We start from the raw sequence: 57,671 nt of genomic DNA on the forward strand, positions 1-57,671 counted from the left end.
GTGTCACTTTCGCTTTGGCAGCAGTGTCTTGCCCGATTGCAGGATGAGTTACCTGCCACAGAATTTAGTATGTGGATACGCCCCCTACAGGCGGAACTGAGTGACAATACTCTGGCGCTTTACGCCCCTAATCGTTTTGTTCTGGACTGGGTCCGTGATAAGTACTTAAACAATATCAATGGATTACTTAATGACTTTTGTGGCAGCGAGGTTCCCTTACTGCGTTTTGAAGTGGGGAGTAAACCGGCGGTAAGAGCGGCACACAGTCATCCAGTTACAGCCAGCGTTAGTGCGCCTGTCGCTCCGGTTACCCGCAGCGCACCTGTGCGCCCGAGTTGGGATAGTTCGCCCGCTCAGCCTGAACACTCTTACCGTTCGAATGTTAACCCGAAGCACACATTTGATAACTTCGTTGAGGGTAAATCGAACCAACTGGCCCGGGCAGCAGCACGTCAGGTGGCTGATAATCCGGGGGGGGCGTATAACCCGTTATTCCTCTATGGCGGTACAGGTTTGGGTAAAACTCACCTGTTACATGCTGTGGGAAATGGCATCATGGCCCGTAAAGCCAATGCCAAAGTGGTTTACATGCATTCAGAGCGTTTTGTGCAAGATATGGTAAAAGCCTTGCAGAACAACGCGATAGAAGAGTTTAAGCGCTATTATCGTTCGGTTGATGCACTATTAATCGATGATATTCAGTTCTTTGCCAATAAAGAGCGTTCGCAGGAAGAGTTTTTCCACACCTTTAATGCCTTGCTGGAAGGTAATCAGCAGATCATTTTGACGTCAGATCGCTATCCAAAAGAGATCAATGGCGTAGAAGATCGTCTGAAGTCGCGGTTTGGCTGGGGCCTGACGGTAGCTATCGAGCCGCCGGAACTAGAAACCCGTGTCGCGATTCTGATGAAGAAAGCGGATGAAAATGATATTCGCTTGCCCGGTGAGGTCGCGTTCTTTATTGCCAAGCGTCTGCGTTCTAACGTGCGTGAGCTGGAAGGGGCATTGAATCGTGTGATAGCCAACGCCAATTTTACGGGTCGGGCAATCACCATTGATTTTGTGCGCGAAGCGCTGCGCGACTTACTGGCATTGCAGGAAAAGCTGGTTACTATCGATAATATTCAAAAAACTGTTGCTGAATATTATAAAATTAAGGTCGCTGACCTACTCTCCAAACGGCGTTCACGTTCGGTAGCCCGCCCACGTCAAATGGCGATGGCGTTGGCGAAAGAGCTAACCAACCACAGCCTGCCTGAAATCGGCGATGCGTTTGGTGGCCGCGACCATACCACGGTGTTGCACGCCTGCCGGAAAATTGAGCAGTTGCGTGAAGAAAGTCACGACATCAAAGAAGATTTCTCTAACTTAATCAGAACATTATCCTCCTAGCGCTATGAAATTTATCATTGAACGTGAGCATCTGCTAAAACCGCTGCAACAGGTCAGTAGCCCGCTGGGTGGACGCCCTACGTTGCCTATTCTGGGTAACTTGTTGCTGCAAGTGACGGAAGGTTCTTTGCGCCTGACCGGTACCGATCTGGAGATGGAGATGGTGGCCTGTGTTGCCCTATCCCAGCCCCATGAACAGGGTGCTACCACAGTGCCTGCCCGGAAGTTTTTTGATATCTGGCGTGGTTTGCCGGAAGGGGCCGAAATTACCGTCGCATTAGATGGCGATCGTCTGCTGGTGCGCTCTGGTCGTAGCCGCTTCTCGCTATCCACCTTACCGGCGGTAGATTTCCCTAATCTGGATGACTGGCAGAGTGAAGTTGAATTCACTTTACCGCAAGCCACCTTGAAGCGCCTGATTGAGTCCACTCAGTTCTCGATGGCCCATCAGGATGTGCGCTATTACTTGAATGGCATGCTGTTTGAGACCGAAGGCGAAGAGTTGCGCACCGTCGCGACCGATGGTCACCGTTTGGCGGTATGCTCAATGCCGATTGGCCAAACGCTGCCGTCACATTCGGTGATCGTGCCACGTAAAGGCGTGATGGAGTTGGTGAGGTTACTGGATGGTGGTGATACACCACTGCGTCTGCAAATTGGCAGTAACAACATCCGCGCTCATGTCGGTGATTTTATTTTCACCTCTAAGCTGGTCGATGGCCGTTTCCCTGATTATCGCCGCGTATTGCCGAAAAATCCGGACAAAACGTTGGAAGCGAGCTGTGATTTGCTGAAACAAGCTTTTGCTCGAGCGGCTATCTTATCTAATGAGAAGTTTCGTGGCGTTCGGCTCTATGTTAGCCAAAATCAGCTCAAGATCACGGCCAATAACCCTGAGCAGGAAGAAGCAGAAGAGATCCTCGATGTCAGCTACGACGGGACGGAAATGGAGATCGGTTTCAACGTCAGCTATGTGCTTGATGTGCTTAACGCACTGAAGTGTGAAGATGTGCGCCTGTTACTGACTGATTCAGTTTCGAGTGTGCAGATCGAAGATGGTGCCAGTCAGGCCGCAGCCTACGTGGTCATGCCAATGCGGTTGTAATATTTATCGGGCTATCTTGCTTGCCCCTTTGCGATTGGGTAGTGCTCGCCATCCTCACGTACAATAAGTACGCTCCGGTGGCTGTGCGCTGGCCGCACGTAAATGGCCTGCGACGATAACGCCCTTGATAGTTCGATTACTTCGATAATGAAGAAATTTGCAGCATGGCTTTGACGCGTTTACTGATTAAAGATTTTCGCAATATCGAATCGGCAGACTTGGCGCTGGCGTCGGGTTTTAATTTTTTAGTCGGCCCCAACGGCAGTGGCAAAACCAGTGTGTTGGAGGCGATTTATACCTTGGGTCATGGCCGCGCTTTTCGCAGTTTGCAGGCCGGGCGAGTGATTCGCCACGACTGTGCCGAGTTTGTGCTGCATGGTCGGGTTGATGTGAATGAACGCGAGTCATCTGTCGGCCTGAGTAAAAGCCGGCAGGGTGATAGCAAAGTGCGCATCGATGGCACTGACGGCCATAAAGTGGCTGAATTGGCACAAATGCTGCCGATGCAGTTGATTACCCCCGAGGGTTTTACGCTATTGAATGGCGGGCCAAAATTCCGGCGCGCTTTTTTAGACTGGGGTTGCTTTCATAACGAACCCGGTTTTTTTACGGCCTGGAGCAATCTGAAAAGGTTACTTAAGCAGCGTAATGCCGCGCTGCGCCAGGTTAGTCGCTATGCGCAAATTCGGCCATGGGATCAAGAGATAGTCCCGCTGGCCGAGCGTATTAGCGAGTGGCGGGCGGCATACAGTGACGCAATTGCGGCAGATATTTCAGCCACATGCGCCCTGTTCCTGCCAGAGTTCGCCCTGAGTTTCTCTTTCCAGCGCGGCTGGGATAAGGAGAGCGACTACGGTGAGTTGCTGGAACGCCAGTTTGAGCGTGACCGCGCGCTAACCTATACCGCCATCGGGCCGCATAAAGCGGATTTCCGCATTCGGGCTGATGGTACGCCGGTAGAAGATCTGCTATCGCGCGGTCAGCTAAAACTGCTGATGTGCGCACTGCGGTTAGCGCAGGGTGAGTTTCTCACCCGACAGAGCGGGCGGCGTTGCCTGTATCTGCTTGACGATTTTGCTTCCGAATTAGACACCGGCCGTCGTCGTTTATTGGCCGAGCGTTTGAAAGCGACCCAGGCCCAGGTTTTTGTCAGCGCAGTGAGCGCTGAGCAAGTGGCCGACATGGTAGGCGAAAAGGGCAAGATGTTCCGCGTGGAACATGGCAAAATAGAGGTTCAACCACAGGATTAAAAATGAGCGAGAAACGTTGATGTCGAATACTTATGACTCCTCAAGTATCAAGGTATTAAAAGGGCTGGATGCGGTTCGTAAGCGCCCGGGCATGTATATCGGTGATACTGATGACGGTACCGGTCTGCACCACATGGTATTCGAGGTTGTGGACAACGCTATCGACGAAGCCCTCGCTGGCCACTGTAAAGAAATTATCGTCACCATCCATTCTGACAACTCGGTTTCTGTACAGGATGATGGCCGTGGTATCCCAACCGGCTTACATGAAGAGGAAGGGGTATCGGCAGCTGAGGTCATCATGACCGTGCTACATGCGGGCGGTAAGTTTGATGATAACTCTTACAAAGTTTCCGGCGGTTTGCATGGCGTGGGTGTGTCAGTTGTTAACGCCCTGTCTGAGAAACTGGAGCTGGTCATTCGCCGTGAAGGTAAAGTTCACGAGCAGACTTACAAAATGGGTGTGCCGCAAGCACCTCTGAAAGTGGTGGGTGAAACTGATCTAACCGGGACTACCGTGCGTTTTTGGCCGAGTTTCGAGACCTTCACCAATAACACCGAATTCCAGTATGAAATTTTAGCTAAACGTCTGCGTGAGCTGTCATTCCTGAACTCAGGTGTTTCAATCAAGCTGAAAGACAAGCGCAACGACAGAGAAGACCACTTCCACTACGAAGGCGGTATCAAGGCGTTTGTTGAGTATCTGAGCAAGAACAAAAACCCGATCCACCCGAAAGTGTTCTACTTCTCTACCGTGAAAGATGATATCGGTGTGGAAGTGGCACTGCAGTGGAATGATGGTTTCCAGGAAAATATTTACTGCTTTACCAACAACATTCCACAGCGTGATGGTGGTACCCATCTGGTTGGTTTCCGTACGGCGATGACCCGCACGCTGAACAGCTACATGGATAAAGAGGGTTACAGTAAAAAAGCGAAAATCAGTGCCACCGGTGATGACGCCCGTGAAGGTCTGATTGCCGTGGTTTCGGTGAAAGTGCCAGATCCTAAGTTCTCCTCACAGACCAAAGATAAGTTGGTCTCTTCTGAGGTGAAAACGGCGGTTGAAACACTGATGAACGAGAAGCTGGTTGAGTATTTGCTGGAAAACCCAACTGACGCCAAAATCGTGGTCGGTAAAATCATTGATGCAGCCCGCGCCCGTGAAGCCGCGCGTAAAGCCCGTGAAATGACCCGCCGTAAAGGCGCGCTGGATTTAGCTGGTCTGCCAGGCAAACTGGCAGACTGCCAGGAGCGTGACCCGGCGTTGTCCGAACTCTACTTAGTGGAAGGGGACTCTGCGGGCGGTTCTGCTAAACAGGGCCGTAACCGTAAAAATCAGGCTATTTTGCCGCTGAAAGGTAAAATTCTGAACGTTGAGAAAGCGCGTTTTGACAAAATGCTCTCTTCGCAAGAAGTGGCAACGCTGATCACCGCGCTGGGTTGTGGCATTGGTCGGGATGAATATAACCCGGACAAATTGCGCTATCACAATATCATTATCATGACCGATGCCGACGTCGATGGTTCTCACATCCGCACGTTATTGTTGACCTTCTTCTACCGTCAGATGCCGGAAATTATTGAGCGTGGACATGTATTTATCGCTCAACCGCCACTGTACAAAGTGAAGAAAGGCAAGCAAGAGCAGTACATCAAAGATGATGATGCGATGGAGCAGTACCAGATGTCGCTGGCACTGGATGGCGCAGCATTGCACATCAATGCCCATGCACCGGCACTGGCTGGTGAGCCATTAGAAAAATTGGTTGCTGAGCACTACAGTGTTCAGAAAACTATCGCCCGCATGGAACGCCGCTTCCCGCGTGCTCTGCTGAATAACCTGATTTATCAGCCAACTCTACTAGAAGAAGATTTGAGCAATAAAGAGGTTGTGACGCAGTGGATTGATTCGCTGGTGGTGTTGCTGAATGAGAAAGAGCAGCACGGCAGCAGCTACAGTTCAGTGGTGCGCGAAAACCGTGAGCGTCAGTTGTTCGAGCCAATTTTACGTATCCGCACCCATGGTGTGGATACTGACTATGAGCTGGACTTTGATTTCATCCACGGTGGTGAATATCGCAAAATCTGTCTGTTGGGCGATAAGCTGCGTGGCTTAATCGAAGAAGACGCTTTTGTTGAGCGTGGCGAGCGCCGTGTGCCGGTTTCAAGCTTCGAAGACGCACTGGATTGGTTAGTGAAAGAGTCCCGTCGTGGCCTGGCAATCCAGCGCTATAAAGGCTTGGGTGAAATGAACCCAGAACAGCTGTGGGAAACCACGATGGACCCAACCAGCCGTCGTATGCTGCGAGTTATGGTGAAAGATGCCATAGCAGCTGATCAGCTATTCACCACTCTGATGGGTGACGCGGTTGAACCTCGCCGTGCCTTTATCGAAGAGAATGCGCTGCGCGCAGCCAATATCGATATCTAATCTGCGGGTAAGATAAACGATAAAAGATCCAGAGCAGGATACTGTCTCTGGATTTTTTTTGCCTGAATACCGCCCTTATCGTCGCAACAATCGTGTGGCGCACAGACTCACTAGCATTTGAGCGCTGAATCGCGTTAGCATGAGGTATTAGTTAAATAAATCTGAGGACCTTATGGCTATTGAATTGATCGCTATCGATATGGACGGCACCTTACTGAATCCACAGCATGAAATCACACCACGGGTAAAGCAGGCCATTGATGCCGCTCGAGCCAAAGGTGTTTGCGTGGTATTGGCCACGGGCCGGCCCTATATCGGGGTCCAGCGCTATTTACGCGAATTGAATATGGAAAACAGTGGCGATTATTGCATCAGTAATAATGGTGCATTGGTCCAAAAAGCTGCCACCGGTGAATGTATTTTGCAGGAAACCCTCAGTTTCGAAGATTATCTCTATTTTGAAGCCTTATCGCGCAAAATGGGTGTCAGTTTCCAGGCTTTTGATTTTGATACCTTATATACCGCCAACAAAGACATCAGCAAATACACCCTGCATGAAGTGTTATTGACGGGTATCCCATTGAAATATCGTGCCGTAGAGGAGATGGACCCAACATTACGCTTCCCAAAAGTGATGATGATCGATGAGCCAGAGGCCCTTGACCGCGCATTAGCAATGATGCCCGCTGAGGCTTTCGAGCGTTTCACCATCATGAAGAGTGCCCCTTTCTACCTGGAAATTTTGAGTAAGCGAGTTGATAAGGGGACGGGGGTGAAAATGCTGGCTGACCATTTAGGCATTGCACAGGAAAATGTGATGGCACTGGGTGATCAGGGTAATGATATCGCGATGGTTAATTACGCTGGCGTGGGTGTGGCGATGGGGAATGCTATTCCTGAACTAAAAGAGATTGCGCAGTTTATTACTACGACGAATAGTGAAGATGGTGTGGCGGTGGCAATTGAGAAATATGTCGTTTAATTGAGTAACCTGTTCGGTTGACATGAGATTGGTGCTCACCTAACCTCCGATGCCTCAGCCGCTAAAGGGGTTACAAGCGCGTAACCCCCTTGGAACCCCTGCGCTAGCGCACGTGCTCGATTGAGATATCAGAGACAAAGTGAGCGCTGATCTCATATCAACCAGCGCCGTTCATCAGTTCAATTCAAACTAAATCAAACACCAATCCAAACTAAATCAAACCAAAATCATCACTGAATAACACTCATCACACTCTTTTGTGCCGCCATCATCGCCGGGTACTTGGCGACTAAATTAGCCATCATGGTGTTATACAAAGCCGCTTGCTGTGGCGTCTGGAACTGAACGCCGCCATTATTAAAGCTGACCTGTGTGCCCTGCTGTTGCAGGAAATCCCCTACCTGGGCCAAATCTTGCACAAAAGCAGATACCACTGGAATAGCTGGGATCAACACATTGGTGGGCTGAGTCACAATATTATCAAAAGCTTTGTTGAATACCGCTTTCAAATCATCAGGCTGTTTCAAGGCAGCTACAGCGCTATCGGCCTGAGTTTTGGCAGTGCGAATCTGCTGCACCAACAGGTTCAAAGCTCCCGCTGACTGCTGTAATGCATCACGCTTATTGAGATAATCTTGCGCCACACGAATTTCATTGATCTGTGCAATAGCAGGCGTCAGGCTAGCATCCACAGATTTCGTCAGTTGCTGCGAAAAAGTGACTAAAATCGCGTAATCGCTGACATAAGGGCCAAATTTCTGCTTTTGATCTTCACTCAGTGTTGGCAGCTTCATCCCGCTACGCATTACGGTGTTTTGCAGATAATCAATAAAAGCCTTACGTTGTTCTGGCTCTTTATCACCGCAAGCAGTGAGTTGGAACACTACCAGTAACGCCAGGAATGGCGCAAACCAACGCGAATAACGGGTCGTATTCAATGCAAAAGTCATGTGAAACTACTCCTGTAATAGGGACTTATCTTCACAACATCCCACTCTTATCACCCAATGACAGTGTTAAGAATAGCTAAGGGGAGCGATAAACGCTCCCCTATGACGAGCCAAATACCAGACTTACTGTAACAGTGAAATATCAGCAACCTGCAAGAATAGCTCGCGTAATTTACTCAGTAATGTCAGTCGGTTAATGCGAACCGCATCATCTTCCGCCATTACCATCACGCTGTCGAAGAACTCATCAATGGTTTCTCGTAGCGCAGCCAGTTCCACCAATGCCTCTTTATACTGACCGGCAGCAAAAATAGGTTCCAGCTTATCGCGCAAGACCACCAAGTGAGTCGCCAGTTTCAGCTCTGCCGGGTCTTTTAGCACCGAAGCACGCACGTGGTCATTCAGGGTATCAGTCGATTTTGCCAGAATATTCGATACACGCTTATTCGCGGCAGCCAGTGCAGCGGCTGCATCGAGTGTGCGGAAATAGGTTACCGCTTTCACCCGGGCATCAAAATCAGCAGGTCTGGTTGGACGACGCGCCAATACCGCCTGAATGGTATCGACGCTATGACCTTCATCCTGATACCAGGCACGGAAGCGGCCCAGCATGAACTCAATCACTTCATCAACCACTTTGGCGTTGGTCAGCTTGCTGCCGTACAGGCGCACGGCCTCTTCGGTCAGGGTTTGCAGATCCAGCGGCAAGTTCTTTTCGACGATAATACGCAGCACACCCAATGCCGCACGGCGCAGTGCAAACGGGTCTTTATCGCCTTTCGGATGTTGACCGATACCAAAGATACCCGCCAGCGTGTCCATTTTATCGGCAATCGCCAGCGCACAGGCAATGGGATTAGACGGCAAGTCATCGCCCGCAAAACGTGGCTGATATTGCTCATTCAGTGCAACCGCAACATCTTCAGCTTCACCGTCGTGGCGAGCATAGTGCATCCCCATCACACCTTGAGTGTCGGTGAATTCGAAAACCATGTTGGTCATCAGGTCACACTTGGAGAGCAAACCGGCACGCGTTGCGTGGTTAACATCGGCCCCAATTTGGGCGGCAACCCAGCCTGCCAGCGCCTGAATACGATCGGTTTTATCGCGCAAAGTGCCCAGTTGCTGTTGGAACAGCACGGTTTCCAGACGCGGTAAATTATCTTCCAGACGTTTTTTGCGGTCGGTATTAAAGAAGAACTCTGCATCAGCCAGACGTGGGCGAACCACTTTCTCGTTACCAGAGATAATCTGCTGAGGATCTTTAGATTCAATATTGGTGACAAAAATGAAGTTTGGCAGCAAGTTACCGGCAGTGTCGTAAACTGGGAAATACTTCTGGTCGCCTTTCATGGTGTACACCAGCGCTTCCGCAGGGACGGCCAGGAATTTCTCTTCAAATTTGGCGGTCAGTACCACCGGCCACTCCACCAGCGACGCGACCTCTTCCAGCAAGCTTTCGCTCAGATCGGCGACGCCGCCAATCTTCTGTGCTGCCAGCTCTGCATCACGCTTGATGATAGCTTTACGCAATTCATAATCGGCGATCACTTTGCCGCGTTCCAGCAGGGCCTGCGGATACTGCTCGGCATTATCAAGGGCGAATTCCGCTTCACCCATAAAGCGATGACCACGGATAATGCGGTCTGAATCGATACCCAACACTGTGCCAGCAATTAATTCGCTGCCTAACAGCATGGTCACAGTATGGACTGGGCGAACGAATTGAGTCTCTTTATCACCCCAGCGCATTAGTTTAGGGATCGGCAACTTAGCCAGTGCGGCATTAACCATGCCCGCCAGCAGTAATTGCGCCGACTCCCCTTTGACATGCGCGCGATACAGCAGCCATTCGCCTTTGTCTGTGACCAGGCGTTCAGCTTGATCGACAGTAATCCCACAGCCGCGCGCCCAACCCTCAGCCGCTTTGCTAGGTTTACCTTCAGCATCAAATGCTTGTGCAATCGCCGGGCCACGTTTTTCGACTTCGCGATCGGCCTGAGCGGCACTTAAATTTACTACTTTTAGCGCTAAACGGCGCGGTGCGGCATACCAAATCACCTCGCCATGAGGCAGATTGGCGCTATCCAGCTCGGCGGTAAAATTGGCAGCAAAAGATTCGGCCAGCGAACGAAGAGCCTTCGGCGGCAGCTCTTCCGTGCCGATTTCCACCAGGAAAGTCTGTTGAGTCATGACAGCCTCTTAGTTCTGATTCTTTTTGCACATAGGGAAGCCCAACGCCTCGCGGGAGGCATAATAAGCCTCGGCGACAGCTTTGGTCAGTGTGCGGATACGCAGGATATAGCGCTGACGCTCAGTCACTGAGATGGCTTTGCGGGCGTCCAGCAAGTTAAAGGTGTGGCCTGCTTTCAGAATGCGTTCGTAAGCTGGCAGCGGCAGCGGGGTTTCTAGCGCCAGTAGCGATTTAGCTTCTTTCTCATACTGCTCAAAGCAGGAGAACAGGAAGTCCACATCGGCATATTCGAAGTTATAGGTGGATTGCTCCACTTCATTCTGATGATAAATATCACCGTAAGTGGTTTTGCCCAGCGGGCCGTCGCACCAAATCAGATCATAGACGCTATCTACGCCCTGAATGTACATCGCCAGGCGCTCCAGACCATAGGTGATTTCACCGGTGACCGGTTTACATTCCAAACCGCCGACTTGCTGGAAGTAAGTGAACTGTGTCACTTCCATCCCATTAAGCCACACTTCCCAGCCCAGACCCCAGGCCCCCAAAGTTGGGTTCTCCCAGTTGTCTTCGACAAAGCGAATGTCGTGGATAGTCGGGTCCAGACCCAGCTCTTTCAGCGAACCTAAGTACAGCTCCTGAATGTTGTCTGGCGAAGGCTTAATGATCACCTGGAACTGGTAATAGTGTTGCAGGCGATTCGGGTTTTCACCGTAGCGACCATCGGTCGGGCGGCGTGAAGGTTGCACATAAGCGGCAGCGATTGGCTCAGGGCCAAGTGCACGCAGGCAGGTCATGGGGTGGGAAGTACCCGCGCCGACTTCCATGTCCAGTGGTTGAACAATGGTGCAGCCTTGGCGCGCCCAATAGTCCTGTAACGTCAGGATCAGGCCCTGAAAGGTCTTGGTATCAAACTTTTGCATGTTGGATTCGCACGCGATACAAGTGGATTAAAATAGAATAAGGCAGTATACCCGTTGACTGGAAGATATACAGCCAGAATCCAGTAACACATGCGAATTGATGTGAAAAATAACCTCAACTATTCAGCCACTCCGCTACCAGGTAATGGGGGGCGGGGCTAAAAAATAGTGCTGATTCTCCTTTATCGTTACTACATTTTTTATTTTTCTCTCTTTCCATTCGGGGTTGGGATCACAATAAGAGGTGCCGGGTTCCAGCGTGCAGTCATCATCTCTGATGTCACTTATGTGAGGGGGAAAAGAGGGTGTCGAGGCAAATACCGGGCCAATACCGATTACGGAAATAAGCGGGGCAACTAATACCAGTCGTCTTATAAAATAGCTATTCATAGTAAAACCTCATTATCAGGCTAATTAATGGCAAAAAAACAATATTAAATTCTGCCTACTGATTAATTATCGTGCAGTTAACCTGATGATCAAGAATAGACTAATACAAAAAAGCGATAGGTTGCTTATCTCCGCCTGAACAGCGATTATGCCCAGCGATAGCTGACAACAAAAAAGGCAAAGAAATATGAGCTTACAACGCTGCGGTTGGGTTACAGCTGATCCGCTCTACCTCGCTTATCACGACAGTGAATGGGGAGTCCCACGCACTGAGAGTCAGGCGCTGTTCGAAATGCTGTGCCTGGAGGGCCAACAAGCGGGGTTGTCGTGGATAACTGTGCTGAAAAAACGTGAGCGCTATCGCCAGTGTTTCCACCATTTTGATCCGGCCCGTGTGGCAAAAATGGGGCCAGACGATATCGAGACACTGATGCAGGACAGCGGAATTATCCGCCATCGAGGGAAAATTCAGGCCATTATTACCAATGCCCAAGCCTATCTCGCGATGGAAGCCAACGGAGAGGATTTTTCGCATTTTATCTGGAGTTTTGTTGATGGTGAACCCAAAGTGAATCATTGGTGGTGTCTGGCCGAGTGCCCCGCCACCACACCGGCCTCCGATGCAATGTCAAAGGCACTGAAAAAACGGGGTTTTAAGTTTATCGGCTCCACTATTTGCTATGCTTTTATGCAGGCGAGCGGCCTGGTGAACGATCATCTGGCAAGCTGCTTCTGCCATCCGGATAACGCGCTGAAATGATTAGAGATTATCAATCTGGCGATCTTGATGCCCTGATGCCATTATGGCTGAGCAGCACCATTGCCGCGCATCCTTTTGTGGCCGAGCAGTATTGGCACGAGAGCAGCCCGCTGGTGCGTAATACCTATCTGCCAGCGGCAAAAACCTGGGTCTATCTGCAACAGGAAGCCGCTCTCGACCAGGGGGAGCCTATTGTAGGGTTTATCAGTATTCTCGAAGAACAACTGGTGGGCGCCTTGTTTGTTGAGCAATCCTTTCATGGTAAAGGGATTGGCAAACTGCTGATGGATTACGTTCAACAACGCTATAACACACTGACACTGGAAGTTTACCAGCAGAACCGACGGGCCTGTCGCTTCTACCATAACCAAGGTTTTACGGTTATTGGGCAAGCTTATAATATTGAAACTAAAAATATGATAATGACAATGCATTGGCAGCGCCCACTCTATTAATCCCCTTTTTTATTTCCCCTATCATCTGACAAATTTTAATAATGCCAGAGGCGAATAACCACATTATTCTGTTGGTGAATATATATTCCCAATGGAGATGATAAAGATGACCAATATAAAAAACAAAAGAATTTTGTTGTTTACATTAATCTATCAACTATTTATTGGAATAGCTTTTGCCACAGAGAATAAAACCAAAAGCACAATATATGGCATCGATAACACGTCAAAAGAGAACACACAGAACTGTTTGTATTATAAATATAACACTCAAGACAATATACCCTGCCAGAACACATCTAATATTATAGATGAAACATGGATTCCTATTGGTAAAGATAGTAAATCGGGTGTAAAAACAATTGATTGCGATACGGACTGTCATATAAGTAATACCATGACCTTGCCGCTATCTGCTATTTTTCCTCAGGAGAGTTCAGATACACAAAATCAAGAAAGATCACTATTACTTAGCTTTGAAGTAACCAATAATACCTTTGATATCACTTTTGATAATTTCATGGATATTACTGTTGATGATGGCATGGTATTAATTATGTCACCGGATTCACAGAGGATTGATTTCCTATTACATCAAGCGACAACCCATATTTCATTTCTGTTCTCTTGGCTTAAAAATGAATTATCTCTCAGTTTTTTGGAGACCGCACAAGGCAAATTACTCCACTTATCGCCGATAATATCAATGCCCCTTGGTTCTCTTATCAATCAAGATCCCATTGATTTAACTATTTTCAATAGTAATTTCCGGCAACCACTGGTTTTACAAAAAGTGATGATGGCGGTACACGACGAGCCACATCGAGCCAAACGCGGCGTGGCAGGGATCGCGGGATGTTTTATCTCTGGCCCACTGGCGCTCTACAATGTCGTGACCCAAGGGCGTTGTAATCAGGTTGAGTCGGCGTGGCAACATATTAAGAAGTTTTTTGCCGGCGAGGATGCATCCAACAGAGTGGTGGCCGGCACGAGTGAGCCGTTAAAACCTAAACCTGTCGTGGTGACCACCGCACTGAAAAAAGCCCCCCCGAGTCTCACATTATCTCAGTTAAATACCGGGCTACATGGTCAGTCGCTGACTCTCCCCGCCGTGTCTCATTATTGCGAGAAACCATTAGAATATGTTATCGGAGCCCGTTTTCCCCGCCAAATCAGATACTCCTGTGCCACCTGGCTGTCATCAGTATTAGCCGATTTTACCCTACTGTTTGGCAACAGTTTACGCACCTGGTCAACGGAGTACCTGATTCAGACACTGAATGGAATTTTGGACAGAAGTGCCATCGACAGTGATCACGATGCAATAGATGCCTTTATTCGTGAGCCGACGGCGGGTAATCGTTTGATCCAAACTATTAACGATGTCGCCGAGGAACAGGGCCGATCCGTGTTAATTGATAGCATCACACAATCCTTTGCCCTCTCTGAGCAAAATTATATGCAATATGCCATCATCAATAGCCCGCCGGAGGCCAGCAACGCAAAGCCTTATGCCCACTGTCATAGTGAAAGTGACTATGACTATGACTATGACAGTGATAACTTTAATGACGGTAGCAGTAGCAGTAGCAGTGATAGCGATATCGTCTCACCACTGCAAGCTCAGCAATATCCGCTGGGAACATATCAGATGCCTATCTCCTCTTATGTTTACCAAGATGTATTACCCCGCATACTGCATAATGGCGAGTGGCAGGTAGCATCAGAAAGATTTGATATTGAGGTCATTCAGGGCAGTCGCGAGCAGACCCGTCACAGCCTATATGAACTACTCGAAACGATCGCGACATGGGAAAACACATATCAAGAACACCGTGTGAGTTGCGATCGCCACGGCATATTCCCCAGCGACATGGCGACCAATCGCTATGCGGGCCAGGTCACCAGCCAGATAATAAAGAGTTACAGCCAAAAACCTCGTCCTGGTCAGACTATTATCGTGGTGAGATTTAATCATCAGATTGTTAGTGCCAGTGTCGCGGACAGCTACTCTAATGGTGACAGCCCGCCGATGAAACACGGCACAATCAGGGCAACATTAACCAACCCCGCTTACGTCTTAACACCTCAAGTGGAAGGTGCCATCAGAGGCGCGGGATCAGCCGCACTGCACGCCATGATCCAGCGGCTAAAAGCCGACGGTGTCTCTATGGTTGAAGCCGAAGTGATCTCGACGCCCTCGGCGATGATTAAAAAACGTATCGGTTTTGTTTTCATTCCTGACGAATTGGAGAATTACCGCTTCTCCCCCTCATTTCCTTCCCCGACTGGGGCTGGGCTTTAGGTTTTCACCCTATTCGAACACTGTCCCCCTATTAGGCGACCTATAGGGGGAATCATAAAACACCACTAATCAGTAACCTTTCTGTGCCTATTTTGTTGATAAACCCGCCAAATGAACCTTTCGGCTGACACTATGAGAGTTTTCTCACTAGTATTCCCCCATTTTTTGTCGGATAACGATGGTATATAAACATCGGCCAATAAAGTGACGGCTGGTTAATGACTTTTAGTCCGCTATTGGGCGATATTGCTAGGTTTTCGCCGAAATAGAGCACCATTTAAGGAAAATTTGATGAAAAACCACATATTGGTCAGAGTCGCTGTCGTCTCTGTTGCGCTGACCCTCTCCGCCTGTACCACCAATCCCTATACCGGCGAATCACAAGCAGGGAAATCTGGTTATGGCGCAGGGATCGGGGCCGCTTTAGGGGCGGGGATCGGCATGTTGTCATCATCGAAACATGACCGTGGCAAAGGCGCATTAATTGGTGCCGCAGCCGGGGCTGCGCTAGGTGGCGGTGCGGGCTACTACATGGATGTGCAGGAAGCTAAGTTGCGCGAAAAAATGAACGGCACGGGCGTTAGTGTCACCCGTCAGGGCGACAATATCGTATTAAACATGCCCAATAATGTCACTTTTGATACTGACAGCAGCAACCTAAAACCAGCGGGAGCCAATACCCTGACTGGGGTCGCTATGGTATTGAAAGAGTATGATAAAACCGCCGTCAATGTGATAGGCTTTACCGATAGCAGCGGTGCCAGAGCCCATAATATGACACTTTCACAGCAGCGGGCGGATAGTGTGGGCAGCGCCCTGATTATGCAGGGCGTGGCTGCCAACCGTGTCCGCACCAGCGGTGCAGGCCCGGATAATCCGGTTGCCAGTAACAGCACTGCCGCCGGTAAAGCACAAAACCGACGGGTAGAGATAACCTTAAGCCCGCTATAATCCCAACCTGCTGATGCGGATAAATACTCAGATTTATCCGCACCTTGCTGACGGTAGCCACTTCCCGGTCATCATAACTCTTCTGGTTTAATGCGATAAGTGCAGCGGCGGGCGCCGGATAATATGTGCTCAACGCGTTCGACGGGTACTCCCAAAGCTTGCTGGAATACCGCCAGTTCGGCGCGACAAAACCCCTGACAATGGGTGGCTGCCGCACAGATGGGGCAGTGATTTTCGATCAACAGCAATGCGCCATCCGCCTCTACCTGCATCTCTGCCATATAACCTTCGTGCGTGCGAATTGCCACCAGCCGCTCAACACGTTCGGTCACATTGGCCGCCCCCGCCATCGCTTGACAATATTGATTGCAGGTCTCCTGCTCACGGCTATCAATCAGCAGCTCAAGGGCGCTGTCACCCAATTGGCTGCGGATCAAACGCAACAATTGCACGGTCAGTTCACCGTGGCCATCAGGGAAGTGCGCGTTACCAGCCTCGGTTAACTGCCATAGCTGAATCGGGCGGCCCACCCCCTGCGCTTTTGCCTCGGCGACCACCAGCCCCTCTTTGGCCAGTTTGACAAATTGCTGTCGGGCCGCTTCACCGGTCGTTCCCAGTAGCCTCCCGGCATCACTCGCTTGCAGCGGGCCACGGGTCTTGAGCAGCATCAGCAAGCGCCTGGCGACAGAGTGTGGCGGGCTGGTTGTATGGTTGATATTCATATCTTCCCCGCTATCATGGCGATTTTTTTAATTTTTGATCAATCTTTTCCAGCATAACATTTCCCAAGCCAATGCTTGACTTATTATCACTGACTGGCCTACCGTATTCCAAGAATTTTCTTGTTTAACTTTATCGTAACAATATAATCAACTCAACAACCAGACTTCTGGCAGGATGGAAACGTGATAATAAATGATGCAAGCCGTTGGAGTGACCTGTTCTCCGGTAAAAATGCGGCCTTTGCCATCGCTCTGTCGGGGGGCGTTGTATTACATGCGATCAATATTTATATCGCCACCACCATTTTGCCCTCGGTGGTGCTGGAGATTAACGGCCTGAGCCTGTACGCCTGGAATACCACCCTATTCGTCACCGCCTCCATCCTCGGCTCGGCGCTCTCTGCCCGGCTACTCAGTGGTTACGGGCCACGTAGCGCCTACCTGTTCGCCTCGCTGGTCTTTATGTTGGGCAGCGCCTTATGCGCCATGGCCCCCAACATGCCGATGATGCTGGTGGGTCGAACTGTGCAAGGTTTGGGCGGCGGCTTCCTGTTTGCGCTCTCTTACGCCATGATTAATCTGGTCTTTCAGCAATCACTATGGCCGCGGGCCATGGCACTGATTTCGGGTATGTGGGGGGTTGCAACTCTGATTGGCCCTGCTATCGGCGGCATTTTTGCTGAAATGGATGCCTGGCGCTTTGCATTCTGGACGTTGTTACCGGTAACCCTGATTTATGCCATTTTTACCTGGCGTATCCTGCCGGCGGGCAGATCCAGCAGCGACGCCTCGGCACTCCCTGTCACGCAATTAGTGCTATTAACCGCCATTGTCCTGACCATCTCGGCCAGCAGCATCGCCAGTAGTGGCCTGATCAACATGGCGGGAATGGCGCTGGCGGTGGTGCTGTTACTGCTGTTATTCCGCATAGAGTCCCGCGCCACCACACGTCTGCTACCAAAAGGGGCACTGCGCCTTAGCTCACCGCTGGCGGCACTCTATATCACCATCTCTCTGCTGGCAGTCGGCATTACCTGCGAGATCTTCGTTCCCTACTTCCTGCAAACACTACATGGCCAGTCACCACTGATTTCCGGCTATATTGCCGCCACCATGGCGGCGGGCTGGACAATCTCTGAGGTGATGAGCGCCGGCTGGAAAAAATCAGGTATTCGTTGGGCGATTATCAGCGGCCCCATCATTGTTCTGGCGGGGATTGTGGCGCTGGCTATCCTGATGCCAGCCGCCTCACTCGGTAGCTGGCAACAGATGGCACCTATCGCCATCGCGCTAACACTGGTGGGTTTTGGTATCGGTTTTGGCTGGCCGCATCTGCTGACCCGCATTCTGCAAGTGGCGGCTGATGAAGATAAAGACATTGCCGGGGCGTCGATTACCACGGTGCAGATGTTTGCGACCGCCGTCGGTGCCGCAATGGCCGGGATGGTCGCCAATCTCTCTGGCCTGAATTTCCCCGGTGGCGTTGCCGGGGCTGAGAACACCGCCCACTGGCTGTTTACCCTGTTTGCCATTGCCCCCGCACTGGCGATCATTACCGCGCTACGTTGTGCCACGATTGGTGCGCACAGCCTCACGGCGAAGAGTATCGCCAGCAGTGAAGCGTGATTTTTTAATGAGTCGTAACATGATGAGCGAGATTACTGCTTGATCTCGCTGTCGTGTTCGCTGTTATGCTGGCTTCAGATCTCACTTGCCCAAATGAATTGGAGTTTGCGATGAAGCCTGCCATTGTGCTGTACAAAAGCCTTCCCACCGATCTGCATCAACGATTAGCGCAACACTTTACCGTTAACAGTTTTGCTGGTTTAACGCCGGAGAATCAACCTGAGTTATTATCGGCGCTGCAACAGGCTGAAGGGCTGATCGGTTCCGGCGGCAAGATAGATCACGCCTTTTTGCAATTAGCGCCGCGTCTGCGGGCCGCTTCAACCATTTCTGTCGGTTATGATAATTTTGATGTGGATGCGCTAAACCAGCGTGGTGTGGCGCTGATGCACACCCCCACGGTGCTGACCGAAACCGTGGCCGACACCATGATGGCGCTGCTGCTCTCTTCGGCACGAAGAGTGGTGGAATTGGCCGAGCGAGTTAAAGCGGGTGAGTGGCAAGAGAGCATCGGTGATGAGTGGTATGGTGTGGATGTTCACCATAAAACCATCGGCATTCTCGGTATGGGGCGCATTGGCATGGCGCTGGCTCAGCGGGCGCATTTTGGTTTTAGTATGCCGGTGCTGTACACCAGCCGCCGTCCCCACGAAGAGGCCGAAACACGCTTTGGCGCGCGCCGCTGCTCACTGGATACTTTGCTGGCGGAGGTTGATTTCCTCTGTATTACCCTGCCGATGACCGAGCAGACTTACCATATGATTGGCCGCAGCCAACTGGCAAAAATGAAGTCCAGCGCCATCTTAATTAATGCCGGCCGTGGGCCAGTGGTGGATGAGCAGGCGCTGATTGCCGCCCTGCAAGATGGCACTATTCATGCCGCAGGGCTGGATGTGTTTGAGCAAGAGCCGCTGCCGATGGACTCGCCACTCCTCAAATTACCTAATGTGGTTGCCGTGCCACACATTGGTTCTGCCACCCATGAAACCCGTTACAACATGGCCGCCTGCGCCGTGGATAACCTGATTGCCGCACTGACCGGCAGCGTCAAAGAGAACTGCGTCAACCCGCAAGTTTTGCCGCAATCATAAACTGAACCACTGGCCTGCTTGCAGGCCAAAATCTCTCCTCCACCGCTCTCCTCCCTACAAAAGCCCCGCAAGGATGAGGCTATTTCTTCACCAGACGGCACACTGATATTCATCAAACTCTATTCAGATCTAAGGAAGATGTGCCATGAAACGTCTCACTGTCCCTTTGCTACTGGTGCTCTCTCCTGCGGCGATGGCGAATTGGTCACTCCCGCACTTTCCCACCTTTACTGAGCAGGATAGCGGGATTTTTCTCAGCAGCAGCACATTGAGCAAAGGTGAATATCCGCTCAAGTTTTATCAGGATAAACAGTGCTGGCAGCCCACTGGCGCGGTGAAGTTGAATCAAACTTTTTCACTGCAACCCTGCCAGAATCAAGCAGATATCTCATGGCGACTGTTCCGCGATGGTCAGTATCAGGCGCGCATTGATACCCGCAGCGGCACACCAACCCTCACTCTTAGCCTCAAAGAGCCGGTGACAGAGGCCGTCAAGGTGGTGGTGCATAGTTGCCAGCGCTGGGATGGGCAGCCAGTGACCATTGATGTGCGCCAAACCTTTGCCGAAGGTGAAATGGTGCGAGACTTCTACTCTGGCCAAACGGCAAAAGTCTCCCTCGGTAAAATCACCTTGCAACCCGCGCCCGAGAGTGGCGGATTACTGCTGCTGGAGTCGTCGCAAACCCAGCAAGCTGCACCATTCAGTTGGCAAAATGCCACGGTCTATTTTGCCCTGACTGATCGCTTCAAAAATGGCAACCCAACCAATGACCACAGCTATGGCCGCCACGGCGACGGAATGCAGGAGATCGGCACCTTCCACGGGGGTGATTTGGCGGGATTAACTGAAAAACTGGATTACCTGCAACAGCTTGGCGTCAATGCATTGTGGATCAGTTCACCGCTGGAGCAAATTCACGGCTGGGTCGGAGGCGGCACCAAAGGTGACTTCCCACATTACGCCTACCACGGCTATTACGGGCTGGATTGGTCCCGTCTGGATGCCAACATGGGTACCGGGCAGGAGCTGCATACGCTGGTTGAACAGGCGCATAAACGCGGTATTCGTATTCTATTTGATGTGGTGATGAATCACGTGGGTTATGCCACGCTGGCAGATATGCAGAGTTATCAATTCGGCGCACTCTATCTGCAAGGCGATAAACTGGAGAAAACCTTAGGTAAAAACTGGACGGATTGGACACCTGGCAGGGGTCAAACCTGGCATAGTTTCAACGATTACATCAATTTCGGTGATAAAGCGGCATGGGATAACTGGTGGGGCCAGAAGTGGATCCGCACGGATATTGGCGATTACGACTCCCCCGGCTATGACGATCTGACCATGTCGCTGGCTTTCCTCCCGGACATCAAAACTGAATCGACCCAAGCCAGCGGCTTACCGGTGTTTTACCGCAACAAACCGGACACCGCCGCGCGGGAAATTCCTGGTGCCACCCCACGTGATTACATGACGCATTGGTTGAGCCAATGGGTTCGCGATTACGGCATTGACGGTTTTCGGGTGGATACCGCTAAACATGTGGAGAAACCCGCCTGGCTACAACTTAAGCAACAAACCACCGCCGCGCTGGCCGCCTGGAAAGCCGCTCACCCCGATCAGGCGCTGGATGACTTACCTTTCTGGATGACCGGTGAGGCATGGGGCCACGGTGTGATGAAGAGCGATTATTATCAAAATGGCTTTGATGCCATGATTAACTTTGATTTTCAGGATCAGGCAAAACAGGCGCTCACCTGCTTCTCATCCATTGATGGCACTTATCAACAGATGGCGGATAAACTGCAAGGTTTCAATGTGTTGAGTTATATCTCCTCACACGATACCCGGCTGTTTTTTAAAGACGATGCGCAGCAGTCATTGGTAAAACAGCAGCGGGCGGGTGATCTGCTGCTACTGGCACCGGGGGCGGTGCAGATTTTCTACGGCGATGAGAGTGGGCGAGAATTCGGCCCCACCGGTTCTGATCCACTACAGGGCACCCGTTCAGATATGAACTGGAATGAATTATCGGGTGCGAAAGGCGCGCTATTGGTGCACTGGCAGAAAGTCAGCCAGTTCCGCGCCCGCCATCCCGCCATTGGCGCGGGCGAACAGAAATCGCAACAAACCGCTGATTATTATGCCTTTAGCCGCCAACATCAGGGCGATAAAGTGCTGGTGGTTTGGGTCGGTGACAAAAAAGAGTAAATTAGTGAATTATCCCGCAATAACTCCTCCTGCCGATATTTTCGCTCGGTAGGAAGAAATCCTTCCGCATTGCACCCGCTTTTATCTGCGAGTATGGTACTTGTTCACTTACGGATAACAATAAATTTTCATTTATGAAGTTCTCACTTTTCGGCGACAAATTCACCCGCTACGCGGGGATCACCAGACTGATGGACGACCTCAACGACGGCCTTAGAACCCCAGGTTCTATCATGCTCGGCGGGGGTAATCCGGCGCATATCCCAGAGATGGATGCTTACTTCCAGCAACTGTGTCAGGAGATGCTGGAGCGCGGGCAATTGACCGAGGCGTTGTGCAATTACGACGGGCCACAAGGCAAAGATTTGCTGTTAAAAGCATTGGCGAAAATGCTACGCGACGAGCTGGGTTGGCAGATTGAGCCACAGAATATTGCACTGACAAATGGTAGTCAGAGTGCATTTTTCTACTTATTTAATCTATTCGCAGGCCGCTATGCTGATGGTAGCCGTCGTCGGGTGTTATTCCCGCTGGCCCCTGAGTATCTCGGTTATGCCGATGCTGGTCTGGATGAGGAGCTATTTGTCTCCGCCAAACCCAATATTGAGCTGCTGCCAGAAGGGCAATTCAAATATCACGTTGACTTTGATCACCTCAATATTACCGATGATATTGGTTTGATATGTGTATCGCGCCCCACTAATCCCACCGGTAATGTGATTACTGATGAAGAGTTAATTCGCCTGGATGCTATCGCTCAGCAGCGTGATATTCCGCTATTGATTGATAATGCTTATGGCGTGCCCTTCCCCGGGATCATCTTTACCGACGCAACCCCGCTGTGGAACCCGAATATCATTTTGTGCATGAGTTTGTCGAAGCTGGGCCTACCGGGTTCACGCTGTGGCATTGTCATTGCCGATGAGAAAGTGATTTCGGCTATCACCAATATGAATGGCATCATCAGCTTGTCGCCGGGCAGCATGGGGCCAGCGATTGCCGCCGAAATGATTGAGCGTGGTGATCTATTGCGCTTATCTAACGAGGTGATTCGGCCATTCTATTTTGAGCGGGTACAGCAGACCATTGCTATTTTGCGCAAATATTTGCCGCCGGAGCGCTGCCTGATCCACAAACCCGAGGGGGCCATCTTCCTCTGGCTATGGTTTAAAGATCTGCCGATCAGCACCGAACTGCTCTATCAGCGCCTAAAAAAACGCGGTGTGCTGATGGTGCCGGGCCACTACTTCTTCCCCGGCCTGGGATATGACTGGCCACATACCCATCAATGTATGCGGATGAATTATGTCCCTGCTCCGGAAGAGATTGAAAAGGGCGTGGTGATACTGGCGGAAGAGATTGAGCGGGCGTTTCAGGAAGCAAAGTGATTTCTGAGAATATCTGAAAATAAAGAGCCAAGGGCCGCTCATTAGGCGGCCCTGAAAGTTTTTACAACCGTACTCAAAGTCATTGGCGCTACATGGTTGTCCAGAACAGCACCGCGAGTATCTGCGGCGACATGATGCGCAAGAACATCGCCAGCGGATAAACCGTAGCATAAGAGAGCGCCGCCGCGCCGCTGGTCGGATGCAAGCCATTGGCAAATGCCAGCGCCGGTGGGTCTGTCATTGAACCGGCTAACATGCCGCACAAGGTCAGGTAGTTCATCTTGGCTAACATGCGCGCCAGAATCCCCACGGTCAGTAGCGGTATACCGGTAATCATCGCGCCGTAACCAATCCATGCCAACCCATCACCATTGACCAGCGTATTGATAAAGTCACCGCCGGATTTCAGGCCAACCACCGACAAGAACAGCACAATCCCCAGTTCACGCAGCGCCAAATTGGCACTCGGCGGCATAAACCAATATAGCTTGCCGATACTGCCGATACGCCCGAGAATCAGCGCCACCACCAGCGGGCCACCGGCCAGCCCCAAACGTAATGCCGCTGGAAATCCCGGAATAAACAACGGGATAGACCCCAGTAGCACACCCAGACCCACGCCGATAAAGACCGGTAACATCTGCACTTGTTGCAACTTCTGTTGCGCGTTCCCCACCACGGCGGAGACCGCCTCGATAGCCTCTGGGCGGCCAACCAGATTCAGGATGTCACCAAATTGCAGGCTGGCACTATTACTGGCGACCAGCTCAATACCCGCACGATTTAGCCGAGTGATCGCCACGTCATACTTCTGTTTCAAATTAAGATCACGGATCTTTTTACCTAATACCGCCTCATTGGTCACCACCACCCGGGCGGTTTGCAATACTGTCCCTGCGGTGGATAGAGTGACATCCACCTCTTCACCTACCACCAGCCGCACTTTCTCCAAGGCTTCGCGCTGCCCAACTAGATGCAGGTAATCCCCCAGCTCGATCACCGTGCCAGGCAGCGGCACCATCAGCAAATCACCGCGTTTCAGGCGGGAGCAGACCACCTCATCACTGTTGAGCAGGGGCACTTCCTGCACTGACAAACCATTCAAATTGGGATTGCGTACCGCCACATTCATAGTTTGCAGCAATTCACGGTTCTGCCCATTACTGCTATCAAAATCTTTTGCTTCGCGGTCAACGTTGATTTTAAAGAATAAACGAATCAGCCACATCACCAGCAAAATGCCGCAAATGCCGAATGGATAGGCCATGGCATAGCCCATCCCCATCTGGCTAATCAATTGTGGTGGCGAACCTAAATCAGTAAGGATTTGTTGTGCCGCCCCGAGTGCCGGCGTGTTAGTGACCGCTCCCGAAAAGATACCCAAAATGATGGGTAGCGGCACCGCAAACAGCTTATGGATAATCGCCGTCACTAAGCCGCCGACCACCACCATCAGAATGGCAAAACAGTTAAGTCGCAGCCCCGAGACGCGCAGTGAAGAGAAGAACCCCGGCCCGACTTGAATACCGATAGTGTAAACAAACAGAATCAGACCAAACTCCTGAATGAAATGCAGCATGTCCCCGTTAAGAACAACTTCATATGTTTGTGCGAAATGGCCCACAATAATGCCGCCAAATAGCACTCCGCCAATACCTAACCCAACACCATAGATCTTCCAATTACCGATCCATAACCCCAATACGGCGACCAGCGCCAACATACTGACGGTAAGGGCGATAGCACTCATAAATCACTTCCTTGCCTAAGTTTAAAAACTGGCCGGCCAAGTGGATTATTACAAAATACAGACATGGCCTTAAATTCTTACAATTAGTAAGGATTCTGTCAGAAGGGAGGGCAGTTGAATGTGGGATACACCACAAAATGCACCGGAGAGCGGGGAATCTCTCCGGTGAAAAAAAAAACAGCAAAAAGCTTAACGCTAAAAGGACAAAACAAGGAGAGGGTAATAACTACCGGCACCCCACGCAGAGGTGTCGGTTATTATTACTGCTGGTCAGTAGTGACCGGGCTATCTAACACTTGCTGCTCTTGTGGAGCCGCACTGCCGATAGTAATACGCTGTGGTTGCAGCGCTTCAGGCACCTGGCGCAACAGATCAATGTGCAGCAGGCCATTTTCAAACTGAGCATTATCAACATTCAGATGCTCAGCGAGCGTGAAGGTCAACGCGAACTCTTTACGCACCAAGCCCTGATGCAGGTATTCAACCTGTTTTTCAACCGGTGCCGGCTTACCGCGCACCGTCAGGCGTGGGCCTTCAACTTCGATATCCAGTTCGCTCTGTTTAAAACCGGCCAATGCCAGTGAGATGCGATAGTGGTTATCATCAGTTTTTTCAATGTTATATGGCGGGAAGCCTTGAGCATCCTGACTGCTCTGCATTGAGTTAGCCAGTTTATCAAAACCAATCCACTGACGAAGTAATGGTGACAAATCATAATTACGCATAGATATACTCCTTCTTTGAAGCGAGATAATAAGCAGCCACGAATTAATGATATAAGCAGCTCTAACGCAAAACAGCGGCGTTATATTATTTACGGCTATCAATCCGTGACCGGTTAGCCCCCGATTACGGCAGGCTGCACTCAGCTATTAAATAAATGACTTCATCTATATAAAGGCTAATTACTTAATTTCAATACGACGTGGTTTTAAATTTTCAGGTACTACTCGTTCGAGGTCGATATACAGCAACCCGTTAACCAAGTTGGCACCTTTAATCTTAACATGCTCAGCCAACTGGAATTTACGCTCGAAATTGCGCTCAGCAATACCCTGATATAAGTAGGTGCGCTGTGCAGGTTCGCCGGCATGAGAGCCACGAATAATCAATATGTTATCTTGAGTGGTGATCTCCAGCTCTTGCTCTGCAAAGCCCGCTACCGCGATCGCAATGCGGTAGTTATTGTCATCAACCAGCTCGACGTTATAAGGAGGGTAACCTCCATTACTTTGATTCTGGCCGGACTCTAATAGATTAAATAGCCGATCGAAACCAATAGCTGAACGATACAGTGGAGCAAGCTCGGAATTACGCATAAAAACTGCCTCCTAAATAGATTAGCAAGGGTGTTATCCTATTTTTAATTAAGCCCTCCATATATGGACAGGCCCATGGTCAGAATACCCTGTCGGCGTACTCTCTCTGACCTAATAATAAGATGGTAGCGGTCTGCTTCTTTTCAAGAGCAAAAAACAAAAAAATTTACGAGAAAAATCCCAATAGCGGGTTTTCACCTGACTAATATTCGATAAATCAGCTGCTATAACTTACACTTAAATGCAATCGCGCCATAAGATTGAATCTTTGACCATAGGAACTGTCTGTAAGAGAGTGTAAAAAATCACGACAAAACCTGACACTATCTAGTGTGTGATCGCCTGGCATGATGATGAGAGCTGAAAAAACAATGAGAAACACAGTTATCCCTTTTGTTACTGGCTGTTCGCTGCTGTTATCCAGCGGCTGCTCCAGCATTATGACGCACACCAGCAGCAGTCAGGGTTACTACTCCGGCACAGAAGCCAATGTGGCGATGCTCAAAGATGACAATACCGGCTGGGCGCTACGCCCCTTGCTAGCTGTAGATCTGCCCTTCTCCGCAGTCATGGATACACTGCTGCTGCCATATGACTATCTGCGCTCAGACAGCGCAGACAAAATGGCCAGCTCCCCACGTGAACGTGTCCGCCAGTCTGAAGCAGCAAGTCAGCCAACGGCACATATTGACGAAACACCAGCGCAATAATCTAACCTGCATTTACGGTAAAGATTTGAGCGAACCCTTCTATTTCCCGCATAAATGCAATTTGCGAGCCGTCCGGTGAAAACACCACCGCGTCAGCCAATGGGGCGACGGCACTACGTGCAGTCAGCCGCTGAAGTTGGCCGCTGGTACTATCACACCGCATCACGCTGTTATCACAAACAAACGCCAGACTACCTCCTTGCGGATGCCAGCTAAAGGCGGATTGAATCCCCCACTGGCTGGATGTCAGTTGCCGTGGTTCACCGCCATTGGGGGAGACTAACCACAGCTGCACAACACCATTATCATCTCTCATCAGGCAAGCAATGGCACTGCCATCAGGTGAGGCGCGCAACCAGTGACGCGGGCTGGTGACAAGCCCCGGGAAGCGGCGCTCAGTGGTATAAGTCACCCGCCGCTGACTGACACCGGCAGGTGGTGCAGGTAGTGTGGTTGGCGTCCCCTCTAGCGGCGCATCGCCAGCACGAGCATAATCTCGGTGATGCTCAGGCAGATCAGCAATAAAGATTTCCGGAATTTTCTCCCCTTGCGCCGAAAGGGTATCGCCAATAAAGGCCAGCGCCCAGCGCTGGTGAGTGCCATCCGCTCTCCGATAACCCTGCGTGCCAATCCACCCCTCTTCACAAGCGCGACTAATTTGATCACTGCCCGCCTGTGGTGTGGGTGTAGTGCGGCTGATCAACACACAAAAGTGGCTGCCATCATATTCACGAGGGTGCTGTTTAGGCGGATTGACCCCATGCAGCGGCAGCGCAATACCGACATTGCGGCAATCCAGCGCCGGGTCTAATTCATGCAGCACATGGTCGTTATAGGTAAAGCTAAGGCGGCTGCCATCAGGGCTGAAAACGTGGACATGTGTACCGCCGCGCAAAGCACCAGGCGTATAGGGTGCCGTGATATCCATGGCATCCAGGGTGACCGCCAGCTCTCTATCCGGCTCCGCAACAATCACCCCACGCCGATGATGAAAATCATAATGCCAATGGCTGTCTGGATGCTCCGGCCCGTGGATAAGCACATAGCGCGCGGGCAGGTCGGGGCTGACCGTCACGACGCCAACATGCGCGCCATGCTGAGCACGATAGATCACCTCAATATTGCGGGTGACACAATTAACCCGCTCAATGGTTAAGCCACTAAAAGTGCTGCCATTGGGCCGCACGTCGTAGACCAGCCACTGGCTATCCGGCGTCCAGACATTGATATTGGTGAGCTGATGCCCTCTGGGATCAAAGGTAAGCTGCTGCTCCCGGCAAAGGGCATCTTTCTGGCTAATCATTCTGGCTCCGGTGATGCGACGGGCTAAGTTATTTATAAAGATTATATCACTAACAACCCTCCGCACCCCGTCATGAAAGACATCTCATGTTATAAGAGCATTGAACAAGTAAATCACAGTGAAAATAATTTATTAAGCTGATAAATTCAGATTTCATGCAGAAATGATAACTCTGGATAGCATGACCTCAACTTTCTATGTTATAGATACTAAATTGCTACACCCGCTTGCTGTAACTTACTAATTAATCTTAAAAGAATCGCTAAGGGGCATAGTTGTGTCTGCTTTCCATAACTGGTTATCTGAGAAATCATCTGGCGACTGGCATATCTATATCAAGCGCCTTTCCGGTAATGATACTGGTGCAACAGGCGCGCATCAGGCTGGAGTCTATATACCGGCTGAAGTGATTGAGAAACAATTCTCTTCTATTGTTCGAACTGATATTAGAAATCCAGATATTCATTTGCCGGCAAGGATAAGCTCCCATGGCAATATTGAGAGTATAGTCAGGGCTATTTATTACAATAACCGTCATTTTGATGGTACACGTAACGAAAAACGAATTACTTGTTGGGGGAAAGGTAGCCCACTGTTAAATAAAGAGAATACTGGGGCACTGACTATTTTCGCTTTTCATAGTTTGCCCAATAACACCTGTGACTTTATTGATGTGTGGCTATGCAACTCTCTGGTAGAGGAAGAGCTGCTGGAATCTATGACGGGGGAAGTGATCCCTGGCTTTTCAGTTTCAGGCCCATCAAATCAGGTTCTGGGCGGTTTTGCTATAGCAAGCTATAACTGGAAGTCCACTAATTATCCGATCCCAGAGCAATGGTCTATTTCATTCCCGCCAGGTATTGAGATAATTAGTTATCTCCCTAAAGTATTCCAATTCAAAAGTCTAAACCCTGATGAGCTATTACTCGAAAAACGCGATGCTGAATATTCTCTGTTTCGTCGAATAGAAGAATTACATGTCTTGGAGCGGGTGCAAGCAGGTTTTTCGTCAGTAGATGATTTTATTAGCTTAGCAAACTCAGTAAGTAATCGCCGCAAATCACGAGCAGGAAGATCTCTGGAATTACATCTGGAGAATACATTTATCGAAAATAGCCTTACTGATTTTGTTACTCAGAGTATTACTGAAGGCAATAAGAAGCCGGATTTTCTATTTCCCTCTGCTGAAGCTTATTATGATGCTGAGTATCCTTCCGAAAAATTGAGAATGCTTGCAGTAAAAACCACCTGTAAAGATCGCTGGCGCCAGGCGCTCAATGAGGCAAATCGCATTGATAATATTCACCTTTTCACTCTTCAGGAAGGGGTGTCTGTTAATCAGTTCCAGGAAATGAAAGATGCAGGTGTCCAATTAGTGGTTCCTAAACCTCTTCACGAAAAATATCCTAAATCTATTCGTAATGAGTTAATTTCTCTCTCTGATTTTATTGAGGAGACCAAAAGTATATATAATCCTTAACGAAAAAATGACTGAACTCTCACTTGCTTCTAGTCGGAGTTTGGTCAACTACTTATCATTTGGCTAATTCCTTGTGTATCAATTTGAGCATTTACTTCACTACTACAAATCCACTCTTCGACTCTCGCTGAAATATCATTATCTGTTAGCTTGTGCTTACCCCGTAATGCACACTCCCAGACAACTAAAACTTTCCAGCCATCATCCGAGAGCTGTTTTATAACCTTATCATCTCTTTTTACATTTCCTTGGATTTTTTTAAGCCAAAAATCGGTGTGTGAAGCTGGGCTCTTAAATAAATGGCAATTATGTTTATGCCAGAAACAGCCATGAACAAAAATTATCGCCCGATATTCATCAACAATAAAATCGGGCTTACCGGGGAGCTCACTAACCTGAACTAGGTAAGAAAGCCCTAACTGGTCAAGTATTTTTGCTAACTTAATTTCTATGGCTGTATCCCTTGCCCGGATAGCCCTCATATTTTTACTACGAGTTTCCGAAGAATGAACATCAGCCATGATTATTAAGCCGCCTTATCTTTTCGTACGTTAACTGCTTTTGCTATGAATGGAGCCAATAGCTGAGCGACTGCCGCAAAAACAGGAACAATTACGGAGTTACCAAATTGTCGATAAGCCTGTGTATCGGATACAGGAATTCGGAACGATTCCTTATCCGGAGTTTCAAACCCCATCAGTCGGGCACACTCTTTTGGGGTCAGTCGACGAGGGCGATTTTCTTGATTTTTTTTATCATCAAAATCATTTTCACCTAAAACTTTATCCCACCCACGATCAATTAAAATCTCTGAACCATCTTTGTGATAACGGGCTGATAATGTTCTGGCTACACTATCACTGTTCGTTGGGTCAACTAACCCAAATCCAAAACCATTCCCTTTTGCCTGATGCTTTTTAGCGTAATTATATAAGTACTTCCACAGATGCGGCGTCAGTATGTACTTATCATCAACAACAGGCTCAAGTAATTCGCCAAAGGTCGGGCGTTTTTCAGGGAAAAACTTATGGATATCTTTTAGTGTAAAGTCTTTATCGATATTAAGATCTTTACGAAATCCCACTAAAACAATACGCTCTCTGTGCTGGGGCAGAAAATTTTTTCCATCCACAATTTTAGGGTCTTGTGATCCGACTGCATCAGCATCTGCGACCGAATAGCCCAACTCATTTAGTGTATTCATAATAATCTGAAAAGTTTTACCTTTATCGTGACTTTTCAGATTCTTAACATTCTCAAGTACGAAAATAGCAGGTTTCTTTGAGGCAATAATTCTGGCGACATCAAAAAATAATGTCCCCTGGGTTTCACACTCAAATCCATGAGCACGACCTAAAGAATTTTTCTTTGAAACCCCTGCTAGCGAGAATGGCTGACAAGGAAACCCAGCAAGTAAAACGTCATGATCAGGAATATGCTGGTCTATATATTTATAGGCTTCTTCATCTGATATTTCCGCAGTCTCACTAAGAGTAATCTCACGTATATCTGAATTAAATCGGTGCTCGTCGGGGTCACAATACCAATTGGCTTTATATGTCCGAACTGCATAAGGGTTCCATTCGCTGGTGAATACACACTGTCCGCCAATGGCCTCAAAACCTTTTCGGATACCACCAATCCCAGCAAAAAGATCAATAAAGCGGAATTGATAATTAGGATGATGTTTTGGTGGTGAAGGTAGCATATTTTGTAGCATATCAATTTCAGCCTCAGTTAGAGGCTTCTGTATGGATTTCCCGTTATACCAGCGGTTGAGGGCTTCACGAGTCCATTCACACTTACTGACTTTCCGCAGAACTTCTGCAACAGCTTTCTGATCGTAGATTTCTAGCACTCGTCGAACAAGTTCTTTATCTTGTTGTAATCTTTTTTGTTCTTTCTGCTGTGCTTGTTCTGCAATCTGATTTGCAATTAAGTTCAATTCTTCCATCTTAGGATTACTCACTCAGGGAATTTTCAATGTAATCTTATCACTCATTTTACCCAGATGAAAGAAGGCTGTATAGAAAAACAGTATATCTATAATGATAGCCCCTAGCCCTCTTCTCGTATTAATTAGTACCTCTATTGGACTGATTTTAGATAACTATCAGAAACTAATTCATAATTTTCGAATCTATGATCCTTTATCAAATTAGCTAGATATTTAGAATAAAAAGTCTAATATAGATTTTTTATTCTAATTGATGTGACCTATGCTAAGCCGCTACCAACCCATTGCCGACGCGATAGCCACGCTTTTTTACCCCTATGCGGAAGTCGCCATTCACGACGTAGCCAGCCAATCGCTGATCTATATCGCCAATAACTATTCGCAGCGCGAATTAGGCGAAGACTCCAATCTCAGCGATCTGCAATTTGACCAGCATTCGCAGGTGATCGGCCCCTACCAAAAGCGTAACTGGAATGGCCGCCAACTGCGCTCCATCAGCACCGTGCTGCGGGATGACCAAGGGCAACCTATCGGGCTGCTGTGCATCAATCTGGATATTACGGTGTTCGAAAGTGCCAAAGCAGCGCTGGATATGTTTCTGTCAGGCCATCAACTGCAACCACAGCCTGATGTGCTGTTTCAGGATGATTGGCAGGAGCGTATCAATACTTATATCCATAATTGGCTGCAACAGCAGCAACTCACACTGGCGACACTAAACAGTGTCAGCCGCCGAATGCTGATTGAAGCGCTCTATCAGCAAGGGGCATTTAACGGCAAAAATGCGGCGGGTTATGTCGCAAAAATTCTTGGCATTGGCCGTGCCACTGTTTATAACCAGCTGAAAAATATAAAAAACCGCTGAAATTTTAAGGAACCGACATGAATACACTATTTGATGCCATCAAAGAGGCCCACCAGGTTTTGCGTCCGCAAGTGAGGGTGACACCACTGGAGTACAGCCCGCTGCTGTCGCAACACAGTGGTTGCGAAATTTATCTCAAATGTGAGCATCTGCAACACACCGGTTCTTTTAAATTTCGCGGTGCCAGCAATAAGTTACGGCTGCTAACAGATGAGCAGCGCCAGCAGGGGGTTATCACGGCCTCCACCGGTAATCATGGCCAGGCGATGGCATTGGCGGGCAAATTGGCGGGGGTTAAATCCACCATTTATGCACCGGAACAGGCGGCGGCCATCAAGCTGGAAGCCATTCGCGCACTGGGCGGCCACATTGAGCTGATACCGGGGGATGCTTTAAATGCCGAGTTAGCCGCCGGTAGCGCCGCGCAGCAGCAGGGGAAAACCTATATTTCCCCTTATAACGATGCACAAATTATTGCCGGGCAAGGCACCTGTGGCATGGAAATGGTGGAGCAACAGCCGGATCTTGATGCGGTATTTGTTGCCGTCGGCGGCGGCGGTCTGATTTCTGGTATTGCCACTGTGCTGAAAAAACTCTCTGATAAAACACAAGTTATTGGCTGCTGGCCCGCCAATGCCACCAGCATGTACACCAGCCTGCAAAACGGACAAATTCAGGAAGTGGCAGAGCAAGAGACGCTGTCAGACGGAACTGCCGGTGGCGTCGAGCCAGGGGCAATCACCTTTGCGCTCTGCCAGCAGCTCATCGATCAAAAAGTGCTGGTCAGCGAGCAGGAGATTAAAGCGGCGATGCGCCTAATTGCCCGCACTGAGCGCTGGATGATTGAAGGCGCGGCTGGCGTGGCGCTGGCCGCAGCCCTGAAGCTGGCACCACAATGGCAAGGTAAAAAGGTGGCGGTGGTGCTGTGCGGGAAGAACATTGTGCTGGAAAAATATCTGGGAGCCGTCGGCGAATGATCATCCTCAATAAGCAGCAAATTCTCGACAGGTTCGATGCCGATGCCATCACGTTACTGCTCAAACAGGGCTTTATTGCTTTTAGCCAAAAACAGGTACAAATGCCGCCGGTACAGCATTTACTCTTTCCGCAAGCCAATGGCGATTGTTGCATTAAAAGTGGCTATTTAGAGGGTGACGACCAGTTCGTGGTGAAGGTTTCCGGTGGATTTTATGATAATCCAGCGCAAGGGCTCGCCAGCAATCAGGGGTTGATGATGGCATTTTCGGCCCAATCCGGTGAACCTCAAGCTATTTTACTCGATGAGGGTTGGCTGACCGCACTGCGCACAGCACTGACCGGGCGCATTGTGGCGGAGCTTTGTGCGCCTAAGCATATTCACGCCATTGGTATTATCGGCACCGGTATGCAGGCGCGGTTGCATTTGATGTACCTGAAAAGTGTGATTTCATGCCGCCAACTGTGGGTTTGGGGCCGCAGCGAGACGGCATTAGAGGAGTATCGGCAATATGCTCAGGAGGAGGGTTTTGAGGTCAACACCACCCAAAGTGCCGCTGAATTAGCCGCTCACTGCCAGTTGATTGTTACCACCACTCCCAGCCGACAGGCGATTTTACAGGCTGCGGATATTCAGCCAGGCACACATATTACCGCCGTCGGTGCCGATGGTGCGGGCAAGCACGAACTGGCACCTGAGTTAGTGGCGAAGGCCGATAAGATTTTGGTGGATTCATGGGCGCAATGCACTGAATTTGGTGAGATTTCATTAGCATTTCAACAGCAACTTTTAGCCCATCACACCTTGACCGAGATAGGGACTGTTTTAGTGCAAAACAGCTCTTTCAGAGAGCATGATCAGCAGATTACCCTGGCAGATTTGACCGGGTTAGGGGTTCAGGATGTGCAGATTGTGAAGGGAATTTTGCGGGGATAAAAAGGGGAGTGCCCGCCTGGCCTCCTGCTCGGTTGAGGCGGTGGAGGTCAAGTGGGCGCTGAATGACTATCAACCGAAACCTGCTCCCATCGACCAATCAAAACAAGTTCCATTATCCCTGTTGCTTTATTACACATTTCCCCGTGACTTAGCTCGCTAAGCAAGTATGGATCGACAAATGTCACATATCCCTGCGGTGAACAAAAATAACTTGTGATTAACATCACATTTTCAAAATAAACCAAGCCATGTAAAGTGTGACTAATGTCACTCTTAATCGAGTTTTTAGCTTAAAAATTCTCCAGCGTGACTTTATTACAGCTCAATAATGTGATCTCAATCAATAAATAGCCCCCCATTGCAGGGTAGTTAATGTGATTTGTGTCACATAAATGCCGTGAGCTACGCGTGAGTAAAGGAGCGTGCTAGAGTTTGTTTTGCATACAGCGTGTTTGCATTCGATAGCATCGGCGGGTTTTGCAGAACTGCCTCAACAAAACAATTATACCGCGCTCTTATTGATAGCGCGTACCAATAGGGGTGTTTTATGTTTTCACCAGACGCAAAGGTCAGAATTCAAAATTTTGGCCGCTTCCTCAGTAATATGGTTATGCCCAATATTGGTGCATTTATCGCCTGGGGTATTATCACCGCACTGTTTATTCCTACCGGCTGGCTGCCAAATGAGACGCTAGCCAAACTGGTTGGCCCAATGATCACCTACCTGTTGCCACTGCTGATCGGTTTTACCGGTGGTCGTTTGGTGGGTGGCGATCGTGGTGGCGTAGTGGGGGCTATCACCACCATGGGGGTGATCGTTGGTGCGGATATGCCAATGTTCCTCGGTGCGATGATTGCAGGCCCACTGGGTGGCTGGGCCATCAAGCGCTTTGACCGCTGGGTAGATGGCAAAATCAAAAGCGGCTTTGAGATGCTGGTTAACAACTTCTCAGCCGGTATCATCGGTATGCTGTTGGCGATTCTGGCCTTTATGGCGATTGGCCCACTGGTGGAAATCCTGTCTAAAGTCCTGGCTGCTGGCGTGCATATCATGGTGCAGAACAACCTGCTGCCATTAGCCTCGATCTTTGTTGAACCTGCAAAAATCCTGTTCCTGAATAACGCGATTAACCACGGTATCTTCTCACCACTGGGCATCCAGCAGGCAACTGAAACCGGTAAGTCTATCTTCTTCCTGATCGAAGCGAACCCAGGTCCAGGTTTGGGTGTGTTGATGGCCTACATGTTCTTCGGTAAAGGCAATGCTAAGCAATCTGCTGGCGGCGCGGCTATCATCCACTTCTTCGGTGGTATTCACGAAATCTATTTCCCATACGTGCTGATGAATCCACGCTTATTGCTGGCGGTGATTCTGGGCGGTATGACAGGCGTGTTCACCCTGACCCTGCTGAATGGCGGTCTGGTGTCACCGGCTTCTCCTGGTTCTATTCTGGCGGTATTGGCGATGACCCCGAAAGGTGCCTATTTTGCCAACATTGCGGCGGTTGCAGCGGCGTTTGCTGTCTCCTTCGCGGTTTCCGCTATCCTGCTGAAAACCTCTAAAGTGAAAGACGACGAAGAAGATAGCCTGGAAGATGCTACTCGCCGTATGCAAGATATGAAAGCGCAGTCCAAAGGTGCGCAAGCGGCGAATGCTGCTGCCGCGGCGGGCGACTTAAGCACCGTGCGTAAAATCATCGTTGCCTGTGATGCCGGTATGGGTTCCAGTGCCATGGGGGCCGGTGTGTTGCGTAAAAAAGTACAAGACGCGGGTCTGAAACATATCTCCGTGACAAACTGCGCCATCAATAACCTGCCGGATGATGTGGATCTGGTTATCACGCACCGTGATTTGACCGAGCGGGCGATGCGTCATGCACCGCAGGCACAACATATCTCGTTGACTAACTTCCTCGACAGCCAGCTGTACAGCAATCTGACAACCCGTTTGGTGGAAGCTGGTATTGCGACAGCGACCACTCAGAAAGTGATTGAAACACTGGACGATAGCTTTGAAGCCACTGAAGCTAATCTGTTCCGCTTGGGTGCAGAAAATATCTTCCTCAATCAACATGCGACGACCAAAGAGCAAGCGATCCGTTTCGCCGGTGAGCAGTTGGTGAAAGGTGGTTATGTCGAGCCGGAATATGTTGAGGCGATGTTGGAACGTGAAAAACTGACCTCCACCTATCTGGGCGAATCTATTGCCGTACCTCATGGAACCATTGAAGCTAAAGACCGTGTGCTGAAAACCGGTGTGGTGTTCTGCCAATACCCTGACGGCGTGCGCTTTGGTGATGAAGAGGATGAAGTGGCCCGTTTGGTGATTGGTATCGCCGCCCGTAATAACGAGCATATTCAAGTGATTACCAGCCTGACAAACGCGCTGGACGATGAGTCGGTGATTGAGCGCTTAAGCAAAACCACCAGCGTGCAAGAGGTGTTGGATTTACTTGGCGGTAAGAAGTAAACCCGTAATAACTGAATCGGGCCGTTGGGAGTAAACGGCCCTTTTACAGCAAAAAAAGGTAACGAATATGAGAGCATTACATTTTGGCGCAGGTAACATTGGCCGAGGCTTTATCGGCAAACTTCTTGCTGATGCTGGCGCGCAACTGACTTTCGCTGATGTTAACCAGCCGCTGCTGGATGAGTTGAATCAGCGCAAAAGTTATCAGGTCAACGTGGTTGGCGAGCAGGCGCGAGTAGAAGAAGTCAAAAATGTCAGCGCAGTAAACAGTGGTAGCCCAGAAGTGGTGGCACTGATTGCGCAGGCCGATATTGTCACCACCGCTGTTGGCCCACAAATTTTGGCCCGCATCGCCGGTACTGTGGCGCAGGGGTTGATTGCCCGCCATCAACAAGGTAACACCCGCCCGCTGAATATTATTGCCTGTGAAAATATGGTGCGTGGCACCAGTCAGTTAAAACAGCATGTTTTTGCCGCTCTGCCGGAGAGTGAGCAGGCGTGGGTTGAGCAACACGTCGGTTTCGTCGACTCTGCAGTTGACCGCATTGTGCCGCCATCAGAGGCGGGCAGCACCGATATTCTGGCGGTGACGGTCGAGACCTTTAGCGAGTGGATTGTCGATGGCACCCAGTTTAAAGGGCAGCCGCCAGAGATCGCCGGCATGGAGTTGACTGATAATCTGATGGCGTTTGTGGAGCGTAAACTCTTCACCCTCAATACCGGTCACGCCATTACCGCCTACTTAGGTCAGCTTGCTGGTCACCAGACCATCCGCGATGCGATTCTGGACCCTGCGGTGCGCCAGACAGTGAAAGGCGCAATGGAGGAGAGCGGCGCGGTGCTGATTAAGCGCTATGCTTTTGATCCAGAAAAACATGCCGCTTATATCAACAAAATTCTCTCCCGTTTTGAAAACCCTTACCTACACGACGATGTTGAGCGCGTTGGCCGTCAGCCACTGCGTAAACTGAGCGCAGGCGATCGTTTGATCAAGCCGTTGCTGGGGACGTTGGAGTATCAATTGCCGCACGATAACCTGGTCACCGGCATCGCCGCGGCCATGAGCTATCGCAGTGAGCAAGACCCACAAGCACAGGAATTGGTTGAGTTACTGGCGAAATTAGGGCCGAAAGCTGCGTTAGCGCAAATTTCAGACTTGCCTGCAGATAGCGAGGTTGTCGAACAGGCGGTGAATGTGTATAACGCCATGCAGGATAAGCTGGCGCACTGATCCTCAGCATTGGCCTGGTATCACTGCCACTCTGTTACCACTATCAGGCCAATGATTACGCATTTAGCATTCACCAACCACCCCAGTGACAAACGATGATTGAAAAAACACAGGCATTTGAGAATCGGGTACTGGAACATCTGAACGCCGGAAAGACGGTTCGGAGTTTCCTGATGGCCGCTGTTGAATTATTGGCAGAAGCGCTGAATATTCTCGTGGTGCAGGTTTTTCGTAAAGATGATTATGCGGTGAAATATGCCGTGGAGCCGCTGCTGGTCGGGGATGGGCCGCTGGGTGAGTTATCGGTGCGGTTAAAACTGGTTTATGCCTTGGGTGTGATTACGCGTCATGAATATGAAGATGCTGAGTTATTGATGGCGCTCCGTGAAGAGCTCAACCACGATGGCACCGAGTATCGCTTTACTGACGACGAAATCCTCGGGCCATTTGGTGAGTTACATTGTGTCGCGGAGCTGCCTCCCGTCCCCACTTTTTTGCGCCCCGATGAAGCAGACGCCTCGTTAATTGCCATGCAGCGTCAGCGCTATCAGCAAATGGTGCGCTCAACTATGGTGCTGTCGATCACTGAACTGCTCTCCCGCATCAGTCTGAAACAAGTTTCCAAGCTTTCCCCCCTCGGCCACGCCTAAATTAGCGCAATACGCTAAGCCACTCATCCAGCAACAGCCACAGTGCGGTGATTGCCATCAACCCACCCATCACGCCATTGAATAGCCGCAATTTCCAATTCACCCGCAGCGCATGGCGCAATTGATCGCCCATCACGGCCCAGACGGCGACACAAGGTAGATTTAATAGCGCAAAACCGCTGACAATCAGCAAGGTGTGGCTGAGTGTCGCGCCTTCGCGTGGGGTGAATAAGATGGCGACATTCATTGCCATCAACCATGCTTTCGGATTGATGGCCTGAAACAGTGCCCCCTGAGCAAAGCCCATCGGCTGCCCGCCATCTTTGGCATTAGGGCTACCGGCATGATAAATCTTCCACGATAACCACAATAAGTAGCCGCACCCTAATGTCACTAGCGGCAGGCGAATCACGCCCACCCAACTGAGGATCAAGGCCAGCAGTGTGGTCATTAATGCGCATTGCAATGCACAACCAAAGGTAATGCCCAACATCATCGGTAAGGTGCGGCGCAAACCAAAGTTAACGCCAGATGCGGCCAACAATAGATTGTTCGGGCCGGGGGTGATCGACATGACGGTGACGTAACTGATAAAAGCGCTATCCAACATGGACTTATCCTCTGTTTTCTTATTTTTAAAAAAAGCCTGCGGCCAAGAGATTTAGCATAAACATCAATCCGTGATGGCGTCAGAAGCAGAAGTTATCTATTGTTATGGGTACAGTTTAACTACGTCCGAACTGTACCCATTGATCCTGCGGAGAACTGTCACCATGTCCCTTGTTATGAATGAAATTCGCTACTTGCAGGTGGCAGACAATATGGCGCAAGCCATTAAAAACGGCAGTTTGCTGGCGGGTAGCCGTCTGCCATCGGTACGCGGTTACGCCCAGAGCCATCAGGTGAGCATCAATACAGTGGTGGCGGCGTATCGCACACTGGAAGATCGCGGTCTGATTGAGGCGCGTCCGCAGTCGGGATTCTATGTCTGTAGCCCCTCGACCGCCGTGGTGCCGACGGCCACGGTGGGTAAGCCGGTAGACGAAGTGCTGGATTTGATTGATACCGTTTTTGCCGCGCAACAAAACCCGCGCTTTACCAATATTTCGCTAGCCTGCCCGCAGACGGCAGATTTTTATCCGAGCGCGAAATTGGGGCGCATTATGGCCTCGTTACTGCGCCGTGAGCCGCAATTAATCAGCCAATACGCTCTGCCCCCCGGCAGCCAACGCCTGCGCCAGCAGATTGCTCGCCGCGCCATGACTCTGGGGATGCTGGCCAATCCGGTAGATATCACCATTACCCATGGTTGTATGGAGGCACTGCAACTGGCGCTGCGGATCACCACCAAACCGGGGGATTGCGTCGGGCTGGAGTCGCCGACCTATTTCTACCTGATGCCACTGCTGGCAAGTCTCGGCTTGAAAGCGGTGGAGATTCCAACTGATCCGCAGCAGGGCTTATCGTTGGATGTGCTGGAGTTGCTGCTTAAGGAGGGGCGGTTGAATGCACTGATAGCCATGCCCACGGTGCAAAATCCATTGGGCTATACCATGCCATTGGCGGCCAAAAAGCGGCTGGCGCAGCTGATGAACGATCATCAAGTGCCCTTGATTGAAGATGGGTTATATGCCGAAATTCAATTTGGCTCCACCTTGTCCCCGGCGGTAAAAGCTTTTGATAGCGATGGTTGGGTGCTGTTTTGCTCCAGTTTTACCAAAACACTGGCGCCAGATTTCCGCATCGGCTGGATTGACGGCGGCCGCTTCGCCGAAGCCCTGCACAAGCTAAAGGCGGTCTCCTCAATGGCGGAATCGGCACTATTGTCGGAAACGCTGGCGCTGTTCCTTGAGTCTGGCGGCTATGATCACCACCTGCGCAGCTTGCGCCGCCGCTATGCTCACCAGGTACAGCAAGCCCAGCAGTTGATTACGCTCTACTTCCCACAAGGCACCAAAGTGACTCAACCGGCGGGGGGATTTGTATTCTGGGTTGAATTCCCTGAGAGCGTCGATACAGTCGCGCTGTTTCATCAAATGCTGAAAGAACAGATCTGCCTGACACCGGGGACACTCTATTCACCCAGTGGTCGCTATCGTAACGCCTTTCGCCTCTCATGCTGTTATCCGTTCAACAATCGCTATACCGAGGCATTGGCGAGGCTGGGGGCGGTGGCGTGTGAAATCAGTGGCCTGCCAGCGGGAATGCAGTGGCTTGCTGCTGAAAGGCCAGCATCCTGATACACTATCTATATTGATGCACAATCAGTGCTATCCTATCTCCAACTTTAGCGAAATATCGTGCCCATCGTGGCATGTACGGGCCAATACTATGAAAGAACATGCAGAGATCAAACGTCTAAGCGATATGCTGGATGCGATGAACCACAAAGACCCAGCTGTTATCCAGCAGGGCAATGTGGATTTAATCGCACAGCATATGAAAGAGAAAGAGAAAATGGCCGCTGAGATCCAGCGCCTGAAAGAAGTGCGGGTCAAAAATCTGAGCGCCGAAGCCCAGAAATTGGCTCAACTGCCGTTCAGCCGTGCGATTACCAAGAAAGAGCAGGCAGATATGGGCACTTTGAAGAAAGCGGTACGCGGCATCATTGTGGTACACCCAATGACAGCATTAGGCCGCGAAATGGGCCTAAAAGAAGTGACCGGTTACGCTAAAAAAGCGTTCTGATCACCGCGTCGAATATATCCGGGTAGGTGGCATTGCCGCCACCCGGTTTTTTGTGAAAATACTCAATCAAATAGTTCTGAGTGTGTTCCGGCACGAACAAAGACAATTTGGCTTATTTTACTGTGATGACTTAATTTGTAGATGAGTAAAAAGTCCACGCCAATATGACATTCCCGAAAGTTCTCCCAGTCTTTAAGGAAGTTTTTCGTATAATCTGCCGTCCTTGGCACTGTCGTTCGCTTACTTACTGTTGTCTTTTTCAAGTTCAATAAATAACTCATCAGAAGTGGTAAAGCGTGCGTCGCGAGTGCGAACAATCTCTTCTGCTTCCAGCATGGCCGCACGTGTTTGGGAATTTGGTACTTTCAATTCGAATGGAAATGCCTGATCAGTGACGATGCGATTCAAAAATAAACGTACAGCATCAGAAACTGAAAGACCCATTGCATTGAGCGCAGCCGCAGCCTGTTTTTTGACGTCATCATCAATACGGACATGCAACATTGTGGTATGTGTAGCCATTTTAGCCTCCTCATCAATAATTCTATTTTGTATCTCAATTGAGATACGGTCAAGTTTGTCGAGAAGATCTGCTGTGTTTAACTGTTAACTGCGCCTTGTCACCTAACTCCTCCCCAGCAAACGCCGATTAAAATCCTCAATTTTCCCTTCACCAATGCGCGTCAACATGGTTTTACTCCAACTGGCGGATAATCCGGCAACGGCCAGCAGACGGTGATACTGCTCTTCATCAAACGGCATGTGCCAGGCGATACCAATGGCCTCGGCGACTGAAATATCACTGCTGCGTGCTAACAGCTCCAGCGGATGACTTTCGCTGACTTTACCGGCTGAGATCACGCGGTACAACCAGCCGCAGTAGCCGGTTTGCTGCATCAGCACCGACATATCCTCGATAGCAAAATGGAAGTTGAGCTTGTAGCAAGGGGAGCGGGGTTGAGTGACCTGAATTATGGCCTCACCCCAGCGGTAAATATCCCCCATATAGACACTCTGTTCGGTCATACCGAGGGTGGAGATATTTTCGCCGTAGGCCGGTGGCGAGAAGATCTCTGCTTGCTGCGGAAACTGCTGCGCCCAGTGAGCATAATGCTCCCGTGGGTAATGACATAGCGCGCGGTCCGGGCCACCGTGAAAGCGTTTTTCCGCTTGCTCATCCCCCTCCAATCCTAGTGGTGTGAGCATGATCCCGCCAACCACCTGACGTTTACCAATGGCGCTCGGGGAACTGCCGTGATAAGGCTCGATTTTACCGATATAAACCTGTGGATGCTTCATCTGCTCTCCTTGTCTGCGTTCGGAAGGGAGAGCCAGAATACCTGCCTGATTGCTGAGCTGCAAAAGAGATTTTGATAGCACGATGGAGACGAAGAAATGAGCAGGAATAACCGTATTGACTACTCCTGCTCTATCACTGGGCTTAGTGGATAATCAGAACGTTTCCCAATTATCTTGCTGATTGGCGCGACTGATATTTGGGCCAGGGCGTGGTGTTGATGCACTATTTTTCGTGGCTGGTGCGGGGATATTCCCTTGAGCGGTATGGGTCTCCGCGTCGGAGAGTCGGAACACCGCGACCGCTTGCGCCAGTAAGATAGCTTGTTCCGCCAGTGAATCAGCGGCGGCGGCAGACTCCTCCACCAGGGCGGCATTTTGCTGCGTGGTGCTATCCATCTCGGAGATCGCCTGGCTGACTTGCGTGATGCCACGGCTTTGCTCATCAGATGCCGAGGCAATTTCTGCCATGATATCGCGCACATGGGTCACTGAGCGGACGATCTCTTCCATCGTCTGACCGGCGTTTTGCACCAGCGAGGTTCCGGCGTTCACTTGGGAGACAGATTCGCCAATCAGCCCCTCAATCTCTTTCGCGGCTTGCGCACTGCGCTGTGCCAGATTGCGCACTTCACTGGCGACCACCGCAAAGCCACGGCCTTGCTCACCGGCGCGGGCGGCTTCAACGGCGGCATTCAGCGCCAAAATATTGGTCTGGAACGCAATGCTGTTAATCACTGAGGTGATTTCAGAAATCCGTTTAGAGCTGCCGGAGATATCATTCATGGTGCGCACCACATCACTAACCAGCTTGCCACCCTGTTGCGCAGTTTGTGATGCTTCGGTTGCTAACTGATTGGCGTGATGGGCATTATCGGCATTCTGCTTAACCGTAGCATTCAACTGCTCCATACTGGCGGCGGTCTCTTCTACGGCAGCGGCTTGCTCCTCAGTGCGGGAGGATAGATCGGTATTACCCGCCGCAATTTCGCCGGAGGCATGGGACACCTGACTGACGCCAATGCGGATCTCATCAATCATGGCGCGCAGGTTTTCATTCATCCGCGCTACGGCATTCATCAGCAGGCCCAACTCATCAGTACGATTGGAGGTGGTCGCCGCCGTTAGATCACCGGTGGCGATGCGCTCTGCCATCGCCAGTGTGGTGCGTAATGGCACCGTAATTTGACGGGTCATGCGCCATGAAATTAGCAAACCAAACAGCAGGGCGGCAATGGCGGCAATGGCTAACTGCAATTGCGCATTATTGATCTCGTCGTGAGTGCCTTGCAGCTCTTGGGTGAACAGATGAGTTGCCAGCTTATTCAACTCATTGGCATTGGTTTCCATCACCTTACCCACTTCCAGCTCTTGCTGATAAGCCGGTAGATAGGCCAACACGTTCTCTTTATAGCTGCCCAGACTGGTGATAACCGGGGCTAATAATTTTTGTTGATCCGGCGATAACACAGGCATAAATGCATTGGCTGCACTGTTGGCGATATTGATTGAGGTAATGAGCGACGACTCGGCCTCCTGATTGCGATCCAGTAACAAGCCCCGCGCGTTATAGCGCACGGTCATCAGCTTCTGGTTCATCTCAGCGAGCAGAATTTGCGTATTGGTGTCTGCACCCTCATTGAGCAAACTTTGCTGTAACTCGTTGAGATTCTTCTGTGTTTCGGAGATATTCCAGCTTTTGCGCACATCATCTTTATGCGCCACTGCATTGACGAAATTACTCTGCTGTTGCAGGTATTCGTCTACCACATCGGCAATGCTGCCTATCGTTTTGCGGTTATCTTCCGACCAGCTAAGCCCTTCGCTCTGGGTCAGCAGATTTTTTATATTGTTGATGTGCTGCGAGTTTTCTTGGATGTATTTCAGATCATAAGTGCGCTCATATAACGCACGATTATATTTTGCCTGATTGGCTTCATCGTTAATTTTGTAGCTTAGGTCGACTTTGTAAGCGTGCTCTTCAATGACGGAGAAATGATAGGCGGTGGTTCCTGCGATGATCCCAACCAACAACAACATCAGGAAAAAGCTTAATCCCAGCTTTTTACCGACTTTCACGTTTTCAAAGTTACCAAAAACTTTGCTCAATGCTGCCATGTTATCTCCGTTATGCGGTGTCTTTGCTGCAAATCAATCAGCGTAGGTGAATGGGGTAGGTCTAATTATTAGAGGAGTGAAGGGGCGCTGGACGTGGGGTAGCCTTGGCAAGAGTGCTCTCCCTAACGTTTTTGTGGCGACATTTATGGGGCCATGACTCATAGATTCATGCCATAAATGTCAGTGTCCCTCTTGTACAATCTATCGGCAGGAATTGGCTAAACTTTAACAGTAAAATGAGCAATAAAAATGCCAGCAAGAGGGATCTTGCTGGCATCGATTTAGTCCCGGAAACGTGCGGTTTAAGGCAGGTTTACGTGGTACTGGTTAATTACTTGGCTTGAGCGAAACGTGCTGCTGCTTCGTCCCAGTTAACCACGTTCCAGAATGCTTTGATGTAGTCTGGGCGGCGGTTTTGGAATTTCAGGTAGTAAGCGTGTTCCCACACATCCAGGCCCACAATGGGGAAACCTGACGCGCCAGCAACGGCTTCACCCATCAGCGGGCTATCTTGGTTCGCGGTAGAAACCACCGCCAGTTTACCGTCAGCTTTCAGTACCAGCCAGGCCCAGCCTGAACCGAAGCGGGTGGCAGCAGCTTGCTCAAATGTGGCTTGGAATTTCTCAAAGTCACCGAAATCGCGCTCAATAGCGGCTTTCAGGTCACCTGTCAGGGTGGTGCCCAGTTTCAGACCCTTCCAGAACAAGCTGTGGTTAGCATGGCCGCCGGCATTGTTACGCATAAAGGTGCGTTTTTCAGCTGGGACTTTGTCCAGATCCTGGATCAGCTCTTCAACGCTGAATTTAGCCAGCTCAGGGAAGCTCTCCAACACCGTATTTGCATTGTTAACATAGGTTTGGTGGTGTTTGGTGTGATGGATTTCCATCGTCTGCTTATCGAAGTGTGGTTCTAAGGCGTCATAAGCATAAGGCAGGGATGGCAGTGAGTAACTCATAATCATCGTCTCCGTAGGTGTAGGGCGGCGCAAGAAAAGTAAGCACCGCGTAAGCGTTCGGATCATTATAGTTAATTAAATGATATTGAAAATGATTATCAATGCCGTACTAACTATGTGGTCTTTCTACGCGCTAATTCGCTGCGGATGAGTATACACCGTGGCTCTACCCGGTTTACTGAAGCCCACCAGGGTCAAATTGCAGCGCTCGGCGACTTCAACCGCTAAGGTTGTTGCAGCTGAAACAGCAAATAAAATTTCTGCGCCACACATGGCGGTTTTCTGCACCATCTCATAGCTGGCTCGGCTGGAGACCAGCACCGCGCCTTGTTGCCACGGCTGTTTGGCCCGAATTCCCAGCAGCTTATCCAGCGCGACATGGCGGCCCACATCTTCGCAGCCACCCAATAATTCACCCTGTGGATTGATCCACGCGGCAGCATGGGTACATCCCGTCAACTGACCCACGGTTTGCACCTGTTTAAGTTGCGCGAGGGCGTGGTCCAGCTGGTTCAAATTAAAGGTTTGGGTAAAGGGGAGCGGGGAGATCGGGCGGAAGATATCGTCCAGTTGTTCGATACCGCAGACACCACAACCAGTACGGCCAGCCATTGCGCGGCGGCGCTCTTTCAGGCCGGCAAAGCGGCGGCTTGATAACTCAATGTTAACTTCTATGCCGTTACAGCCGGGGGCGACATCAATGGCATAAATCTCTTGTGGCGCACTAATAATGCCTTCCGACAGCGAAAAACCCAGCGCGAAAGCTTCCAAATCCTTAGGGGTTGCCATCATTACCACATGAGAAATACCATTGTAGACCAGTGCTACCGGCACCTCTTCTGCCAGCCAATCCAATTGTGGCGCAGCCATTTGATGACGCTGTAGCACGTTAAGCTGTCTAGCACCGCAGATTTCGGTGGAGAGGTCATTTTCTGAAGGTTTGATCTGGCTCACTATGCGGTCCTGAAAGTTATAACCCATAATCACAATGTGGTAACATTCACATTAAGAATAGTGTGGCTATGTATCGTTATATTAGAAATGTATCCCACACTGCAAAGCGTGATATCGCATCAGCGATTTTAGCGCCTCCCGTTTTGTTGTGGGAAGCGCGAACTGAATTTTAAATTTCAACAATGTGACAATGAATGAAGGAGAGACCCATGCAGGTCAGCAGAAGGCAGTTCTTTAAGATCTGCGCTGGCGGTATGGCGGGAACCACGGTCGCGGCACTCGGCTTTGCGCCGTCAGTGGCGCTGGCGGAAACACGCAATTATAAATTGCTGCGTGCCCGTGAAACGCGGAATACCTGCACATATTGCTCTGTCGGTTGTGGGCTGTTGATGTATAGCCTCGGCGACGGCGCGAAAAATGCTAAAGAGAGTATTTTCCATATCGAAGGGGACCCGGATCATCCGGTCAACCGTGGTGCACTTTGCCCGAAAGGGGCCGGGCTGGTGGATTTCATCCACAGCGAAAGCCGCCTGAAATACCCGGAATACCGCGCGCCAGGTTCGGATAAATGGCAGCGAATCACTTGGGATGATGCCTTTGATCGCATTGCCAAGTTGATGAAAGAGGATCGGGATGCGAATTTCATTAAGACCAACGACGCGGGTGTGACCGTCAACCGTTGGCTGAGCACCGGGATGCTGTGTGCTTCCGCCTCCAGTAACGAAACGGGTTATTTGACCCAGAAATTTAGTCGCGCTCTCGGCATGCTTGCCGTAGACAACCAAGCACGTGTCTGACACGGACCAACGGTAGCAAGTCTTGCTCCAACATTTGGTCGCGGTGCGATGACCAACCACTGGGTTGACATTAAGAACGCGAATTTGATTATCGTCATGGGCGGTAATGCGGCAGAAGCGCATCCGGTGGGATTCCGCTGGGCGATGGAAGCCAAAATCCACAACAATGCCAAGCTGCTGGTGATAGACCCGCGCTTTACTCGTACTGCTTCGGTGGCTGATTTCTATACGCCAATCCGTTCCGGTACTGATATTGCGTTCCTGTCCGGCGTATTGTTGTACCTGATGACCCACGAAAAAATTAATCGCGAATACGTCGAAGCATACACCAACGCCAGCTTGCTGGTGCGGGAAGACTTTGCCTTCGACGACGGTTTGTTCAGTGGTTATGACGCCGAAACCCGCAAATATGACAAAACCAGCTGGAACTATCAGTTGGATGAGAACGGCTTTGCCAAACGGGACACCACCCTGCAAGACCCGCGCTGCGTGTGGAACCTGCTGAAACAGCATGTCAGCCGCTATACGCCGGATGTGGTAGCCAATATTTGCGGCACGCCGAAAGAAGATTTCTTGCAGGTTTGCGAATATCTCGCGGAAACCAGTGTATCCGACAAAACCGCCACCTTCCTGTATGCCCTGGGCTGGACACAGCACTCAGTCGGCGCGCAGAACATCCGCACCATGGCGATGATTCAGCTGCTGTTGGGCAATATGGGGATGGCGGGCGGCGGCATTAACGCCTTGCGTGGTCACTCCAACATTCAGGGGTTAACCGACCTTGGTTTGCTGTCACAAAGCTTGCCGGGTTACCTGAATCTGCCGTCAGAAAAGCAGCCAGATATTGAGACCTATCTGAAGGCTAATACGCCGAAAACCCTGCTGCCGGGCCAGGTTAACTACTGGAGCAATTATCCGAAATTCTTCGTCAGTTTGATGAAAAGTTTCTACGGCGATAAAGCCCAGAAAGAGAACGGCTGGGGTTATGACTGGTTGCCGAAGTGGGATAAAGGCTACGACGTCTTGCAGTATTTCGAAATGATGTCGCAGGGCAAAGTGAATGGCTATATCTGCCAGGGCTTTAACCCGCTGGCGTCATTCCCGAACAAAAACAAAGTGGTCGCCTCACTGTCGAAACTGAAATTCCTGGTCACTATTGATCCGCTCAATACGGAAACCGCGAACTTCTGGCAAAACCACGGTGAATTTAACGATGTTGATCCATCGAAAATTCAAACAGAAGTGTTCCGTCTGCCATCTAGCTGCTTCGCTGAAGAGAACGGCTCGATTGTGAACTCTAGCCGCTGGTTGCAATGGCACTGGAAAGGCGCGGATGCGCCGGGACAGGCGCTGAATGATGGCGCAATTCTGGCGGGTATCTTTATGCGTCTACGTGAGAGATATAGCCGGGAAGGTGGCGCGGTGCCAGAACAGGTGCTCAATATGACCTGGGATTACCTGACCCCCGACAATCCGGAGCCAGAAGAGGTGGCGCAGGAGAGTAATGGTCGTGCACTGGCGGATATCACCGATGCTGACGGCAAAGTGCTGGTCAAAAAAGGTGAGCAACTCAGCACCTTCGCGCACCTGCGTGATGACGGCACCACCGCCAGCGGTTGCTGGATCTTTGCCGGTAGCTGGACACCAGCCGGTAACCAGATGGCACGTCGCGATAACGCCGACCCATCAGGCCTTGGCAATACGCTGGGCTGGGCGTGGGCATGGCCGCTTAACCGCCGCATTCTGTACAACCGTGCTTCCGCTGACCCGCAAGGCAAACCTTGGGACCCGAAACGCCAGTTGCTGGAGTGGGATGGGGCCAAGTGGACCGGGATTGATATCCCCGACTACAGCGCCGCCGCACCGGGTAGTGATGTCGGGCCATTTATCATGCAGCCTGAAGGGATGGGTCGCCTGTTTGCCATCGACAAAATGGCGGAAGGGCCGTTCCCTGAGCACTATGAGCCATTCGAAACGCCGCTGGGGACTAACCCGCTGCATCCGAATGTGATATCCAACCCGGCCGCCCGCGTCTTTAAAGACGATTTGGCCGCGATGGGTTCTCATGAGCAATTCCCATATGTCGGCACCACCTATCGTTTGACCGAGCATTTCCACTACTGGACCAAACATGCGCTGCTCAATGCCATTGCCCAGCCGGAACAGTTTGTGGAAATTGGTGAAAAACTGGCTGCGAAGAAGGGCATCAAGCAGGGAGATACCGTGAAAGTCAGCTCTAACCGAGGCTATATCAAGGCCAAGGCGGTGGTGACCAAACGTATTCGCACACTGAATGTCCACGGGCAAGAGGTGGACACCATTGGTATCCCGATTCACTGGGGATTCGAGGGTGTCGCGAAAAAAGGCTTCCTGGCGAACACACTGACGCCATTTGTCGGTGATGCCAATACGCAAACGCCAGAGTTCAAGGCGTTCCTGGTCAATGTGGAAAAGGTGTAACGGAGAGAACCTATGTCACTGCAAACTCAAGACATTATCCGGCGCTCCGGCACCAACTCCCTTACGCCGCCGCCACAGGATCGTAACCATCAGGAAGAGGTGGCGAAGCTTATCGACGTCACCACCTGTATCGGCTGTAAAGCCTGTCAGGTGGCGTGCTCGGAGTGGAACGATATCCGTGATGAAGTGGGCCATAACGTCGGGGTATACGATAACCCCGCCGATTTGACTGCCAAATCATGGACGGTGATGCGCTTTTCTGAAATCGAAGATGAAGAGAGCGGCAAGCTGGAGTGGCTGATCCGTAAGGATGGCTGCATGCATTGTGCTGATCCGGGCTGCCTGAAGGCATGTCCGTCGGAAGGGGCTATCATTCAATATGCGAATGGTATCGTCGATTTCCAGTCAGAACACTGTATCGGTTGTGGCTACTGCATCGCCGGTTGCCCGTTCGATGTGCCGCGGATGAACAAAGATGACAATCGGGTGTACAAATGTACCCTGTGTGTCGACCGTGTGGGTGTCGGCCAGGAGCCGGCCTGTGTGAAAACCTGCCCAACTGGCGCGATTCACTTTGGCACCAAAGAGTCGATGAAAGAGGTGGCGGCTGGCCGTGTCGCGGAGCTGAAAACCCGTGGCTTCGATAATGCCGGGTTATATGACCCTGCGGGTGTTGGCGGCACTCACGTGATGTATGTACTGCATCACGCGGATAAGCCCCAGCTCTATCATGGCCTGCCGGACAACCCAACCATCAGCCCGACTATCACTTTCTGGAAGGGCATCTGGAAACCGCTGGCAGCAATTGGCTTTGCGGCCACCTTTGCCGCCAGTATCTTCCACTATGTGGGGGTCGGCCCGAATCGGGTTGAGGAAGAGGAGGAGGAGGGCGATAAGCCGGACGCCACACCATCCGAGACCACCGACAGGGCACCAGAGGCCACCACCGCTGAGCACTCAGACGACGGGGAGACGCGGAAATGAAAAAAGAGAAACGGATCCAGCGCTACAGTGCGCCGGAGCGTATCAACCACTGGATAGTAGCCTTCTGCTTTATGTTGGCGGCGATCAGTGGGTTGGGATTCTTCTTCCCGTCCTTTAACTGGCTGATGAATATTTTTGGTACACCACAGCTGGCGCGCATTCTTCACCCCTTCGCCGGGGTGATTATGTTCGCCGCCTTCCTAATCATGTTCTTCCGCTACTGGAAACATAATCTGATTAACAAGGAAGACCTGGAGTGGGCTAAAAATATCCATAAAATCGCCATGAATGAGGAAGTGGGCGATACTGGGCGCTATAATTTTGGGCAGAAATGCGTATTCTGGGCTGCTATTATTAGTCTGCTACTGCTGCTGGCCAGTGGTGTGGTGATTTGGCGGCCTTACTTTGCGCCCTCTTTCCCCATCCCGCTGATTCGTCTGGCGCTGCTGGTGCACTCGCTGGCGGCTGTGGGGCTGATTCTCGTGATTATGGTGCATATCTACGCCGCGCTGTGGGTGAAGGGCACCATTACCGCGATGGTAGAAGGTTGGGTACCGGCAGCTTGGGCGAAAAAGCACCATCCGCGCTGGTATCGTGAGGTGAATGCCAAACGGCAACTTCAGAAAAAACAGGAAGAGAAACCCTGATGAGTATTCGCATTGTCCCTAAAGATCAACTTGGGCAACAGCGCGAAAAAGGCACAACGGCGGGGAATATCCCGCCGTTACTTTTCGCGAATTTAAAAAGCCTGTATACCCGGCGCACCGAACGTTTACAGCAGTTGGCGCTGGATAACCCGCTGTCAGATTATCTGGATTTCGCGGCCAAAATTACCCAAGCGCAGCAAAAGGCGCTGCATGACCATCCGCTGGTGTTGGACATGAAAGCTGAGCTGGAACAGTCTGCTGCCAGCGGCAAACCGCCACTGGATTTGAGTCTCTTTCCGCGCACCGAACATTGGCGCAAGCTACTCTCCGCGCTGATTGCCGAGCTGCGCCCGGATGCGCCGGATCATATTCTGGCGGTGCTGGATAATCTGGAGAAGGCGTCAGTCCATGAGCTTGAACTCTACGCCGATGCGCTGTTAAATCGCGAATTTGCGCAGATCGGCAGCGAAAAAGCGCCCTTTATCTGGGCTGCGCTATCATTGTACTGGGCGCAGATGGCCAGCCAAATCCCAGGCAAAGCCCGCGCGGAATATGGTGAGCATCGCCAATTCTGTCCGGTATGCGGCAGTATTCCGGTCTCCAGTGTGGTGCATATCGGCACCAACAATGGCCTGCGCTATTTGCACTGTAATTTGTGCGAAAGCGAGTGGCATGTGGTGCGGATTAAGTGCAGCAACTGCGAACAGACCCGCGATTTGAACTACTGGTCGCTAGATAGCGAAAATGCAGCGGTAAAAGCGGAAAGTTGCGGTGATTGCGGCACTTACCTGAAAATCCTGTATCAGGAAAAAGACCCGCAGGTAGAAGCGGTGGCGGATGATCTGGCCTCGTTGATCCTCGACGCCAAGATGGAAGGCGAGGGTTTCGCGCGCAGCAGTATCAATCCGTTTGTGTTTCCCGGAGAATAAGGTATTCCCCAGATTTGGCGACCTGTGTGACTATGAGCACTGAACCACACCATCTTTATAGCCAGTTACCGGCCATTGACCGCCTATTACGGGAGCCAGCCATGGCCCCGTTACTGGCAGAGTATGGCCCCGCGCTGTTGACCGACACGCTACGCCAGATGCAGTGCGAAGCCCGTGAGCACATTAGCCAGTTTCAAGCACTGGCTGATTGGTGCACGGACTGGCCTGCGGCCTTACGTCAGCGGCTGAATCAACGTCAGCCCGCGTTAAAACCCGTCTTTAACCTCTCCGGCACGGTACTGCACACCAATTTAGGTCGTGCGGCACTGGCGGAATCTGCCATTGCAGCGGTGAATGATGCCATGCGCGGCGCGGTCACCCTTGAATACTCCCTCAGCGGCGCGGGCCGTGGCCATCGTGATCGCGCAGTAGCTGATCTGCTCTGCGAACTGACGGGCGCGGAAGATGCCTGCATCGTCAATAACAATGCGGCGGCGGTGCTGTTGATGCTGACGGTGATGGCGACGGGCAAACAAGTGGTGGTTTCACGGGGTGAGCTGGTGGAGATCGGCGGCGCGTTTCGCATCCCTGATGTGATGCGCCAGGCGGGCTGTGAACTGGTGGAAGTGGGCACCACCAACCGCACCCACCTAAAAGATTACCGGCAAGCCATCAATGAGCAAACTGGCTTGCTGATGAAAGTGCATACCAGCAACTACAGCATAGCTGGCTTCACCGCCGCTGTTGCCGAGCCGCAACTGGTGGCGTTGGGGCAGGAGTTTGCTATTCCGACCGCCACCGATCTCGGCAGTGGCTCGCTGGTGGACATGACCCGTTATGGCTTACCCGCCGAACCGATGCCACAGCAGTTGATTGCCGCCGGGGTGGATTTGGTTACTTTCTCCGGCGACAAATTGCTAGGCGGGCCACAGGCGGGGATTATCCTCGGCAAAAAACAGTGGATTGAGCGCTTACAGCAGCATCCGCTCAAGCGAGCACTGCGGGTCGACAAAATGACGCTCGCCGCGCTGGATGCCACCTTGCGCCTCTATCAACAACCGGACAGGCTCCCTGATCTGCTGCCCACGATGCGGCTATTGACCCGTCCGGCAGAAGCTATCGCCGAGAGTGCGCAGCGGCTGCTGGCGGCACTGAGTGATCGCTATGGTGCTGATTTTACCCTGGCGGTGGAGCCATGTTTGTCGCAAATCGGTAGCGGCTCATTACCCGTTGACCGCTTACCGAGTTGGGCCGTAACCTTTACCCCTAACGATGGCAGTGGGCGCACGCTGGAAGCACTAACAGCGCGCTGGCGTGAGTTGGCTAAACCGGTGATTGGCCGTGTGGCTGATGGGCGCTTATGGCTAGATTTGCGCTGTTTGGAGGATGAAACCGCGTTGCTCAGGGAATTGGCACCATGATTATTGCTACAGCAGGCCATGTCGACCATGGTAAAACCACTCTTTTACAGGCGATTACCGGGGTTGATGCTGACCGCTTACCGGAAGAAAAACAGCGCGGGATGACCATTGATCTCGGCTATGCCTATTGGCCGCAGCCTGACGGCCCCACTCTTGGATTTATTGATGTCCCCGGTCACGAGAAGTTTTTAGCCAATATGCTGGCGGGCGTGGGCGGTATTGATCATGCCTTGCTGGTGGTGGCGTGTGATGATGGTGTGATGGCGCAAACTCGCGAGCATCTGGCGATTTTACGGCTCACCGGTCGCCCAACACTCACCGTCGCGTTGACTAAAGCGGATCGCGTTGATGATGAGCGCATCGCGCAGGTACATCAGCAGGTGATGGCGGAGTTGACTACGCAAGGCTGGTCGCCAGAGCAAGTGACCCTGTTTGTGACCGCCGCCACGGTCGATCGTGGCATCAGTGAATTGCGCGAGCATCTGGCGCAATGTCATCAGCAAGATAAAGTGCATAATCGGTTACAGCGGCGTTTTCGCCTCGCTATCGACCGGGCATTTAGCGTGAAAGGGGCCGGTTTGGTGGTCACTGGCACGGCACTGGCGGGCAGAGTGGCCGTGGGCGATACGCTATGGCTCACTGGCAGTGATTGCCCGGTGCGGGTGCGGGGTATTCATGCCCAAAATCAAGATACGCAACAGGCGCTGGCGGGCCAACGTATTGCCCTGAATATCAGCGGTGATATTAGCAAAGGGCAGATCAATCGCGGCGACTGGCTATTAGCGCAGCAACCACCGGCGGCGGTGGATCGGGTGCTGGTTGCCGTCGATGCCGATGCGCCGATACAACACTGGCAGCCGCTGCATCTACACCATGCTGCCAGCCACATTACCGGGCGTTTTTCGCTGCTGACTAGCCCTTCATCCCCCGACGATCTCTCTGCCAATAACATCGCCAGTGACAATAGCATCTCCAGCGACCATACACGCCCATTGATTCTGGCTGAGCTGCTGCTGGATAGCCCGCTGTGGCTGACCGAAAATGACCGCCTTATTCTGCGGGATATCGCGGCGAAGAGAACCTTAGGCGGCGCGCGGGTGATTCATCTGTCAGTGCCGAAACGCGGTAAACGGCAACCGGCCTATTTAGCCTGGTTAACGGCGCTGGCGCAGGCCAACACTGACCGCGAGGTGCTGGATTTACATCTGGCGCAAGGGCCGGTCTCTTTGCGCGGTTTCAGTTGGGCGCGCCAGTTGGCTGAACCTGATATGGCGGCCCTACTGGCGGGGAGTGAGAGTGTGGTCGCCGGTGATATCGTGCTGTCACAACCCCATGCTCAGCAGGCGCAGCAAACCCTGCTGCATGTATTGTGCCTCTATCATCAGCAGCATGGCGATCAGTTGGGGCTAGGGCGCGCGCGCTTGCGGCGCATGGCCTTGCCGACGCTAGATGAAGGGCTGGTTTTTCGGCTGATTGACCACATGCTGGCGCAAGGGGAGTTAAAAAACAGCCGTGGCTGGCTGCATCTGCCGGCGCACGGGCTGGGGTTTACCGAGCAGGAACAGGCGCAGTGGCAGCAAGTCGCCCCCTATTTTGCGGATTCGCCGTGGTGGGTACGTGATTTAGCGGCCCAGCTGCATATGGATGAGGGCGATATGCGCAGATTACTGCGCAAAGCGGCGCAGTTGGGTCATATCACGGCAATCGTGCCGGATCGCTACTATCTGAGCCAGCGTATTGAGCAGTTCGCGGATTTGGTCCGTGAGTTGGACGCCACTCAGGGCAGCGCCTGCGCTGCGGACTTCCGCGACAGATTAGGTGTGGGCCGCAAGCTGGCGATTCAAATCCTTGAATTCTTTGACCGCAGCGGATTTACCCGCCGTCGGGGCAATGACCATTTACTGCGCGACAGTGGGCTGTTTTCGTCGATGAATTGAGATATTGCTTGATCCACCCCAATCCCGCCAGCGTGTCGGTTTTGGGGTGATATTCACAACCAATCCAGCCTTGATAGCCAACCTTATCCAGAAAATCAAATAGATAGGGGTAGTTTATCTCCCCGTCATCGGGTTCATGGCGATGGGGAACCGAGGCTATCTGGATGTGGGCATAGCGCCCGGCGAAATGCTCAATGAGCTGGGTTAAATTGCCGTCCACCCATTGCGCGTGGAACAAATCCAACTGCATAAATACATTGCCACGGTCAATGAGCGACAACAGCTCTTGGGTCTGATATTGGCTGGAGAACAGATAGTGGGGTTTCACCTGCGGGTTGAGCGCTTCAATCAAAATGTTAATCTGATACCCAATGGCTAGCCACGGTTTTTGATCGGCAGGTCGACACGGTTTTTCATCTGGCGGCGATTGTCTCCAGTCAGGCCGAGGAGGATTTTGATCTGGGAATGCGCGTCAACTTCGATGCGACCCGCAACTTATTTGAGCAGGCGCGCCAGTTAGGTCACTGCCCAAAAGTCATTATCACCAGTTCGGTAGCCGTGTTTGGCGGGGCATTACCGACTGTGGTGCCAGACGAACAAGTGTGGTCGCCCCAAAGCTCCTACGGCACACAAAAAGCCCTAAATGACCTCTTGCTGGCCGATTATAGCCGTCGGGGATTTATTGATGGCCGCAGCCTGCGGATGCCCACCATTGTGGTGCGCCCCGGTAAACCGAACCGCGCCGCCTCCAGTTTTGCCAGCGGCATTATCCGCGAGCCGCTGCAAGGTATCGAGGTGATTTGCCCGGTTGGCCTACAAACGCCGCTGTGGTTGCTATCGCCGAAAATGGCGATTAACAACCTGATCCTCGGCCATCAACTGAGCGCCAGCCAGCTGAAGTCCGGGCGGGTGATTAACCTGCCGGGCCTATCCATCAAGGTGCAGCAGATGATTGATGCCTTGCGGCGTATCGCCGGGGATGCAGTAGCGGATCGGATTAAAGTGCAGCAAGACCCGTTGATTGAAAAAATCGTCAACTCTTGGCCGGGTGATTTCGAGGCGCACTATGCCAGGAGCTTGGTTTCATTAGTGATAAGGATTTTGACAGCATCATTAATGACTTTATTCTCGGTGAGTTGCCGGATAGGGTGGTGCGATTGGCGGCGGATGGGCGATAAAAAGCGGCTACCCCCTCGGGATACCAGGTGTTTCGAGGGGGGGATGCCGGGGGCATTACTCTGCCGCGACTCTCTCCGGCTGGCGGCGAATAAATATCATCACCAAGCCCAGCCAAATCAAGCCACTGATCAAATTGAATAAATTGAAGATGCCGCTGTTGCCCCACAGGTAAGCCAATTTGGCAAATTCAATGCCGAAGGTGAAGACCATCATACTGATCATCCCCATGGCCGCAGAGACCGTCCCTTTGCTGATATCACTGGCAAACAGTGTCAGCCGCACCAAACCAGCATTCGCCAGACCAATACCAAAGGCATACAGGCTCAACCCTGCGGTCATCCATAGATAAGCATGGGATGAGTAGAGTGTGGAACCGGCGGCAATCAGCAGCCCAATTATCATTGGGCCAGCGCCGTAGCGGATTAGCCGTGGAATGCTGGTTTTGCCGCTCAATCTCGCCAGTGTCAGGTTACCCACAATCAGCGCGCCAAAAATTGGCACCTGTAGCACACCATATTCGACTGTGGAT

The 57,671-nt window shown here is 51.1% G+C and carries 47 protein-coding genes and 2 pseudogenes (1 of these 49 running past the window's edge); 30 read left to right on the top strand and 19 right to left on the bottom strand.

Features of this window, described 5'->3' with window-relative positions:
* From dnaA to yidA, 5 genes are all read left to right on the top strand, one after another.
* Positions 1-1,392, top strand: coding sequence for a chromosomal replication initiator protein DnaA (dnaA, locus tag FFE93_RS00005; RefSeq protein ID WP_005271546.1), 1,392 nt, complete (start codon positions 1-3; stop codon positions 1,390-1,392).
* A 4-nt stretch (positions 1,393-1,396) separates the two neighbouring features.
* A complete protein-coding gene (gene dnaN, locus FFE93_RS00010) occupies positions 1,397-2,497 on the top strand; it encodes a DNA polymerase III subunit beta (protein ID WP_005271547.1) in 1,101 nt (366 codons plus the stop codon).
* A gap of 164 nt (positions 2,498-2,661) precedes the next feature.
* Complete coding sequence (gene recF / locus FFE93_RS00015) at positions 2,662-3,747, top strand: DNA replication/repair protein RecF (RefSeq protein ID WP_005271548.1); 1,086 nt, start codon at positions 2,662-2,664, stop codon at positions 3,745-3,747.
* A 19-nt stretch (positions 3,748-3,766) separates the two neighbouring features.
* Positions 3,767-6,181, top strand: a complete 2,415-nt coding sequence (gyrB, locus tag FFE93_RS00020) for a DNA topoisomerase (ATP-hydrolyzing) subunit B (protein WP_005271549.1) — start codon at positions 3,767-3,769, stop codon at positions 6,179-6,181.
* Positions 6,182-6,353: 172 nt separating this feature from the next.
* Entirely contained in the window at positions 6,354-7,163 is an 810-nt protein-coding gene (gene yidA, locus FFE93_RS00025) for a sugar-phosphatase (protein ID WP_005271554.1), read from the top strand.
* A 230-nt stretch (positions 7,164-7,393) separates the two neighbouring features.
* Here yidA and FFE93_RS00030 read toward each other — a convergent pair whose 3' ends face one another.
* The 3 genes from FFE93_RS00030 to glyQ form a co-directional block, all read right to left on the bottom strand.
* Entirely contained in the window at positions 7,394-8,113 is a 720-nt protein-coding gene (locus FFE93_RS00030; protein WP_005271556.1) for a DUF3053 domain-containing protein, read from the bottom strand.
* A 123-nt stretch (positions 8,114-8,236) separates the two neighbouring features.
* The gene (gene glyS / locus FFE93_RS00035; RefSeq protein ID WP_005271559.1) at positions 8,237-10,306 is read right to left on the bottom strand and encodes a glycine--tRNA ligase subunit beta; all 2,070 of its coding nucleotides are present in this window, start codon (positions 10,304-10,306) and stop codon (positions 8,237-8,239) included.
* A gap of 9 nt (positions 10,307-10,315) precedes the next feature.
* Positions 10,316-11,230, bottom strand: coding sequence for a glycine--tRNA ligase subunit alpha (gene glyQ / locus FFE93_RS00040; protein WP_005271562.1), 915 nt, complete (start codon positions 11,228-11,230; stop codon positions 10,316-10,318).
* A 577-nt stretch (positions 11,231-11,807) separates the two neighbouring features.
* On the opposite strand from glyQ, the gene FFE93_RS00045 reads away from it, so the two are divergent.
* From FFE93_RS00045 to FFE93_RS00060, 4 genes are all read left to right on the top strand, one after another.
* The gene (locus tag FFE93_RS00045; protein ID WP_005271566.1) at positions 11,808-12,380 is read left to right on the top strand and encodes a DNA-3-methyladenine glycosylase I; all 573 of its coding nucleotides are present in this window, start codon (positions 11,808-11,810) and stop codon (positions 12,378-12,380) included.
* Positions 12,377-12,835: an N-acetyltransferase gene (locus FFE93_RS00050; RefSeq protein WP_138774643.1), complete on the top strand. Its 459-nt coding sequence runs from the start codon at positions 12,377-12,379 to the stop codon at positions 12,833-12,835. Before FFE93_RS00045 ends, FFE93_RS00050 begins: the two co-directional genes overlap by 4 nt.
* Before the next feature lie 520 nt (positions 12,836-13,355).
* Positions 13,356-15,140 (top strand): hypothetical protein, encoded by a 1,785-nt coding sequence (locus FFE93_RS00055; protein WP_261369030.1) that lies wholly within the window; start codon positions 13,356-13,358, stop codon positions 15,138-15,140.
* Positions 15,141-15,431: 291 nt separating this feature from the next.
* Positions 15,432-16,091 carry an OmpA family lipoprotein gene (locus FFE93_RS00060; RefSeq protein WP_138774645.1) on the top strand — a complete coding sequence of 220 codons (660 nt, stop codon included), beginning with the start codon at positions 15,432-15,434 and terminating at the stop codon, positions 16,089-16,091.
* A 71-nt stretch (positions 16,092-16,162) separates the two neighbouring features.
* Here FFE93_RS00060 and FFE93_RS00065 read toward each other — a convergent pair whose 3' ends face one another.
* Complete coding sequence (locus FFE93_RS00065) at positions 16,163-16,813, bottom strand: helix-turn-helix transcriptional regulator (protein WP_005271575.1); 651 nt, start codon at positions 16,811-16,813, stop codon at positions 16,163-16,165.
* 189 nt (positions 16,814-17,002) lie between these two features.
* On the opposite strand from FFE93_RS00065, the gene FFE93_RS00070 reads away from it, so the two are divergent.
* The 4 genes from FFE93_RS00070 (at position 17,003) to FFE93_RS00085 (ending at position 23,130) form a co-directional block, all read left to right on the top strand.
* Entirely contained in the window at positions 17,003-18,439 is a 1,437-nt protein-coding gene (locus FFE93_RS00070) for an MFS transporter (protein WP_054872337.1), read from the top strand.
* 110 nt (positions 18,440-18,549) lie between these two features.
* The gene (ghrB, locus tag FFE93_RS00075; RefSeq protein WP_032896711.1) at positions 18,550-19,530 is read left to right on the top strand and encodes a glyoxylate/hydroxypyruvate reductase GhrB; all 981 of its coding nucleotides are present in this window, start codon (positions 18,550-18,552) and stop codon (positions 19,528-19,530) included.
* 145 nt (positions 19,531-19,675) lie between these two features.
* Positions 19,676-21,742 (top strand): alpha-amylase, encoded by a 2,067-nt coding sequence (locus FFE93_RS00080; RefSeq protein WP_138774646.1) that lies wholly within the window; start codon positions 19,676-19,678, stop codon positions 21,740-21,742.
* Between the two features lie 134 nt (positions 21,743-21,876).
* Positions 21,877-23,130, top strand: a complete 1,254-nt coding sequence (locus FFE93_RS00085; protein ID WP_049601107.1) for a valine--pyruvate transaminase — start codon at positions 21,877-21,879, stop codon at positions 23,128-23,130.
* An 88-nt stretch (positions 23,131-23,218) separates the two neighbouring features.
* Here FFE93_RS00085 and FFE93_RS00090 read toward each other — a convergent pair whose 3' ends face one another.
* The 3 genes from FFE93_RS00090 to ibpA all read right to left on the bottom strand — a co-directional run bounded on the left by FFE93_RS00090 (position 23,219) and on the right by ibpA (position 26,199).
* Positions 23,219-24,880 (bottom strand): putative transporter, encoded by a 1,662-nt coding sequence (locus FFE93_RS00090; protein WP_138774647.1) that lies wholly within the window; start codon positions 24,878-24,880, stop codon positions 23,219-23,221.
* A gap of 260 nt (positions 24,881-25,140) precedes the next feature.
* Positions 25,141-25,605, bottom strand: coding sequence for a small heat shock chaperone IbpB (gene ibpB / locus FFE93_RS00095; RefSeq protein ID WP_049601110.1), 465 nt, complete (start codon positions 25,603-25,605; stop codon positions 25,141-25,143).
* A gap of 180 nt (positions 25,606-25,785) precedes the next feature.
* A complete protein-coding gene (gene ibpA / locus FFE93_RS00100) occupies positions 25,786-26,199 on the bottom strand; it encodes a small heat shock chaperone IbpA (protein WP_054872280.1) in 414 nt (137 codons plus the stop codon).
* A gap of 371 nt (positions 26,200-26,570) precedes the next feature.
* Between ibpA and FFE93_RS00105 the strand changes: the two genes are divergently transcribed.
* Entirely contained in the window at positions 26,571-26,909 is a 339-nt protein-coding gene (locus FFE93_RS00105) for a YceK/YidQ family lipoprotein (protein ID WP_032896735.1), read from the top strand.
* Between the two features lies 1 nt (position 26,910).
* Here the strand turns inward: FFE93_RS00105 and FFE93_RS00110 are convergent, their stop codons facing one another.
* Positions 26,911-28,212 carry a DUF3748 domain-containing protein gene (locus FFE93_RS00110; RefSeq protein WP_138774648.1) on the bottom strand — a complete coding sequence of 434 codons (1,302 nt, stop codon included), beginning with the start codon at positions 28,210-28,212 and terminating at the stop codon, positions 26,911-26,913.
* Between the two features lie 277 nt (positions 28,213-28,489).
* Between FFE93_RS00110 and FFE93_RS00115 the strand changes: the two genes are divergently transcribed.
* Positions 28,490-29,692, top strand: a complete 1,203-nt coding sequence (locus tag FFE93_RS00115) for a type II restriction endonuclease (RefSeq protein WP_138774649.1) — start codon at positions 28,490-28,492, stop codon at positions 29,690-29,692.
* Positions 29,693-29,736: 44 nt separating this feature from the next.
* Here the strand turns inward: FFE93_RS00115 and FFE93_RS00120 are convergent, their stop codons facing one another.
* Positions 29,737-30,213: a very short patch repair endonuclease gene (locus FFE93_RS00120; RefSeq protein WP_005271598.1), complete on the bottom strand. Its 477-nt coding sequence runs from the start codon at positions 30,211-30,213 to the stop codon at positions 29,737-29,739.
* 5 nt (positions 30,214-30,218) lie between these two features.
* Positions 30,219-31,646 (bottom strand): DNA cytosine methyltransferase, encoded by a 1,428-nt coding sequence (locus FFE93_RS00125; protein ID WP_005271600.1) that lies wholly within the window; start codon positions 31,644-31,646, stop codon positions 30,219-30,221.
* Positions 31,647-31,911: 265 nt separating this feature from the next.
* Between FFE93_RS00125 and FFE93_RS00130 the strand changes: the two genes are divergently transcribed.
* The 6 genes from FFE93_RS00130 to FFE93_RS00155 all read left to right on the top strand — a co-directional run bounded on the left by FFE93_RS00130 (position 31,912) and on the right by FFE93_RS00155 (position 38,777).
* Positions 31,912-32,514, top strand: a complete 603-nt coding sequence (locus tag FFE93_RS00130; RefSeq protein ID WP_005271602.1) for a transcriptional regulator — start codon at positions 31,912-31,914, stop codon at positions 32,512-32,514.
* A gap of 17 nt (positions 32,515-32,531) precedes the next feature.
* Positions 32,532-33,491, top strand: coding sequence for a threonine/serine dehydratase (locus tag FFE93_RS00135; protein WP_138774650.1), 960 nt, complete (start codon positions 32,532-32,534; stop codon positions 33,489-33,491).
* Positions 33,488-34,426 (top strand): ornithine cyclodeaminase family protein, encoded by a 939-nt coding sequence (locus FFE93_RS00140; RefSeq protein ID WP_138774651.1) that lies wholly within the window; start codon positions 33,488-33,490, stop codon positions 34,424-34,426. The genes FFE93_RS00135 and FFE93_RS00140 overlap by 4 nt, the downstream gene beginning before the upstream one ends.
* Positions 34,427-34,973: 547 nt before the next feature.
* Positions 34,974-36,896, top strand: coding sequence for a PTS mannitol transporter subunit IICBA (locus FFE93_RS00145; RefSeq protein WP_032896716.1), 1,923 nt, complete (start codon positions 34,974-34,976; stop codon positions 36,894-36,896).
* Positions 36,897-36,963: 67 nt separating this feature from the next.
* A complete protein-coding gene (locus FFE93_RS00150) occupies positions 36,964-38,127 on the top strand; it encodes a mannitol-1-phosphate 5-dehydrogenase (RefSeq protein WP_054872284.1) in 1,164 nt (387 codons plus the stop codon).
* Between the two features lie 95 nt (positions 38,128-38,222).
* Positions 38,223-38,777, top strand: coding sequence for an MltR family transcriptional regulator (locus FFE93_RS00155; protein ID WP_005186837.1), 555 nt, complete (start codon positions 38,223-38,225; stop codon positions 38,775-38,777).
* A 1-nt stretch (position 38,778) separates the two neighbouring features.
* On the opposite strand, the gene FFE93_RS00160 is transcribed toward FFE93_RS00155, so the two are convergent.
* A complete protein-coding gene (locus FFE93_RS00160) occupies positions 38,779-39,387 on the bottom strand; it encodes a LysE family translocator (RefSeq protein ID WP_138774652.1) in 609 nt (202 codons plus the stop codon).
* A gap of 163 nt (positions 39,388-39,550) precedes the next feature.
* On the opposite strand from FFE93_RS00160, the gene FFE93_RS00165 reads away from it, so the two are divergent.
* Both FFE93_RS00165 and FFE93_RS00170 read left to right on the top strand, forming a co-directional pair.
* On the top strand, positions 39,551-41,017 hold the full coding sequence (locus tag FFE93_RS00165; protein ID WP_138774653.1) for a PLP-dependent aminotransferase family protein: 1,467 nt from the start codon (positions 39,551-39,553) through the stop codon (positions 41,015-41,017).
* Positions 41,018-41,108: 91 nt separating this feature from the next.
* Entirely contained in the window at positions 41,109-41,465 is a 357-nt protein-coding gene (locus FFE93_RS00170; protein WP_005271620.1) for a YibL family ribosome-associated protein, read from the top strand.
* 62 nt (positions 41,466-41,527) lie between these two features.
* On the opposite strand, the gene FFE93_RS00175 is transcribed toward FFE93_RS00170, so the two are convergent.
* The 6 genes from FFE93_RS00175 to fdhD all read right to left on the bottom strand — a co-directional run bounded on the left by FFE93_RS00175 (position 41,528) and on the right by fdhD (position 46,815).
* The gene (locus FFE93_RS00175; RefSeq protein WP_261369031.1) at positions 41,528-41,746 is read right to left on the bottom strand and encodes a type II toxin-antitoxin system YafQ family toxin; all 219 of its coding nucleotides are present in this window, start codon (positions 41,744-41,746) and stop codon (positions 41,528-41,530) included.
* On the bottom strand, positions 41,706-41,987 hold the full coding sequence (locus tag FFE93_RS00180; protein WP_071984885.1) for a type II toxin-antitoxin system RelB/DinJ family antitoxin: 282 nt from the start codon (positions 41,985-41,987) through the stop codon (positions 41,706-41,708). The genes FFE93_RS00175 and FFE93_RS00180 overlap by 41 nt, the downstream gene beginning before the upstream one ends.
* Before the next feature lie 102 nt (positions 41,988-42,089).
* Positions 42,090-42,764 (bottom strand): 6-hydroxyaminopurine reductase, encoded by a 675-nt coding sequence (gene yiiM, locus FFE93_RS00185; RefSeq protein ID WP_032896722.1) that lies wholly within the window; start codon positions 42,762-42,764, stop codon positions 42,090-42,092.
* 153 nt (positions 42,765-42,917) lie between these two features.
* The gene (locus FFE93_RS00190; protein ID WP_005271631.1) at positions 42,918-44,879 is read right to left on the bottom strand and encodes a methyl-accepting chemotaxis protein; all 1,962 of its coding nucleotides are present in this window, start codon (positions 44,877-44,879) and stop codon (positions 42,918-42,920) included.
* Between the two features lie 331 nt (positions 44,880-45,210).
* A complete protein-coding gene (gene sodA / locus FFE93_RS00200) occupies positions 45,211-45,834 on the bottom strand; it encodes a superoxide dismutase [Mn] (protein WP_032896724.1) in 624 nt (207 codons plus the stop codon).
* Positions 45,835-45,960: 126 nt separating this feature from the next.
* Positions 45,961-46,815 carry a formate dehydrogenase accessory sulfurtransferase FdhD gene (gene fdhD / locus FFE93_RS00205; RefSeq protein ID WP_172676373.1) on the bottom strand — a complete coding sequence of 285 codons (855 nt, stop codon included), beginning with the start codon at positions 46,813-46,815 and terminating at the stop codon, positions 45,961-45,963.
* 182 nt (positions 46,816-46,997) lie between these two features.
* Between fdhD and fdnG the strand changes: the two genes are divergently transcribed.
* The 6 genes from fdnG to selB are packed head-to-tail and all read left to right on the top strand — an operon-like array spanning position 46,998 to position 55,963.
* Positions 46,998-50,045, top strand: a complete 3,048-nt coding sequence (gene fdnG, locus FFE93_RS00210) for a formate dehydrogenase-N subunit alpha (protein ID WP_099460522.1) — start codon at positions 46,998-47,000, stop codon at positions 50,043-50,045.
* Between the two features lie 12 nt (positions 50,046-50,057).
* Positions 50,058-51,029: a formate dehydrogenase subunit beta gene (fdxH, locus tag FFE93_RS00215; protein WP_005271636.1), complete on the top strand. Its 972-nt coding sequence runs from the start codon at positions 50,058-50,060 to the stop codon at positions 51,027-51,029.
* Positions 51,026-51,676, top strand: a complete 651-nt coding sequence (gene fdoI, locus FFE93_RS00220; RefSeq protein WP_032896728.1) for a formate dehydrogenase cytochrome b556 subunit — start codon at positions 51,026-51,028, stop codon at positions 51,674-51,676. The genes fdxH and fdoI overlap by 4 nt, the downstream gene beginning before the upstream one ends.
* Positions 51,676-52,605, top strand: coding sequence for a formate dehydrogenase accessory protein FdhE (gene fdhE, locus FFE93_RS00225; protein ID WP_005271637.1), 930 nt, complete (start codon positions 51,676-51,678; stop codon positions 52,603-52,605). Before fdoI ends, fdhE begins: the two co-directional genes overlap by 1 nt.
* A 32-nt stretch (positions 52,606-52,637) precedes the next feature.
* Positions 52,638-54,026: an L-seryl-tRNA(Sec) selenium transferase gene (gene selA, locus FFE93_RS00230; protein WP_057648027.1), complete on the top strand. Its 1,389-nt coding sequence runs from the start codon at positions 52,638-52,640 to the stop codon at positions 54,024-54,026.
* A complete protein-coding gene (gene selB, locus FFE93_RS00235) occupies positions 54,023-55,963 on the top strand; it encodes a selenocysteine-specific translation elongation factor (RefSeq protein ID WP_054872288.1) in 1,941 nt (646 codons plus the stop codon). Before selA ends, selB begins: the two co-directional genes overlap by 4 nt.
* Here selB and FFE93_RS00240 read toward each other — a convergent pair.
* Positions 55,899-56,330, bottom strand: a pseudogene (locus tag FFE93_RS00240) (TIM barrel protein); the annotation flags it as partial. The gene selB and the pseudogene FFE93_RS00240 sit on opposite strands and share 65 nt — an antisense overlap.
* A 14-nt stretch (positions 56,331-56,344) precedes the next feature.
* Here FFE93_RS00240 and denD point away from each other — a divergent pair.
* A pseudogene (gene denD, locus FFE93_RS00245) lies at positions 56,345-57,141 on the top strand (D-erythronate dehydrogenase); the annotation flags it as partial.
* Between the two features lie 55 nt (positions 57,142-57,196).
* Here denD and FFE93_RS00250 read toward each other — a convergent pair.
* Positions 57,197-57,671: the final stretch of an MFS transporter gene (locus FFE93_RS00250; RefSeq protein ID WP_138774656.1), read on the bottom strand. It continues 755 nt past the right edge of the window; 475 of the gene's 1,230 nt are visible here — the last part of the coding sequence; its start codon lies beyond the right edge, outside the window; the stop codon is at positions 57,197-57,199.

It is taken from the genome of Yersinia sp. KBS0713 (assembly GCF_005937895.2).
Lineage (GTDB): Bacteria > Pseudomonadota > Gammaproteobacteria > Enterobacterales > Enterobacteriaceae > Yersinia > Yersinia bercovieri.

Coding starts and splice junctions, on each gene's coding strand:
- FFE93_RS00105 (WP_032896735.1), top strand. CDS start 26,571: ATGAGAAACACAGTTATCCCTTTTGTTACTGGCTGTTCGCTGCTGTTA.
- FFE93_RS00150 (WP_054872284.1), top strand. CDS start 36,964: ATGAGAGCATTACATTTTGGCGCAGGTAACATTGGCCGAGGCTTTATC.
- FFE93_RS00120 (WP_005271598.1), bottom strand. CDS start 30,213: ATGGCTGATGTTCATTCTTCGGAAACTCGTAGTAAAAATATGAGGGCT.
- recF (WP_005271548.1), top strand. CDS start 2,662: ATGGCTTTGACGCGTTTACTGATTAAAGATTTTCGCAATATCGAATCG.
- FFE93_RS00045 (WP_005271566.1), top strand. CDS start 11,808: ATGAGCTTACAACGCTGCGGTTGGGTTACAGCTGATCCGCTCTACCTC.
- fdoI (WP_032896728.1), top strand. CDS start 51,026: ATGAAAAAAGAGAAACGGATCCAGCGCTACAGTGCGCCGGAGCGTATC.
- FFE93_RS00165 (WP_138774653.1), top strand. CDS start 39,551: ATGTCCCTTGTTATGAATGAAATTCGCTACTTGCAGGTGGCAGACAAT.
- selA (WP_057648027.1), top strand. CDS start 52,638: ATGAGCACTGAACCACACCATCTTTATAGCCAGTTACCGGCCATTGAC.
- FFE93_RS00055 (WP_261369030.1), top strand. CDS start 13,356: ATGGATATTACTGTTGATGATGGCATGGTATTAATTATGTCACCGGAT.
- FFE93_RS00125 (WP_005271600.1), bottom strand. CDS start 31,646: ATGGAAGAATTGAACTTAATTGCAAATCAGATTGCAGAACAAGCACAG.
- ibpB (WP_049601110.1), bottom strand. CDS start 25,605: ATGCGTAATTATGATTTGTCACCATTACTTCGTCAGTGGATTGGTTTT.
- FFE93_RS00130 (WP_005271602.1), top strand. CDS start 31,912: ATGCTAAGCCGCTACCAACCCATTGCCGACGCGATAGCCACGCTTTTT.
- fdxH (WP_005271636.1), top strand. CDS start 50,058: ATGTCACTGCAAACTCAAGACATTATCCGGCGCTCCGGCACCAACTCC.
- yidA (WP_005271554.1), top strand. CDS start 6,354: ATGGCTATTGAATTGATCGCTATCGATATGGACGGCACCTTACTGAAT.
- FFE93_RS00085 (WP_049601107.1), top strand. CDS start 21,877: ATGAAGTTCTCACTTTTCGGCGACAAATTCACCCGCTACGCGGGGATC.
- FFE93_RS00190 (WP_005271631.1), bottom strand. CDS start 44,879: ATGGCAGCATTGAGCAAAGTTTTTGGTAACTTTGAAAACGTGAAAGTC.
- FFE93_RS00160 (WP_138774652.1), bottom strand. CDS start 39,387: ATGTTGGATAGCGCTTTTATCAGTTACGTCACCGTCATGTCGATCACC.
- glyQ (WP_005271562.1), bottom strand. CDS start 11,230: ATGCAAAAGTTTGATACCAAGACCTTTCAGGGCCTGATCCTGACGTTA.
- FFE93_RS00090 (WP_138774647.1), bottom strand. CDS start 24,880: ATGAGTGCTATCGCCCTTACCGTCAGTATGTTGGCGCTGGTCGCCGTA.
- gyrB (WP_005271549.1), top strand. CDS start 3,767: ATGTCGAATACTTATGACTCCTCAAGTATCAAGGTATTAAAAGGGCTG.
- FFE93_RS00065 (WP_005271575.1), bottom strand. CDS start 16,813: ATGAATATCAACCATACAACCAGCCCGCCACACTCTGTCGCCAGGCGC.
- sodA (WP_032896724.1), bottom strand. CDS start 45,834: ATGAGTTACTCACTGCCATCCCTGCCTTATGCTTATGACGCCTTAGAA.
- FFE93_RS00135 (WP_138774650.1), top strand. CDS start 32,532: ATGAATACACTATTTGATGCCATCAAAGAGGCCCACCAGGTTTTGCGT.
- dnaN (WP_005271547.1), top strand. CDS start 1,397: ATGAAATTTATCATTGAACGTGAGCATCTGCTAAAACCGCTGCAACAG.
- selB (WP_054872288.1), top strand. CDS start 54,023: ATGATTATTGCTACAGCAGGCCATGTCGACCATGGTAAAACCACTCTT.
- FFE93_RS00060 (WP_138774645.1), top strand. CDS start 15,432: ATGAAAAACCACATATTGGTCAGAGTCGCTGTCGTCTCTGTTGCGCTG.
- FFE93_RS00030 (WP_005271556.1), bottom strand. CDS start 8,113: ATGACTTTTGCATTGAATACGACCCGTTATTCGCGTTGGTTTGCGCCA.
- FFE93_RS00140 (WP_138774651.1), top strand. CDS start 33,488: ATGATCATCCTCAATAAGCAGCAAATTCTCGACAGGTTCGATGCCGAT.
- FFE93_RS00155 (WP_005186837.1), top strand. CDS start 38,223: ATGATTGAAAAAACACAGGCATTTGAGAATCGGGTACTGGAACATCTG.
- FFE93_RS00050 (WP_138774643.1), top strand. CDS start 12,377: ATGATTAGAGATTATCAATCTGGCGATCTTGATGCCCTGATGCCATTA.
- glyS (WP_005271559.1), bottom strand. CDS start 10,306: ATGACTCAACAGACTTTCCTGGTGGAAATCGGCACGGAAGAGCTGCCG.
- FFE93_RS00175 (WP_261369031.1), bottom strand. CDS start 41,746: ATGAGTTATTTATTGAACTTGAAAAAGACAACAGTAAGTAAGCGAACG.
- FFE93_RS00110 (WP_138774648.1), bottom strand. CDS start 28,212: ATGATTAGCCAGAAAGATGCCCTTTGCCGGGAGCAGCAGCTTACCTTT.
- yiiM (WP_032896722.1), bottom strand. CDS start 42,764: ATGAAGCATCCACAGGTTTATATCGGTAAAATCGAGCCTTATCACGGC.
- FFE93_RS00145 (WP_032896716.1), top strand. CDS start 34,974: ATGTTTTCACCAGACGCAAAGGTCAGAATTCAAAATTTTGGCCGCTTC.
- fdhE (WP_005271637.1), top strand. CDS start 51,676: ATGAGTATTCGCATTGTCCCTAAAGATCAACTTGGGCAACAGCGCGAA.
- fdhD (WP_172676373.1), bottom strand. CDS start 46,815: ATGGGTTATAACTTTCAGGACCGCATAGTGAGCCAGATCAAACCTTCA.
- ghrB (WP_032896711.1), top strand. CDS start 18,550: ATGAAGCCTGCCATTGTGCTGTACAAAAGCCTTCCCACCGATCTGCAT.
- FFE93_RS00080 (WP_138774646.1), top strand. CDS start 19,676: ATGAAACGTCTCACTGTCCCTTTGCTACTGGTGCTCTCTCCTGCGGCG.
- FFE93_RS00180 (WP_071984885.1), bottom strand. CDS start 41,987: ATGGCTACACATACCACAATGTTGCATGTCCGTATTGATGATGACGTC.
- FFE93_RS00170 (WP_005271620.1), top strand. CDS start 41,109: ATGAAAGAACATGCAGAGATCAAACGTCTAAGCGATATGCTGGATGCG.
- ibpA (WP_054872280.1), bottom strand. CDS start 26,199: ATGCGTAATTCCGAGCTTGCTCCACTGTATCGTTCAGCTATTGGTTTC.